This window comes from Paraburkholderia rhynchosiae, from assembly GCF_002879865.1.
Lineage (GTDB): Bacteria > Pseudomonadota > Gammaproteobacteria > Burkholderiales > Burkholderiaceae > Paraburkholderia > Paraburkholderia rhynchosiae.
In genome coordinates this window covers 1-56069 of the sequence record NZ_PNXY01000007.1, presented here as the reverse complement: position 1 = coordinate 56069, position 56069 = coordinate 1, and the positions used below count along the sequence as shown (strand labels likewise).

Below are 56069 nucleotides of genomic sequence, written 5' to 3'. Positions count from 1 at the left end.
CCAAGGCGGTCGGACAACGCAACAACTGAGGCGAAACATGAATCGAGTGGTGTTGGTGACGGGCGCTTGCGGCGGCATCGGCAGCGTGTTGTGCAAGCGTTTCGTGGAGCAGGGCGACACGGTGCTGGCGCTCGACATCGACGCAGCCGCGCTCGAACGCTTGACGAAGCAACTCGGCGAATCCCAGGTCACGCCCATTGCGGTCGATCTCGGCGATGCCGCCGCCGTGCAGCAAGCGGTCGCTATCGCAGCGGAGAAACGTGGACCCGTGGACGTGCTCGTCGCGAACGCGGGCGCGGCGGAAGGCCTCACGCTCGCCACGACCGATGCCGCGAGCTGGCAGCGCGACATTCATCTGAATCTGAACGGCACGTATCACACGGTCGAGGCCGTGCGGGCGTCGATGATCGAACGTCAGCAGGGCGTGTTGGTGTTGATCGGCTCGGTGAACGGCATGGCGGCGCTCGGGCATCCGGCGTACAGCGCGGCGAAGGCCGGCCTCATCAGTTATACGAAGGCGCTCGCCCTCGAGCTGGGTCGCTATGGCATTCGCGCGAACATCGTTTGTCCCGGCACGGTCAAGACGCAGGCATGGCAAGCGCGCGTCGACAAGAACCCGCAGGTCTTCGAGGATCTGAAGAAGTGGTATCCGTTGCGCGACTTTGCAACGCCTGACGATATCGCCGACGCCGTGCAGTTTCTCGCCTCGCCGATGGCGCGCGTGATCACCGGCGTCGCATTGCCCGTCGATGGCGGATTGATGGCCGGCAACCGTCTGATGGCGCAAGAGCTGACGCTCGAATCGCTTTGATAAAAACCGCAAGACGATGAGGACAGCATGGCAGCAGTGCAACTGAGCGGCATCTTCAAACGCTACGGCGACACGCAGGTCGTGCACGGCATCGACCTTCATATCGACGACGGCGAATTCGTCGTGCTGGTCGGGCCGTCGGGTTGCGGCAAGAGTACCTTGATGCGGATGGTTGCGGGGCTCGAGGAAATCAGCGGCGGTGATCTGATGATCGGCGGCACGCGCGCGAATAATCTTGCGCCGCAGCAGCGCAATATCTCGATGGTGTTTCAGAGCTACGCGCTGTATCCGCATCTGTCGGTCTACGAAAATATTGCGTTCGGTCCGCGAATTCGCAAGGAATCGCCGGCAAATTTCAAGCCGCGAATCGAGGCCGCTGCGAAGATGCTGAATCTCAGCGGCTATCTCGACCGCTTGCCGCGTGCATTGTCGGGCGGACAACGCCAGCGCGTGGCAATGGGCCGCGCGGTGGTGCGCGAGCCGTCGCTGTTTCTGTTCGACGAACCGCTGTCCAATCTCGACGCGAAGCTACGGGTGCAGATGCGCACGGAAATCAAGGCGCTGCATCAGCGCTTGAAGAACACGGTGATCTACGTGACGCACGATCAGATCGAGGCCATGACGATGGCCGATCGCATCGTCGTGATGAACGCGGGGCGGATCGAACAGATCGGCCGTCCGCTGGAACTGTACGACCGGCCGGCGAATCTGTTCGTGGCGAGCTTTCTCGGCTCACCGTCGATGAATTTCGCGGAAGGTGTCGTAGTGAACCACGCGCAAGGTCAAGGACTCGCATTGAAACTCGCGGACGGTGGCGAGATCGTGCTCGACGGCGCACCTGCGTCGGCGACGGTCGGCGCGAAGGTCACGTTAGGCGTGCGGCCCGAACACATCGAAACGATGACACAGACTCACGACGCTGCGATGGAAGTCGAAGTCGTTGAGCCGACTGGCGCGGAGACCCATTTGTACGGGAAAATAGGCGGCAACACGTGGTGCGTGACGACGCGTCAACGCTCGAAAGTCGAGCCCGGCGAGCGCGTCATGCTGCGTCTACCGGCCGTTCACATTCACCTGTTCGATACGGAGAGTGGACGCAGACTGGTCTGAACCGCGTGTTGCCGATTGAAGCTGCGACACGACGCGGATTCATTTAACCCTTAAGGAACATCGGGTGTCCGCACCGAACTTGATTCCCCACATCCGCAGCGCACTCGCCAATTTGCGGCCCGCCGAACGCAAGGTCGCCGACATGGTGCTGAACGACGTCGACTTCGCGATGCGCGCGAGCATCACGGAACTCGCGCAGCGTGCGGAGGTCTCCGAGCCTTCCGTCACGCGTTTTTGCCGCGCGATCGGCGCGCATGGTCTGCGTGACTTCAAGATGCAACTGGCGCAGAGCGTGGCGGGCGGTTTGCCGTATGCGTCGGCCGCAATTGCGCGCGACGACGACGTGCAGACCTTGATGGACAAAGTGGGCGAAGCTGCCGTCGAAGGCATCACGCATGCACGCGGCGCGTTGGACCCGACGGTGGTCGAGAGTGCGATCGCAGCTTTATCGAGCGCGCGGCGCGTGTTCTTTTTCGGTGTGGGCTCGGGTTCGGGTCTGGTTGCGCAAGACGCCGCATTGCGGTTCTTGCGCCTCGATATCGCATCCACTGCGTTTACGGACGGCCACTTGCAGCGCCTTTATGCCGGGATGATGGAACCGGGCGACGTGGCCTTTGCCATTTCGCATTCCGGCCGCAGCGTCGAAGTGAACGAGAGTATTCAGATCGCGAAGGAGCGCGGCGCAACGACGGTTGCGCTCACCAACGTCGGCTCGCGCCTCGCATGGCTCGTGGATATTCCGCTGCTGCTGCGCGTGCCGAGTCCCATCGATCCGAATACGCCTGGCGTGTCGCGGCTTGTGCATCTTTGCATCATGGACGCGCTCGCAATCGGCGTCGCGCTTAAAGCCGGGCCGAAGACGCTGGAGAAGATGCGGCACGCGAAGGCGCGGTTGTCGTCGCATGCGCCGGAGGCGGCGGGGGATTAGGGGCTGGGGTCGTCTGCGAATGCTTCTGAAATGGCCTGGATGATTTGCGCGGTCAACTCTGGCCGTTCGTCGAGAAGCGGATACCGTTTGCGCAAGCTGTTGGAAATGGTGTTGCTGTTTTGCAGGACGCTGCGAATGATACTGTCGAGATCATTGTCCGGCGCTTCCAGAAAGTTTTTGATGGCGCGCCGTGCTGTGTCGTTGGCATGCAGAAAGCGCGCTTCGTTGCGCATCTCCTGCGTCAACGTGGCGTGGATTACGTCTGCGAGATAGCTGACGTGTGCAGTCAGATCGGGATAGCGCCAGGACGGTAGCGCGTCGTCATAGGCGCGGAAGTAAAGATCGTATTCAACGCCGTCTTCGGCCGTCTCGCTTTTGCCGAATGTGTACTGATCCGCGTAATGCTTCATCAGAGGACGAGAAAAACGTTCGAGAACCTTGTCGTAGGCGGCGCGATCACGCGTGCTGTGGGTGATCGTGGCGGAAACGGGCAAGATGATCGGCGCGGGCACGGCCCCGTCGCGGCGCAAGATGTCGTTGATCAGAAAGCGTGAAATGCGGCCGTTGCCATCGGCCATGGGATGTACATAGACAAAGCCGAACGATGCCGCCGCTGCCCGGACAATTGGCGCGCCACGTGCGGTGCGTTCAAGGAACTGGCTGAGTCCGGCGAGCATTGCGTCAATGTGCTGCCAATGCGGCGCAATGTAGTCGACCACCGGTTCATAGCGCGCGACATGTCCCACATAGACCGGCGAGCGGCGAATGCCGTAGCGCAAGGCCGACTGACCGAGGATGCCGCGCTGCAAGGCGACGAGCGTGTCAGAATCGAACGGATTGGCATGCCGGCCGCATTCGCTTTCCATGACAGCCGCGAAGCGGCGGATGCGGTCCTCGTTGTCCTGCTCGTGCTCGATCAGAAAGCTCGCGCGGCTCTCCTTGACGGTCAGCCAGACGGCGCTGCGCATAATCAGATCGACGCCATAGTCCGCTTCGAGTTCGACAAGCGGCGCCGCAAGGTTATAGGCTTCCGCACGCCGAACGGCATCGACGCGTCGGATCACAGGGCAGAAGTCGCGATTGCCCGGCAAGTTGTCGCGTACGCGCCAGCGCGGGTTATTGATCGCGCTGCCTACGATGAACTCGTCAGGGCTTAACGCGTCCACGTAGTTTCCTCTGGACGCGCCTGGCACGCTCAGTGGCTGCGGCATCAACCATTCGTAGAAAAAGCAGGCGCGGCGTGCATAAGCGCCCGTGGGTTCACGGGCAATCCACGCCTCCAGTTCGTTGCGGACCGACTCGAGCGAATAGAGGCGCGCGAGGAATTCCAGATGGATTCCCTCATGCCGGAAAGCGAATGTCAGGTGATCGGGCAGGCTGGCAGCCGGGCGATAGGCTGCGGGATACACCTCCCGGCAAATGTCGCCGTCAGTCGCGGTCGAACGCACCCGGCCAATTTCGCTTTGAACCGCAAACGGGTGCATGGGTACGACGCCGTAAGTGTTAGACAGCCATTGATATCCGATCTGCGGCATGACGTTGGGTCCGGATGCCTCGGAAGGCATCACACGGCGGGTTTTCATTCAGTTTTGATTATTCGACTCTCAAAACGATTACAAACCCCGCGTTTTCTGGAAAAACGATTATACGACGTCCGGTGCCTCGCGTCGTTTCGCTTATTCGACTGCCGAAACGATTACAAAACAGCGTTTTTCAAAAAAACGCTTACGTCACGCCCATTGCCTCCCGCCCTCTCATTTACCCGTCCCCATCCACCCAAATCTGCGCGACAACCTCAGCGCCGCCGCGGACAAGATCTGCGCAGGCCCGCCCGTCGCTGCACTATCGAAGCTGCCGCTCGGCCCCATCAACGCGAGCACGAGACAAATGCTGCCAGTGTGATCGAACACCGGTGCAGCCAATGTGTCGATGCCGGGCACGGGCCGGCTCAGCGCGGTATCAATGCGGTCCGCGCGAATCTGCGCAAGACGCTGCACGTACGCTTCCTTCAGCGTCGGCGGCGCGCCTTTGCCTGCAACGACATCCGCCTCGTTCGCGCCCGCCAGTCGCAGATGATCCTGCGCGAGCAGACCGGCGCGGACATCGTCGGCGACATGGGCCGAAAACACGCGACCGATTGCTGTATTCACCAGCGACATCACCGTGCCTACCCGCAAGCTCACATGCAGCGGCCGCGCCGATTCCTCCAGCCGCACGACCGTCGGTCCAAGCGGACCGAGCACCGCCATCGCGACGCTCATTCCTGTCGCGGTGGCCAGTTCCACCACTTCGGGCTCGGCCTCGCGCGTCGGTGAAAGACGTTGCAGGCCGATCAGGCCAAGTTCCAGCGCAAGCGGTCCGGCTTCGAAACAGCCGGACGCATCGCGGCTGAGTAAGCCGATTTTCAGCAGACTAACCAGATGCGGAAACGCCTTCGCGGGCGGCATGCCGGCTGCGGCGGCGAGGTCGCGCAAGCTCAAGGGCCGGGCTGCCGCAACGAGCGCAGCCAGCAGGTCGCCCGTGCTGTCGAGCGACTGGATGCCGCGCTGCGGCTTTGCGTCGGCGGAAGTGGGAGCCGTCAAAGGAGAAGCGTCGAGAGAAGCAGTCACGATGCGGAAGATGCAAAAAGGGAAGGCGTGGCGGCGAGTTCGGCGCCGATGTCGCGCGCGGCTGCGAGTAGCGCACGAGCGACGGGCCCGTCGGCGGCGACGTCAATCGCGCCCGTCGAGCCGATCACCGTCAACGCCAACGACAAACGGCCGCCCTGATCGAGCACCGGGGCGCTCAGGCTGCTGATGCCCGGACTCGGCGCATCGACACTGCATTCGAGACCGCGCGCTCGGATCTTCTGCAGAACCGCCTGGAAAGCGGCGCTGTCGCGCGGCGCGGTCGTCGCGTTTTGCGACGCGCCCGACTGGTTCGCCCACATCGCGTCGAGCGTTTCGCGCGGCAGATAAGCGCAGAACACCCGTCCCGTCGACGTGGCCGGCAGCGACATCACCGTGCCCACATGCAGATTCACATGCAACGGAAAGCCCGCATGTTCATAACGGACGATGGTCGGCCCCTGCGGCCCCGCAATACAGATCGCGACGCTAAAGCCGATCGCTTCGGCCAGCGCGGCTACGCGCGGCACGGCGGCGCGAAACGCCGGCTGATTCTCCAGATGGAGCAGACCGAGCCGCAGCGACAACGGACCGGGTTCGTAGCGCCCCGACAGTTCGTCCCGCTTGATCAGACCCAGGCGGCCCAAGCTCACCAGATAAGCATGCGCCTGCCCCGGCGCAAGCTCCGCGGCGGCGGCCAGATCGGACAACGCCAACGGCGCGCGCGCCTGCGCGAGCGCCAGCAACACGCGCCCGCCGACTTCGACGCTCTGGATACCGCGCTGCGTCTTGCCGGTGTCCGCCGTCTCGCTGCCGCGGGGGCCCTTGCCTGTAGCCGGTTTCGCTGATTTGTTCACGCCCGCGCTCGTCCGTAAAAAGGGTCCATCTTAGCCGAAGCCTTGTGCTCCAGTCCGCGCTCATCTCGCCGTCCTTATACCTTCATCTTAGTCATCGTATGATTTGCGTATAGCGATACATTTCGCTATTGACAAATAAACAGGCGCAGTCATAAGATGCATTCACCCCGACACACCGGCGCAGTCACAGAGTCAAAAACGGGGCGAGACAAGCTCCAGTATCGTCAGCCCGCGCCGCAGCGCGCAGCCGGCCGTCTCGCCTCAACGTCCAACTTTTGAGGGAGACAAGCATGGCAAAGGCATTCGCATCCCAGGCCGATCTGGAAGTCAAGAAAGTCACATGGACGCAGCTGTCCGAGAACGCCTATGCGTACACGGCGGAAGGCGATCCGAACTCGGGCGTGATCATCGGCGAGGACGGTGTGCTCATCGTCGACACCACCGCCACGCCCGCTATGGCACAAGACCTCATCGCGAAGATTCGCAGCGTTACTGACAAGCCGATCAAATACGTCGTGCTCTCGCACTATCACGCGGTGCGCGTGCTCGGCGCGTCGGCGTATTTCGAGGAAGGCGCTCAGGAAGTGATCGCGAGCCGCGGCACATACGAGATGATCGTCGAGCGCGGCGAAGCGGACATGAAGTCGGAGATCGAGCGCTTCCCGCGTCTCTTTGCCGGCGTCGAAACCGTGCCGGGTCTGACGTGGCCGACGCTTGTCTTCGAAAAGGAAATGACGCTGTTCCTCGGCAAGCTCGAAGTGCGCATCGCGCATCTGGGCGCGGGTCATACGAAGGGCGACACCGTCGTATGGCTGCCGTCGCAGAAGGTGCTGTTTTCCGGCGATCTCGTCGAGTACGACGCAGCCTGCTATTGCGGCGACGCGCAGCTCGAACAATGGCCGGCCACACTCGAAGCCTTGCGCGCGCTGAACGCTGAGAAGCTCGTGCCGGGCCGCGGCCCCGCGTTGACCACGCCCGAAGACGTCAACAAAGGCCTCGATTACACGAAGGATTTCGTCACGACGCTGTTACAGCAGGGCCGCGAAGCCGTCGAACAGAAGCTCGATCTGAAGGCCGCGATGGCCCACACGCGCAAGGCAATGGATCCGAAGTTCGGCCACGTGTTTATCTACGAACATTGTTTGCCGTTCGACGTCTCGCGTGCTTTCGATGAAGCAAGCGGCATCACGCATCCGCGCATCTGGACCGCGCAGCGCGACAAGGATATGTGGGACGCGCTGCAGGCCTGACCGGCACAAAAAGAATAGAAGCACCGAAGCACAGCAACACAGCAGAACAAAGCGGAGAAGGACGGAGACACAAGATGAGCATCAACTACCAGACGCTGTCGTTCGAATATCAGCCGTGCCGCGAACAGACCGCGCAAAGCACGCAAAGCGGCGCGGAGCAGGCGGCCTATCCGGTGATCGTGGTCGGCGCCGGTCCGGTGGGCCTTGCCACCGCGATCGACATTGCGCAGCAGGGCGTGCCGGTCGTACTTGTGGACGACGACTGTTCGTTGTCCACCGGTTCGCGGGCGATCTGCTTCTCGAAGCGCTCGCTCGATATTTTCGATCGCCTGGGATGCGGCCAGCGGATGGTGGACAAGGGCATCAGCTGGAATGTCGGCAAGGTGTTCCTCAAGCATGAACTCGTCTATTCGTTCAATCTGCAGCCGGAAGCGGGCCATCATCGGCCTGCGTTCATCAACCTGCAGCAGTACTACGTCGAAGGTTTTCTGCTGGAACGCGCGCAGGAAATGCCGAACGTCGAGATCCGCTGGAAAAGCAAAGTGGTCGGCGTGCAGCAAAACGGAACGCCGGGTACGGGTGACGCGGCCGTGACGTTGACCGTCGAAACGCCTAACGGTCAGTACGCGTTGCGCGGCCGTTATGTGGTCGCCGCCGATGGCTCGCGTAGTCCGATTCGCAATCTGATGGGACTCGACAGCAAAGGCGTCACGTTCAAGGATCGCTTCCTGATCGCCGACGTGAAAATGGAAGCGGACTTTCCAACCGAGCGCTGGTTCTGGTTCGATCCGCCGTTTCATCCGAATCAATCGGTGTTGCTGCATCGTCAGCCCGATAACGTGTGGCGGATCGATTTTCAACTTGGCTGGGACGCCGACCCGGTGCTCGAAAAAACGCCGGAGCGTGTGATTCCGCGTGTGCGTGCCTTGCTTGGACCCGATGCAAAGTTCGAACTGGAATGGGTCAGCGTCTACACCTTTTCGTGTTTGAGGATGGAACGCTTCCGGCACGGCAACGTGTTGTTCGCAGGCGATTCCGCACATGGCGTGTCGCCGTTCGGCGCACGCGGTGCGAATAGCGGCGTGCAGGACGCGGAAAACCTCGCATGGAAACTGGCGATGGTGCTTAACGGCAAAGCGTCGGACGCATTGCTCGACACGTATGCAAGCGAACGCGAATTCGCCGCCGACGAAAACATCCGCAACTCCACGCGCTCCACCGATTTCATTACGCCGAAGAGCCCCGTGAGCCGCGTGTTCCGCGACGCTGTGCTGAAGCTCGCGCGTCATCATCCGTTCGCACGACAACTGACGAACAGCGGGCGCCTCTCCGTGCCTGCGGTCTTGAGCGACTCTCCGCTCAATACTGCGGATAGCGACAGCTTCGAAGGCTCGATGGTGCCGGGCGCCTCGTGTGTGGATGCGCCAGTGCAGGCGGCTCACGAATCGACGTGGCTACTTCAATATCTCGGCCAGCAATTCACGGGCGTGCTGTTCTGCGGTGAACAAGGTATCGACGCGGCAACCAAGGCTGCATTCAATGCGCTTCGTACAAGCGCGATTCCGTTGAAGCTTGTCGTGATCACGCGCGGCGAAGCAAAGGCTGAGGCGTATTCGGGCGTGAGCGTTTTGCATGACGCGGAAGGTCTCGCGAGCGCGCGCTACGACGCGAAACCCGGCACGTTCTATCTGATCCGGCCGGACCAGCATGTTTGCGCGCGCTGGCGGCGACTCGACACGCTCGCGGTCGGCCATGCGTTGAAACGCGCGTTGTGCGTGGAAGGCACGGCCTGAAACGGCCGCATGTGCGGAGAAAAACAGAACCTGCGCTGCACGCAAAGATACGTATCTGGAGACACAAAATGGCATTGAACACGCAACCCAATCTCGCCCGTCCCGACGATTTCTACGAGGCGTTGATCGACATGCATCGCGATCTCGACGATGCGCGCAGCCAGTCCGCGAATGCGCAACTCATTCTGCTGCTCGCCAATCATATCGGCGATCACGCGACGCTGCTCGAAGCGATCCGGCACGCGCGTGAAGGCGTGGACGATGCATCGCCCGAAGGTGGCGAAGTTCATCCGCTGGCCGCTTAACCGGCACCAGACGTACAGCAAACGCGCGCATAGCGGCCCCGGCCGAGCGCGATTCATTACGGCGATGCGGGGATTCTACGTTCTCGCATGCCGTCCCTCAGCAGACAACAAGCGGCGCATCAAGACGCCGGACCCGGCGGGTCCGTTGGACCCTCACGCCCCATGTTTGGAGATAACAGATGACTCAATCCCTTGCCCCCGCGCTCGAGCCCGGTTCAAGCGCGGCCGCGCATGACGACCTGCTGTATCGCAAAGTCTCGCTGCGGATCGTTCCGTTTCTGTTTCTCTGCTACGTCGTGTCGTTTCTCGACCGCATCAATATCGGCTTCGCGCAGTTACAGATGAAGCATGACCTCGGTTTCAGCGACGCCATGTATGGTCTCGGCGCTGCGGTGTTCTACATCGGCTACGTTTTATTCGAAGTGCCAAGTAATTTGCTGCTCGCGCGGTTCGGCGCACGCCGCACGTTCACGCGGATCATGCTGCTATGGGGCATTGTTTCGGTCGGCATGATGATGGTGTCGACACCCGCGCATTTCTATGTGCTGCGTTTCATGCTTGGCGTGTTCGAAGCCGGCTTTTTTCCGGGCATTGTGCTGTATCTGACCTACTGGTACCCGGCTCGGCGGCGCGCGGCGGTGCTGTCGATTTTCTTCGCAGGCGTCGCGGTCGCGGGCGTGCTCGGCGGTCTCGTGTCGGGCTGGATCATGCGCGATATGGGCGGCGTGCTCGGCCTGTTCGGCTGGCAGTGGATGTTTGTGATCGAAGGCGCGCCCGCCGTCGTGCTCGGTCTGCTTGCCGCGTTCTATCTGGTCGACGGTCCGCAGCAGGCAAAGTGGCTTACCGCCAACGAGAAAGCGCAACTGATCGCGCAACGCGATGAAGACCGCGCTACATTGCCGCATTCGTCGCATTCGTCGCATTCGCCGCATTCGCCGCATTCATCGCGCTCGTTCATGCAAGCGTTGTCCAATCCGCGCGTCTACCTGTTCGCATTCATCTATTTCTCCCTGACGTGCGCTTCGTTGACGCTGAGTTTCTGGATGCCGTTGATGATCCGCGACTTCGGCATCCGCGATGTTCTTGCGATTAGCCTTTACAGCGTGATTCCGAATGCAATCGGCGCGGTCGGCCTGATTCTGATCGCGCGTCATTCGGACCGGCGCGGCGAGCGCCGCCGCCACTTCGCGGTATGCACGATCGGCGGCGGTGTGGCGCTTTCGCTTTTGACGCTGCATTTAAGCAGTTTTCCGGCGATGCTCGCGCTTCTCTCGCTGGCAACCGTTCTGATTTTCGCTGCGTTGCCGATCTTCTGGACCGTGCCCTCGAGTTATCTGTCCGGCGCCGCGGCGGCGGGCGGCATTGCGTTGATCAGCAGTATCGGGATTACGAGCGGCATCGTCAGTCCTTGGGTGATCGGGCAGATCAAGACGCACACCGGCAGCATGGACAACGCGCTTTATCTGCTGACCGGGTTGTTGTTCGCGAGCGGTATCGCGTTGCTGGTCGGCGTGCCGAGAGAAACGAAGCGCGTCTGAAGCGATGGCGCGTTTGGCAAGCGCTATCGTGTAGAGTCGCGATGATCCCACTGCGCCTCGATCCTTGCGATGTCTGTCACCGTCGAACCCGTTCCGCTGCCGCACGCAGGCCCGCCCGATGTTTCGTTGTGGCGAGTCGACTTCTCCTTCGACGCATCGCTCGATGCTGCGGCCTTCACATCACTCAGTGACGACGAGCGCGACAGGGCGCGCCACTTCCACCGCCACGAAGACGCGCTGCGTTTTGCCACAACGCGCGTCGCGTTGCGGGATGAACTCGCGCGTAGGCTCGGTGTCGAGTCGCACGCGATCCGCTTCACGCTCGACGCAAACCGGCGCCCGCGCCTCGCGGATTTCTACCCGCTCGATTTCAACGTATCGCATGCCGGCGCGCACGGATTGATCGCGATGTCGCCGGTTCGGCGCGTCGGTGTCGATATCGAGCAGCACAGCGACAAATTCGACTGGCGTTCCATCGCGACGCTGACGCTCGATCCAGGCGAGGCGGCGTGGATCGAGCGCCTCGATGCTTCCGAACAAACGAACGCCTTCTACGATGCATGGACTGCCAAGGAAGCACTCGTCAAAGCAACGGGGGCGGGCATCACACGCGGCTTGCATCATCTAGCCGTGCTGCCGCGCGCGGACAGTCGCGTGACGTTGCGCCATTCCATCCCCGACGACATGCGTGAGATTGCCGCGCAATGGATCGCCGCGCCGCGTGGCTATGCTGCGTGCGCCGCGTGGTCGTGGGCGCCGCTTGCGCGGTAACACAGCGGTTCACGCACAGATTCCCGCACAGGTTCCCGCCGCGCGCCTTGCCGCGCACTGTAATGCAACTAACTGTCAGCCCCGCCCGGCGCCTCCGGATATGATGGCGAAGCGCTGCAAGCTGATAACGCCGGTCAGCAACATGCCTGTCAACCCACACTAGCCCATGCCGACAAACCCATTGGACGCCGCGCGATCCTCCATGGCTGCCGAAGCGTCGCAACGCTTTCCGACCTTGATGCTGGCCGCTGCGTTGTCTTTGGGAAGCGCGATTGCGCTGGGACTCGCACGCTTCGCTTACGCGCTGCTGTTGCCTTCAATGAAACTCGATCTCGGCTGGACCTTCGCTCAAGCCGGCGCGATGAACACCGCGAATGCGCTCGGTTACCTGCTCGGTGCGCTCGCTTTTCCGCGACTCGCGCGTCAATGGCGCGCCGATAGGCTATTCGTCGCCGGTTGCGTTGCGACTGCGTTTCTCATGGCCGGCAGCGGCTTGCTCGCCGACACCGATTCGCTGCTCGTCTTGCGCGTGATCACAGGCGCGAGCAGCGCGGCGATTTTCATCAGCGGTGGCGTGCTCGCCGCGCGGCTTGCATCGGCGAGACCACGCGATGCAGGTCTCGTTCTCGGCCTCTATTACGGCGGCACGGGATGGGGCATTGTCGCTTCGTCGGTACTCGTGCCGTTGACGATTGTCGAGCGCGTTCATGGCTGGCAATTCGCGTGGTTCGCGTTGGCCGCTGCATGCGCGGTGTTCGCCGCCGCGGCCGTCGGCGCGGCGCGCAAGATCGAAGGCTTGCATGCTGTCGCAGCACCGGCCGCGCAATCGGCTCACATCGACCACGTCCCCCGCTGGCCGCGTTTCGCTCGCGCGCTCTTCGGCTATGGTTTGTTCGGCGTCGGCTATATCGGCTACATGACGTTCATTGTCGCGCTGCTGCGCAACGCGGGCATGAGCGCGGCTGTCGTCACGGGCTTTTATCTGTTGCTCGGTATCGCGACGGTGGCCTCCGCGCGCGTGTGGTCCGGGCTGCTCGATCGCATGCGTGGCGGCGAGGCGCTGGCGGTACTCAACGCGCTGCTCGCGGTGGCGACGCTGCTGCCCGCATTGTTCACGCAACCGTGGGTCGCGTTCGCATCGGGTGCGCTGTTCGGCGCGACGTTCCTCTCGGCCGTCGCGTCGACCACGGCCTTCGTGCGCCACAATCTGCCGACGACTCACTGGGCCAAGGGCATCAGCGCGTTCACGATCGTGTTCGCGTTCGGGCAGATCGTTGGCCCGATCGTGATCGGCTGGGTGTCGGATGGAGCGGGTCTCGCACGCGGCCTCATCTATTCCGCGCTACTGCTCGCGGGAGGCGCGGTGTTCGCCGCGTGTCAGAAGCCGCTGCACGCAAGCTGAATGCGCACAGCGTGCATCACACCTGTACCGACGGAATGCTCTTCATGCAGCGCAGCGCGAACATGGACCGGCTATGACGAATGCCCGCGATCTTGTATAGCTTCTCGCGCAGGAATCGCTCGTAGCCGGCGGTGCCGTCGACGGCCACCTTGACCAGATAGTCGTAATCGCCCGACACCAGGTACGCTTCGAGCACTTCGGTGAGCGCCGCCAGTTCAGCGCCGAAGCGGGCAAGCGCGTCGTCGTCGTGCCGATCCAGCGTGACTTCGAGCAGTACGACATCCGCGAAGCCTAACTTCTGTTGATCGAGCAACGCGACGTAGCCGCGAATGTAGCCCTCGCTTTCCAACTGACGCGTGCGGTTCCAGCAGGCGGTGGTCGACATGCCGACGAGTTCGGCCAATTCCGCGTTGCTCAGGCGCGCGTTCTTTTGCAATGCGCGCATGATCTTGCGGTCGTGATTGTCCAGCGCGCGGCTTTTAGCGATCATGAGCAGGTCGGAACGTCGTTCATAGAAACGTGATTCTAACGGAAGAACATCCCGATACGCGGGGCGCTTTGGATTGCTTTAAGAAGCCTATCCAACGGGGCCAACAGTATATTTCCAGGGTGCATTCGTGCCCGGGACAACCGTCCGGGTCGTCGACCAACTGGCGGCCCACGCGGCCACAAGCCGCTAGATGCGTAGCGCTGCTTTTACAGAAGGCGGCATGTGAGGAAACTGCGACGCTACCCGCTCGCAGCGAACGCTCGCTCGGGCACAAGTGCATGTATCGCGCACCACACGTGCGAAAGAAACGCGCGGCCACAGGAGGGCCGCGCCAGCGGATGTGTTTCGAGTGATTAATGGAAAATCAGGTACAGGATAATCAGCACGATCACCGGAACACCGAGAAGCCAGCCGAGCAGATAAGGCATGATGTGTCTCCTTTCGCGTTGAGTTGGAACACGAACGAGATTCAGCATGTCCCGTGCCTGAAGTGCTCACCGTCACCACGCGAAAACCGCGAGCCTGCGTAAAAGTCCTGCAAATCAAGGTAGATTCTCGCGCAGCACGATGCTGAACTGCACCGGCTTCACGTCGCTCATTGCGTCGCGCTTGTCGCGCACATTGCGGAAAATCCGCAAACAGTTTCCCACCATTGCCTGTGGTGTTTGCGTGATCAATGCATCCATTGTTCCGTCGATTAGCAAAGCTCGCGTGTCCGGCGTCAAGCCGTGGCCAACGAACAGAATCTTTTGTTCCGAGCGCGCTTCGACGATTGCCCGCGCCACGCCATCCGATCCACCGCCGCTGTTGTAAATGCCGGCGAGGTCGGGATGCTGCTCGAGCAGCTTGCGCGTTTGCATATAGTTGCGTTCGCTATCGTCCTGTCCTTCACGCAGTCCGATCACGCGCACTTGCGGAAACGTCGATTCAATCAGATGAAGAAAGCCGATCTCGCGTTCTTCGTGCCCGCGATAGTTTAGGCTGCCCGCAAGCATCGCGATTTTTCCGCGTGGTCGCGGACCCATGAAACGCCCCAGCAATAAAGCCGCGGTGCGTCCCGCGGAACGATTGTCGATGCCCACGTAAGCAAGCCGCCGTGCATTCGACAGATCAGAAATCAGCGTAATGGCCGGCACGCCCTGATCGGCAAGCGCGTTCACGGCATCGCGCACCACCGGGTGTTCCAGCGCCATGAACACGACGCCATCCGCACGTTGTCCGTAATGCAGCAGACGGTCAGCCAGCTCTTTCGGGTTGAAACTCTCGACGTAATGGACGCGGCACTTCATGTCGAGCGCATTCCACTGATCGTGCGCGAAGTCGATGTAGTCGCCGAGCATGTGCAAATAGCGATTGGTGCCGGCAGGCAGCAGGAACGCTATGCGCATGGGCTTCGAAGCGGGCCCGGCAGGCGCTTGCGGCGTGAGCAGATAGCCGAGTTGCGCGGCCGCTTGCAACACGCGCTGCGCGGTAACAGGGCGCACGCCTTCGCGGCTATTGAGCACACGATCCACCGTGGCCGTCGAGACGCCGGCGGTGCGCGCAATGTCTGGAATGCGAGCGCGCGCAGCGGCGGTGAGGTTAACCGGATCGGACATAACCGTCCTTCGCAGATTGAAAGTCCATCAAAAACCATCAGGTTCGCGGTTTGACAGCGATTGCCGCGCACGCCTAGTCTTGCAGCTATCACACCACGACTCAACGCACATGATCGGAAGTCAGCGCGCTGCCAGCAAGTGATGATGTTTTTTGATGGATTCGACAGTCGCATCAATTATAAGCAAGGAGACGCTCAAATGACCAACCTCGCGAGACGCGCATTACTGCGTGCCGCCGCCATTGCACCGGTGGCCGGCGCGCTGGGAGTTCCGGCGATCGTGCGCGCTGCGTCCGGCCCGGAGTTCGTGTTCAAGTACGGCAATAACCTGCCGCTTACGCATCCACTGAACGTGCGCGCGCAGGAGGCGGCCAATCAGATCCGCGAGGCGTCGAAAGGGCGCATGGAGATCCGCATATTTCCGAACAATCAGTTGGGCGGCGATACCGACATGCTCGCGCAGGTGCGCAGCGGCGGCATCGAGATGTTCACGCCGTCGGCACTCGTCGTCTCGACGCTCGCGCCATCCGTTGCGATCAACGCAGTGGGCTTCGCGTTTAACGATTACAACCAGGTGTGGAGCGCGATGGACGGCAAGCTTGGCGCGTATGTGCGCGCAGCCATGCAGAAGGCCGGGCTCGAATCGTTCGAAAAGATGTGGGACAACGGCTTCCGTCAGACGACGACCAGCAACGGTCCGATCACGAGTGCACAGAACATGCGCGGTCTGAAGATTCGCGTGCCGGTGAGCCCGCTTAGCATCGACATGTTCAAGGGCCTGGGCGCGGCTCCCACCAGCTTGCAGTTCAGCGAAGTGTATTCGTCGCTGCAAACGCATATCGTCGATGCACAGGAAAACCCGCTGCCGATCGTGCAGGTCGCCAAGCTCTATGAAGTGCAGAAGTATTGCTCGCTGACCAACCACATGTGGGACGGCTACTGGTTCGTGCTGAACCAGCGTGCATGGCAGCGCCTGCCGAAAGACCTGCAAGGCATTGCGAGCGATGCATTCAATCAGGGCGCTTTGAAGCAGCGCGAAGATGTGCGCAAGCTCAACGACGCAGCCGTTGCCGATCTGCAAAGCAAGGGTCTTGCGATCAACCGTCCCGCGCCGGATTCATTCCGCGCGGCACTGCGCCAGGCAGGTTTCTACGCGGAATGGAAAAGCAGGTTCGGCAATCAGGCGTGGGACCTGCTCGAACAATCGGTCGGCAAACTGGCCTGATGGCGCAGCACGCGAGTAAGCAGCAGACGACGCGTGGCGCGCGGCCGCGAGGAGACAGCAGGATGTCCAATCACGTATTGAATACCGCGAAGGCGGCCGTGTCGTTGCCGACGGCGAGCACGCCGCGCCGCTGGTTGCGAGCGCTCGATCGCGGCTTGATCGCGGTCGTCGAAGTGTGCGCGGCAACGCTGCTTGCTGTTGAAATCGTCGTGATGCTGGCAGGCGTGGTGTCGCGCTACGTTTTGCATCAGCCTCTCGTCTGGTCGGACGAACTCGCCGGCATCCTCTTCCTATGGCTTGCGATGCTCGGCGCGGTCCTTGCATTGCGACGCGGCGAACACATGCGAATGACGGCGCTTGTCAGCCGTCTATCGCCGCAGCGGCGCGCGTTTGTCGATACGCTGGCCATTACTGCGTCGATCGCGTTGCTCGCCCTGTTGGTCGCGCCGGCGTACGACTACGCATCCGGCGAAGCGGCCATTGTGACGCCCGCCATGCAGATCAGCAACGCGTGGCGCGCGCTTGCGTTGCCGATCGGCGCGGCGCTGATGCTGCTCGTGGGGCTGATCCGGCTCGCGCAGATCAGCCGCGTTCGCGACGTCGTCATCGTGCTCATTATCGCGGCGTTGCTCGGGGCAGTGGCCGTGTTGGCAGGTCCATGGTTGCAGACGCTCGGCAAGGCGAACCTCGTCATCTTTTTTGTGGGCGTGGTCGCCATCGGCATCTTCTCCGGCGTGCCGATCGGGTTTTCGTTCGCGCTCGCGACGTTCGGCTATCTCGGCCTCTCGACCTTTACGCCGCTTGAAGTCGTCGTGGGCCGCATGGACGAAGGCATGTCGCATCTCGTGCTGCTGGCGGTGCCGCTGTTTGTGTTTCTTGGCTTGCTGATCGAAATGACAGGCATGGCGCGCGCGATGATCGAGTTTCTCGCGAGCCTCGTCGGTCACGTGCGCGGAGGCTTGTCGTTCGTCCTGATCGGCGCGATGTATCTCGTGTCGGGCATCTCCGGTTCGAAAGTAGCGGACATGGCCGCAATCGCGCCCGTCTTGTTTCCGGAGATGAAAAAGCGCGGCGCGTCCGAAGGCGATCTTGTCGCTTTGCTCGCCACCACCGGCGCGCAAAGCGAAACCATTCCACCGAGCATCGTGCTGATTACGATTGGCTCCGTCACTGGTCTGTCTATCTCCGCGCTATTCACCGCGGGCATGTTGCCCGGTGCGGTGTTGGCGCTGATTCTGTGCGTCGTGGTGGGATGGCGCTATCGCAAGGAAGATCTGAGCGGCGCACAGCGTTTCAGCAGGCGGCAGATCGGCCGGCTCTTTATCGTTTCGCTGCCGGCACTCGCGTTGCCCTTCGTGATCCGCGCGGCGGTGGTCGAAGGCGTGGCGACCGCAACGGAAGTGTCGACCATCGGCATTGCTTACTCGATGTTGACCGGCCTCCTGATCTATCGCGGATTCGAGTGGCGGCGACTGCCCCGCATGCTGGTCGATGCGGCGACGTTGTCCGGCGCGATTCTGTTCATTATCGGCTGCGCTACCGCGATGGCGTGGGCGCTCACGCAATCCGGCTTCTCGCAGGACCTTGCGCAATGGATGGGTGCGATGCCCGGCGGCGCATACGGTTTTCTCGCGGTGTCGATTGTCGTGTTCGTGATGCTCGGCAGCGTGCTCGAAGGGATTCCCGCGATTGTGCTGTTCGGCCCGTTGCTGTTTCCAATCGCGCGGCTTGCCGGTGTGCATGAGGTGCACTACGCGATCGTCGTGATTCTTTCGATGGGTGTCGGTCTCTTTTCGCCGCCGTTCGGCGTCGGCTACTACTCGGCGTGCGCAATCAGCAAGGTCAATCCCGACGCGGGCATTCGTCCTATCGTCGGCTATATGGGGGCGCTGATCGTCGGGCTGGTTATCGTCGCCGCGATCCCCTGGATTTCAATCGGGTTTCTCTAACTGCGTTCTCTCGGATCGACCTTCAGGCGCTGCGTTTTTCGCCGCGCCGGGGAGTCGCTCGTCTTTCAATATCTGCTGCATGGGGAGAGTTTTATGAGTCGTTTCTTTGGCGAGATTCGCCAGGCGGGGTACGTGGTGCGCGATATCGAGGCCGCCATGGATTACTGGAGCCGCGTGCTTGGCGTCGGTCCATGGTTTTACAACGAACGGGTGCCGATTGAAAACTACACGTATCGCGGGGAATCGTATGAGGTCCATAACTCCGTCGCGTTGGCAAACTCGGGGCCGTTGCAGGTCGAGCTGATCCAGACACGCAACGCAGCGCCGTCGATGTACCGCGATTTTCTCGCTGCCGGCAATACGGGGCTGCAGCACAACGCTTACTGGACCACTTCGTTCGACGCCGATCTCGCGCGCTTGCAGGAACAGGGCTTCACGGTTGCAATGAGCGGCGAGGTTGGCCGCAATGGCCGCTTCGTGTACTTCGATACGGAGAATCATCCGGGTACGGTGATTGAGTTGTCGGAGATTGCGGGCCCGAAAGGCAAACTGTTCGACATGATCTATGCGGCCTCGCGCGATTGGGACGGTCGCGAGCCGGTGCGCCGCTTTCCTGATCTGACCACGCTATGAGCGAGACACCGCAACGGCATGGGGCCGATCACAATTCGCTCGAAGCCGACTATCTGATCGAGACTCCGCTCGATCCCGCGCGTGTCGCCGAGATCATGGCGGGCGAGCAGTCGAGCGGGACCTTCGTGCGAGTGGCCAACGAGACGGACGCGTTGCGTGCGCGAAGCCGCGCGAGCGTAGTGCGCATCGACGAACTGGACGCGGCGGCGAAGCCGAGCTTACCGAGCGCATGGCTTGCGCGCCAGGATGTGCGTGGACCGTGGCGGCGCGCCCGCGTGACGCTGTCGTTTCCGCTTGCCAACATCGATACAAACTTGCCGACGCTTGCCGCGACCGTCGCGGGCAATCTGTACGATCTCGGCGAAGTCACCGGCATGCGGCTGTTGTCACTGCGCTTGCCGGCTTCATATCGCGCGCGTTTTGAAGCGCCGCGTCATGGCGTGAAGGGCACGCGTACGCTGACGCAAGTGACCGACGGGCCGATGATCGGCACCATCATCAAGCCGAACGTCGGGCTGAGTGCGGCCGAAACCGCGGCATTGGTGCGCGATCTGTGCGAAGCCGGTGTCGATTTCATCAAGGACGATGAAGTCAGCGCGAACCCGGTGCATGCGCCGCTTGCCGAGCGTGTGCGCGCGGTGATGTCCGAAATACGCCGTTATCGCGAACGCAGCGGCCGTCACGTGATGGTCGCCTTCAATATCACCGACGATCTCGACGCCATGCGCCGTCACGCGGAACTGGTGGAGCGTGAGGGCGGCAGTTGCGTGATGGCGAGCATCAACTGGTGCGGCTTTTCCGCGATCCAGACGCTGCGCCGCGCGACGCCGCTCGTGCTGCACGCGCATCGCAACGGCTACGGCATGATGTCGCGCGATCCTGCGCTCGGCATATCGTTTCAGGCTTATCAGACGTTGTGGCGGTTGACCGGCGTCGATCACATGCACGTGCATGGCCTCGCCGGCAAATTTGCGCAAAGCGACGAAGAAGTCATCGACTCGGCACGCGATTGCGCGACGCCGCTTGCGCCGGGTTGCGACGACGCGGTGTTGCCGGCGTTTTCCTCGGGCCAGTGGGCCGGCACTGCGCAAGCTACCTTCGACGCATTGCAATCCACCGACTTGCTGTTCATGTCGGGCGGCGGCATCCTCGCGCATCCGGACGGTCCCGCAGCGGGCGTCACGAGTGTGCGGCAGGCGTGGGCCGCGGTGCAGGCAGGCACGCCGCTGTCAGCGTACGCCGAGCACATGCCTGAACTGCGGCGCGCGCTCGAATTTTTCGGTGGCCGCACGTGAATTCACAAGACATCAAAAGATGAGCGACCACAACCACGGAGGCCCGCAATACGCCTTCTACGGAGACGATTTCACGGGCGCGACCGACACGCTCGCGCATCTCGCGCGCGCCGGCTTGCGTACCATGCTGCTGTTCGCGCCGCCGGACGCAAATCGCCTTGCCACGCTCGGCCCACTCGACGCCATTGGCATTGCCGGCGCCGCGCGAACCATGTCGCCGGATGAACAACAGCATGAACTCGCGGGTGTCGGTGAGGCCTTTGCCGCACTCCGCGTGCGCGTGATGCACTACAAGGTGTGCTCGACTTTCGATAGCGCGCCGCAAACCGGCAGTATCGGCGTGGCTATTCGCACGTTGCGCCAGTATTGTGCGAATGCGCTCGTCGCCGTGATTGGCGGTCAGCCGAACCTGCGGCGCTATTGCGTGTTCGGCGAACTGTATGCCGCAGCGGCCGCGGACGATGGTGAACCGTCCATCTACCGGATCGATCGTCATCCGACCATGAGCCGGCATCCCGTTACGCCGATGAACGAAGCGGACCTCTGTGTGCATTTGCGGCGCCAGGGCGTTGAGAACGTGCAATCCATCGACTGGCGCTGCTATGCGGCCGGAGACGCAGCGTTGCAAGCGGAGTTGCAGCGTCGGCTCACATTGCATCCCGATGCCGTTTTGTTCGACGTGCTCGACGACTCGCATTTGCAAGCGATTGGCCGTGTGCTCGCGCATCATGCGGCAATCGCGTCGCCGTTGCTCGCGGTCGGCGCGAGCAGTGTGGCGCAGGCTTACGCGTCGGCGCTGGAGCAACACGCCGCAGTTGAAGCAACGCCCAGGCCCTCATGTCTGACCCGTGCGCGCGGCCCCGTGTTCATACTGGCCGGCAGTCTTTCACCATTGACAGAGCGGCAGATTCGCGCCGCTCATTCTTATCTTCGGATCGAACTGGACCCGCTGAAAATGACCGGCGATTCCGCATTCGACTATCTGGCGGCGCGTGTGGCCGCGATCGCCGACGCGTTGCGCGATGGGCGCAACGTACTGGCTTTTACGGCACGGCGGCACGCATCGAACGCAAGTGATTCGCACAGGGCGCTGCCGCAACTCGCGCACGCGTGCGCGGCATTGCTGCGGCAAGTGCTCGGCGCGGTGAGATTGCAGCGTATCGGCATTGCGGGCGGAGACACGTCGAGTATCGCGGTGCGCGCTCTCGGCGCATGGGGTTTGTCGTATCTCGCGCCGCTGTCGGCGGGCGTGACCGTGTGCCGTGTGCACGCTGACAGTCCCGAACTGGACGGCGTTGAACTGATGCTCAAGGGCGGCCAGATGGGCGGCGCCGATCTGTTCGAGCAACTGCTTGAAGGCTATAACTACGACGAACGCCGCAACGTCTAACCGTTGCCGACGAATCCCGGATACAGCGTCATGCCGCCGTCGACAAACAACGTGGTGCCCACGACGTAGTCGCTTTCATCCGATGCGAGCCAAACAGCGGCCTTGCCGATGTCCTCGACTTCGCCCACGCGGCCGTAGGGAATCAGTTGCAACAGCTTCCGCTGCGCGTCGCTCGTGTCCCACGCGTCGTGATTGATCCGCGTGCGAATCGCGCCGGGTGCAATCGAATTGACGCGAATGCGTTCCGGCGCAACCTCTTGCGCAAGAGACTTCATGAACATCTGAACGCCGCCCTTCGAAGCGGTGTAGTTGACATGTCCCGCCCACGGAATGACTTCATGTACCGAACTCATGCAGATAATCTTGCCGAGCGCTTTCGATACCGGGCGTGACCCGCGCCGGCGGAACTCTTTTACGGCTGCTTGTGCGGTGAGGAACTGGCCCGTCAGATTAGTGGCCAACACTATTTGCCAATCGTCCAGCGTCATATCGGCGAAAGCGCTGTCTTTCTGCAAACCGGAATTCGCCACGACGATATCTACGGTACCGAAGCGCGCGACGCACGCATCGAACATCGCATCGATATCAGCGGGGCTCGAGACATCGGCCTTAACCGCAATCGCGGCGCCGCCTGACCTGGTGATTTCGTCGGCGAGTTTCTGTGCCGATTCGGCATGCGAATGATAGTTGAGCACGACAGAGGCGCCCGCATCGGCAAGCGCCTTTGCAACGCCATAGCCAATGCCGGAACTTGCGCCCGTCACCAGCGCGATCTGACCGGCGAGTAACTTTTCCATTGCAATCCCTCGGCGTCGAACAACGAATCGATTTGGCATCCACATAGCAAGACCGCCGGATAGACGAGCAGTTCACTGCATCGGTATCCGGCGGCTGGACTCATAGCGACTTACTGATGTGAATGCTTCACGACATGGCTATGGCTATATCACGCCGGCGATAAGCAGCACGATCACCACGATCAGCACGACGCCGAGACCACCTGTCGGCGCATAACCCCAGGAACGGCTATGCGGCCACGTGGGCAGCGCGCCGATAAGGAGAAGAATCAGCACAACCAGAAGAATAGTTCCCAACATGTATGACCTCCGCTTGGTTGATAGCGCGACCTTGAAGCGACTTGCACGCGGGAAGGCGTACGAGAGGCAAGGCAGCGTCGCGATCTGAAGCAGCAAGCCGCATGCCCAGCACGCAAGATCGGTAGCGGGACTGTTCGAACCTGGGAGCGCTTATTTCGCCACAGGGCGAGCAGTACCGATCCGCGAAACAACAAGATCCGCAACGAATGCAGCGGCAAGCGCCGCAGCGCCGCAGATAAAAATCAGTGCATAGTTGTTATGCGAGTGCGAGAACAGATACGAGTATCCATAGCCGGCCACTGCCTGGAAGAGCGCGAAGGCTGTCGTCGCGCGGCTCCATGCGGCTCGCTGTTCAGTGTGATCGTGCGGCACGAGTTCATGAATGCGGCCGAGCGCGAGCGGCACGATGCCGGGCGTAAAGATGCCGAGAATAACCGTCGATAAAGCCACCACCCATGCGTTGCCCGAAAGTGCGAGCATTGCAACGGCCGCTGCTTGCAGCAGCAATCCAACGCGATAAGCCTTGCCGAAACCGATACGATCCGCGACGTTGCCCGCGATCACCGGTCCTGTGATTGCAGCGAGCCCATACAGCACCCAGTAGTCCGCGCCGATTGCTGCGCCCCGGCCGAGACCACGCGCCACGTAATCGACGAGCAGCATCATTGCCGGCACGAGTCCCAGTGCATTTGCCGCGTACTGCGCATACAGCACACGCAGCGCAAGATTGTTGGTTCGCGGTGCATGATGTTGACCCACTGCCGCGGCGGGTGCGGGCGGATTCGTCGAAGGCCAGCCGAACCAGCTCACCATAGTCAGCAGGAACGCGACGGCGCCGAGGCCGAGCCAAGTGCTTTTCAGGCCGAAGTGCAGCAGTTCGGGAATCAGCGTGCCGGACGCCGCGATACCGAGTCCAAGTCCAAGAAAGATCATGCCACTGACAAAGCCGCGACGCGGCGCGGGAATGTGCGGAAGAATCGACGTCGCCACGAGCACCATGATCGCGCCGCCCGAAATACCCGATAGCAATCGCCACGCAAAGAACCAGCTCACCGAAAGCGGATAAGCGCAGGCGAAGAAGGCGGCGGTCACAACGGCCATCAGCATGCGCAACGCGCTTCGATTCGACAATGCCGATGCAAGCGGGCGGCCGATCAACGCGCCGATCAGATAGCCGGCAAAATTCGCCGCGCCGAGCGTAACGGCTTGCGACGACGTGAACCAGTGCGCCTCGATCAGCGACGGAATCAGCGGCGTATAAGCAAAGCGTGCTAGACCGATCGCGACGAGGCTGCCGCACAATCCGGCGAGCGTCGCATAGAGCGCGCGGGCATCGAGCGTTGTGGAGCCCGTGGAGTTTAATGAGGGGGCTGTAGACATGACGATTCCTTTGCCGGCGAACGTGTTTAACGGATGTGCCGGATGTCGGTGAGAATGCGAAGAGTGCGCCTCGTTAGGCGCGCCGCTCAGACGTCGCCGGATTTCGCCGATAACGCAGGCAAGCCGAGTAGCGCAAGAGGCGTCGCGGCCGCGCTCGTCAGCACGGCACGCTGCGGATCGACGCGCGCGAGAACGCGCATGCCGAGCACGGTAGCAAGCAGATGAGTGGCGGCGTCGTCGGCTGACACGGTTGCGGCAATCGCGCCGCTCTGCTGTGCGGCGACGAGGCAGCGATGGAAGAAGGCGCGAATCTCGTCCATCTCGGTGGCAACCAGCGTGCGAAATGCTTCGTCGTCCGATGAAATTTCGAGCGCCGAGTTGACCAGCATGCAACCGCGCTTCTGCGGATCGGAGACGGACCGCTCGATGGTCTCGTCGAAGAAACCGGTAATGGCTTGCGAGGGCGGCAGAGCAGTCTCCAGCCGCCTCATGCGCTCACGCAGCGAGCAGTCGAGGTAATGCTCGAGCGCACGCAGATAGAGGCCGCGCTTGTCGCCGAATGCGTTATAGAGGCTCGGCTGCGTGAGGCCGGTCGATCTGACCAGGTCGCGTGTGGAAGTCGCCTCGTAGCCCTTGAGCCAGAACGTCGCGCTGGCTGCTTCAAGCACCTCTTGCTCATCGAATCCACGGGGTCGCGCCATGATGAATGTCCTTACCGTCGCCGTCGACGGTTCTGTATCAGTCGATATAGAAACGAATTATATATCGACCGATACAGAACGCAAGCGCGAATTCACGGCGGCAATGGAACGGCCGCACCTCGCCGGCAAGCGGCGAGGCGCGGCGTGTTTCCAATTACGGGCATCTCGAGCGTCCTACAAATAGCTGCCCTTAATGCGGCCTTCGAAAATGGCGGTGTTGATCGAGAAGTCGTCGACGTGCCCAGGAGCGCCGCCATCGACGGTGACGACGACGGAACGGCCGCCGCGCACGAGCTTCATCTGCTCGGCGTTCAACGTGGCTTCGTCATGGGTGGGGTCGGCGGAGCGAGGCAGGTCTTTGACGATGACGGTGGATTTCATGGCGATACTCCTTGAAGTGGTCGGGCGAGCACAGTGCGATGCTCACTTCGATTTCTGCAAGGGCTATGCCAATTTGCGCGCGATACACGAACAAGGTTCATTGCAACCGGCAACGCAAGTCCAGGCAAGGACCGGCGCCGCAGCGCGCCAAAAAGCGAACTGCAGCGAACGAAAGAGGGAAGCGAAGTGTGCGGACGAAGCCCACCAATCGCGCCGGGACTGTTGGCCAACGAGCAGGCTTCGTGCGGAGCTGAATGCATGGTCCAGCCCGTCGCTCAACGCGGGGCACGTTACGCGCCACGCGAACGAAGCAAAAGCGGCACACGTCGATGACGCATGCCGCTTCACTCATGCTGTGAATGCCAATCTAGCCGCGCCGTGGATTGCGTCTCGCGGCAACGTTGACGATTGTCTGATGCGCTGCCGGAAAGCCGGGCGGATATTCGACGACGCGCGCCGAAGCCGGCACCAGCGGCGTGGCGCTGCTCAGCCGCGCGCCAATGCGTGCGCCGCCGACAATGGCGGCCATTGCCTGGCGGTCGAGGTCGACGCTGTCCTTGAGGTCTTTGATGAGAAGCTTGGCCATGGTGAGTTCGCCGAAGAAGCGGGGCGGTCGGCCGGCGCGATGCTCCGGTCTCCGCTCGCGGGTGTTGTCCAGTGTGCTGAGGTCTCGTCGCACTATGAGTATAGGAAATCTGTTTTCAACCTGCCTGCCCGATATGAGAAGACGGCAGTAGGAAAGCCCCCGGTCCTTCGCTACTGCGCGCCGTCAAACAGCGGCAACGTTGCGGTCGCACAGCGACGGCACGCCAGGGCCGCCGCTGCCCGTGCCGCCGGACACGGCCGACATCGCACGGCGGTCGAGCTCTCGGGCGCGGGAAAGATTGCGAATCACGAGAGATGACATGATGTTGCTCCACAGGTCCGCGGAAAAAGAGGGCGATTGGCGCGAGGCGAAGTGGCTCGAGAAAGCGGCCGCTTCGCTTCACCGCACCTCACACGCGGATGTTGTTGCTCGACGTGATCGACGGGTTGATCGTCGAGCTGATCCCGGCTGCGAACGCAATGTTGTTGCCGTTGACATTCTGAATGTTCAGTTCGTTGCCGATCAACTGCGTGGCGTTGACCTTCTTGCTGTAGTCGGGCGCATAGATCGGGCTGAAGTTGTAGTACGACATGGACGGGCCAAAGCCGCCGCGCACGGCGCTCATGGCATTGCTGTCGAGTTGTTCGGTGATGGACAGGTCTTTGATCATCAGCGTGTTCATGCTAAATCTCCGGAAAGGGAGGGTTGCGGTTTTGTACGTCGGTCCGAGCAACTTGTCTGCTGGAGTGTCACTAATGCACGGCCTGTGCCAGATTTATTCAAGGTTCCTAATAAAAGTTTTGGGGGCCTGCTGGGAAAGGCTTGCGCGCTGCAAAGCCAGGTTGGCAGCTGCGCCTTGCCACCAACGAGCGGGCCGCGAGTGGTGGCGTTTGCCCGACAACGCATCGTCTTCTGTTGGATCTCGCGCGACATTCGCAGCTCAAGTGCCGCGCGGGGCAATCCTGGTTTGCGAAAGGGCAGGCCTGGAGCTAGTATCGAAGCGGCAAATGTAACTGGTTACGACAGTTCTCCTATCGGCCGGACGAGCCTCGATCGCACGCGATCGGGATCTACGGCAACGGCGGCGTTTCGCACAAATGGCTAGCCTTGCGCGTGTAATTCACGACTTCCAGAACGGCGAGCTGTCTCGTGACGAGTTCGTCGCTCAACTGGACAGCACGTTGGTGACCGAAGGCCTCGGTCCCACGCAGCTGCTGGATATGCTCGGCGCCGCGCATCGTAAAGCGCCGCTGCCCGAAGATCTTTACGTCGAAGTGCGGCGGCGTATCGAGCAGTTGCGCGTGTCCAACGTGGCGGCGGGCGGCGAGGAAACCGGCATACAGACCACGGTGGAGATTCCTTCGGTAGGCTCAGCGGGTTCGGCGCGCGGAAGCAGCCCGACAAGCGCGTCTAGCGCGTCGTTTGCCACGGGCACGCCGGGACACGAGCAGATCAAAGGCACCGGCGATACGCTGAACAACCGCTTCGTGCTCGAAGAGTGCCTCGGCGTGGGCGGAATGGGCACCGTCTATAAGGCGCTCGATCTGCGCAAGCTCGAGGCGTCGGACAGAAAGCCGTATCTGGCGATCAAGGTTCTCAACGTCCAGTTCCGCGGCAATCCGAATTCGCTGGTCGCGTTGCAGCGCGAGGCGCGCAAGGCGCAGGTGCTCGCGCATCGCAACATCATCACGGTGTACGACTTCGACCGGGACGGGCCTATCGTCTATCTGACGATGGAGTATCTGTCGGGCAAGCCGCTCAGCCAGTTACTGCGCACGCCCGGCTATCAGGGTATGCCGGTGCGCGCGGCGCTGCCGATCGTGCGCGGCATGTGCAACGCGCTCGCGTATGCGCATGAACGCGGCTTCGTGCACTGCGACTTCAAACCCGCCAACGTCTTTCTCACGACGAATGCCGAAGTCAAAGTGATCGACTTCGGCATTGCCCGCGTGTTTCAGCGGCCGGAGGAAGAGAGCGATGCGACCGTCTTCGATCCCGGCAGCCTCGGCGCATTGACGCCCGCATATGCGAGCCCGGAGATGATCGAGCATCGCGAGCCCGATCCTCGTGACGATATCTATGCGCTCGGCTGCATCACGTATGAGCTGTTGACCGGGCATCATCCGTTCGACCGTTTGTCGGCGACGCAGGCGCGCAATGGGGAATACAAGCCGCAACGGCCGCCGAATCTCGATGCAAGGCAGTGGCGCGCATTGCGGGCCACGCTTTCATTCGACCGCGCGACGCGCATGCCGAGCGTCACGCGTTTCATCGCCGAGTTCGACAACGAAGCGCGCGCGGAGAAGTCGGGGACGTTGGCGAAGGTGGGGCTGGCTGGCTTTGCGGTGATCTGCGCCGCTACGGTCGGCGTGTTCGCGTGGAGGGCGGCGCCGAACCGTCAGAGCGAAGCGCAGTCGGGCGCAGACGCGTCGCAGGGGCGCGTGGATCGGGGGGCGTCGTTGTCCGCGCAGGGGAGTGCAGCGGTGGCAACGCCGGGTGTCGCGTCAACGAGCCCGTCAACCGATGCGTCAACTAGCGCATCAACGAATGCGCCAACGAGTCCATCAACGACTGCATCAACACCAGCAGCACCGCCCGCACCGAAGCCGGCACCGCCGCCCGCACCGAAGCCCGCACTAACACTCGCCGCCGTCATGCCGATGCTCGCGCAAGTGCCCTGTTCGGCGCTATCCGCTTCGGCACAAGACCATACGTTGACAGTGCGCGGCTACGTCTCACAACGCTATGGCGCCGCGCGTCTAAAGGATGGCTTGACTGCGCTGCCCGGCGTGGATGCGCTGAAGCTCGACGTCGAAGCGCTTGCCGACGACAAATGTGACACCGTCAAGGCGCTTGCGCCGTACTGGACGCAGAACTGGCAAGCCGGTCACATCGCGGGCCTGCATGTGCGGCCACCGACCGGTCAATTGAGCGAAGGCGATCCACTGGTTGTCGACGTGAGCACGCCAGGTTACGACTCGTATGTGAACCTCGACTACTATCAGCTCGACGGCAATGTCGTTCACATGGTGCCGAGCCCGCGCGCGAAGGACAACCAGGCGCCGCCGCACTACTCGGCGACGATCGGCAGCGCGGGCGACTGGGTCATTTCAAAGCCGTTCGGTTCCGAAATGGTCGTGCTGTTGATCACACCCGCGCCGCTATTCGACAAGCCGCGTCCCGAAGCGGAATCGCGCGCCGATTATCTGCGCGCACTCGACACGCGACTCGCGCAAATCGGCGCGAAATACGGTCGCGAGCACATCGTTGCCGACTTCGCGCCGATTACCACGAAGCCTCATGCTCCGTGAGCCGCGTGTAACCTGTGCGCAGACGTCCGTTCGAACTCGGCATCACTTCAAATCTTTGACCACGCGGAAGCCATCTTGCGATTGGCGCACGCCCCCACTGTATTTGAAGCGCGTCGCGCTGAGCATATAGCCGCCACCTTCTCGCCATGAGCCGCCGCGAATCACGCGCATGTCGCAAACGGGGCTCTCCCACGCGCGGCCATCGGTGGGCGCGGACTGATAGGAGTTGTGCCAGCAGTCGGCGGTCCATTCCCACACGCTGCCGTTCATGTCGTGCAGGCCATACGGATTCGGCGCGAAAGATCCCGCGGGTTCGGGGCCTTCCTTATGCCACGGGTCGCCGCAATCCTTGCAGTTAGCGTTGCCCTTGCGCATCTGATCGCCCCACCAGTAAGCGGTCGTGGTGCCGCCACGGTCCGCGTATTCCCACTCGGCTTCCGTCGGCAAACGGTACGGCTTGCCCGTCACTTTGGTGAGCCACTTCACGTACTGCTGCGCGTCTTCCCAACTAAGGTCGCGTGCCGGCGCAGCTTTGTTCGCGTTGGTTTCCGGCGAGAGCTTTGCGCACGCATTGGCGGCGACGCATGCATTCCACTGCTCGACCGTCACCTCGTATTTGCCGATGGCGAACGGCGCGCCAATCGTCACGCGATGAACGGGCTTTTCGGACGGATCGTCGCTGCTGCTGCCCATCGCGAAGGAGCCAGCGGGCAATGCGACCATCACGGGACATGTGGCGCAATCGCGGCTTTCGCCCGCCGCCGGTGCGTGCGCTGCAGGCTTGGGCGAGGCCGCCGTCACCGGCGGCGTGGAAGGCGCGGGCGTGCTTGCGGCGGGGGGCGTGGCCACCGCGCGTGGGCGTTCCTGCGTCGGCGTAACGGCGGGCGATGCAGGCGCCGTGGGACGTGCAGCTTGCGGCGCCGGGGCGACCGATGGCGTGGCCGGCTGCGTATTCGATCCCGCTGCTCGCAAGCGATCGATGCGAGCCTGCGCGAGCGTGGCGAAGCGTCCGTTTGGATACGCCTTTAAATACGCTTCGTAATCGGCGGGGTAATTGCTGTCTTTGATCGAATTCCAGAACGTGATTTCGTATTGTTCGCTGCTGTCTTTCGGCAGAATGCCCCGGCTGCGCAGCGTCACGACGTAATCGTCAGAAGCGGCGGATGCGATTGGCGCATTCACGGCGCTATCGGTTGCATTAATGGAGGCGGTCAGCGACGAAGCAATCCACGGATTCTGCTTGCCGCCAGTTGCATCCCTAACCTGTGTCGCAACGTGTGCTAACAGAGTTAGCAGGGGCTGCGAAGGCATTGCGTCGAGTGCGTGAAGCAAAGCCTGCGTGTAGATGCCATGGCGTATGCCGTCCGCCGCAAAGCCGCCAGGCGCGGCTGCATATGCAACGACGGTGCTCGATGGAAGCCGAGGTGAATCAGGCGCCACATCCGCGCTGAATGGATTCTCAAGACACGCGTCGAGAATTGCCAGATTCATCTGGCCTTCACGTGGCTCGCGCATGACGTGTAAAACGTCACCTAAGTCGATGCCGCCGCGAATCAGCGAGGCGGGCGAGCGTGTGTCGAGGCCAGCGGGAATCAGCAGCGTTTGCCGGCCGATCTGCATGCCGTGCCCGGCAAAATAGAATAAACCGACACCGCCTTCACGCAAACGCCGGCGGAATTCGCCAATGGCTTCGTGCATTTGCTGTGGCGTTGCATTCACGCGGACTATCACCTCGAAGCCAAGCGCGCGCAATGTCTGGCCCATGACTTCGGCGTCGCGCGGCGCGTTTTGCCGAATGGCGTCCGCTGCATTGCCGCCGTACGCGCCATTGCCGATCACGAGTGCGATGCGTGGGGCGACCGCATGATCATGCGGCGGCGCGAACGGCGTGGCCGTTGCATACGCGTTAGTCGCCACAGCCCCGACTCTTGTCGCGCTTGTGGTCGCACGCGGCGTAGCGGCAAAAGTATTGCCGCAATTCACCGCGATGGCCCCGGTCATCCACACCAGCAGGAATATTCGCCACATCTTCGCATCCTGTTTGTTCCGGACAGAACATAGGCATTCGGGGACCGCGCCGCTCGCCGCTATTCGTCGCCGTTTGTACATACCGCTGGCGCACATCTGGCGTGGCTTCGACGCGGTTATCGACCATCCATCTTGCAACGTATCAACAACCATAGCACGCGTATGGCGGGTCACAACCAACACTTGTACCGAGTGCGCTATACGGTTAACGAGTGTGGCGTATCTTTTTGGCAAGTTACGTCCTAAGCTAATTCACAAAGCAACGGGGCACGGTCGTTTTAACTACGCGGCTGCCGCGTCACGCGCGCCCGCGACACGCGAAAGAATTGCCCGGCGCTGCGTTGGGCAGTCGAGTTGGCCATGACCGCTCTTCGGGAGAGTGCGCTATGCGAAGAACTAACATCCCCGCTGTTCCCCACCGGAGTTCTGCTGCAAAGACGCGACTGCGCGGATTGCGCGTGATTTCACGCGCGCTGCTCGCTGTAATCGTCGGCGGCGCGGCGCTGCCGATCGCGGCGTTCGCCGAGTCGACGGCATCGCCGCCCGCTGCAGAGGAGTACATTATCTGGCCGCCCGACGGCGCTGTGATTCACGGCGGCAAGCTGTGGGTGCGCATGGGTCTACGCAATATGGGCGTATGCCCCAAGGGCGTCGTTTTCCCGAACACGGGGCATCATCATCTATTGATCGACACGGATTTGCCGGCGCTCGATCAGGAAATTCCCTCGGATCGCAATCACCTGCACTTCGGCGCGGGTGAGACGGACGCGCGTATCGAGTTGCCGCCGGGCAAGCATACGTTGCAACTGATTCTGGGCGACCACAATCACGTACCGCATGCGCCGCCCGTGTATTCGAAAAAGATCACCATCACCGTGCAAAAAGATTAGCGTGATCCGCGCGTTCAACGCAGTCCGCTCAGGACGGAGGGACCTTCATGTACAAGTTCATCGCAGTCGCGGCACTGGTGGCATCGGCGGCCTGGGGTACGGCGGATTTCGCCATGGCGGCAGGAACGCCGGCGCCTTCCGGCGCGTATGCCTATATCGGCTATCCGAACGACGGCCAGGTCGTTCCGGCCAATAAACCGTTTCGCGTGTGGTTCGGATTGCGTTTCATGGGGGTGGCGCCAAAAGGCGTCAAGTATCCGAACACGGGCCACCATCATCTTCTGATCGACACCGATCTGCCGCCGGCGGATCAGGAAATACCCTCAGACCGCAATCACCTGCATTTCGGCGCGGGCGAAACCGAGACCATGATTCAGTTGCCGCCGGGCAAGCACACGCTGCAGCTATTGATGGGCGACTACATGCATGTCCCGCATCAGCCGCCGGTATATTCGAAGAAGATCACAGTCATCGCGCGTTGAAGCGGGGTGAGCGCAGCGCATGTTCTGTTGTCTGGTGTCACACAGCAGCCAACTAATTCACGCTGATTGTTGGCTGCGGTCCACCATCTCCGAGCGGACGCCTCTTCTGCATTGGCTTGCCTATCCGGTCGTACCTTCGCGAAACCCTTTATATAAAGCGCTCGGAAAATTTCTTAGGAACGGAAAACAAAGCTGGCACAGACGATGCGTTAGTGATGTTCGAGCAGACAAGTTGCCCGAACCCAACCGCAAAACAGTGAGCTTCGCTTCCAGGAGATTTGCCATGAACACGCTGATGATCAAAGACCTGTCCATCACCGAACAACTCGACAGCAAGGCCATGGGCGCCGTGCGCGGCGGTACGGGATTCATGTATCCGTCGTCCTCGTACTTCAGCTTCGCACCGGTCTACGCGCCGAACAACAGTAAGAAGGTCGATGCGACGCAACTGATCAGCACGACGGTGAACATCCAGAACGCGAACGGCGACAACGCAGCGTTCGTCGCCGGTGTGACGACCACGATCGATCCGCATGTGACGTCAAGCAACAACATCTTCATGTCGTAAGCGACGCGGGCCGACGCGAAGGCTTCGCCGGCCTCTGCGTCCGCAAATGGCGGTCCTCAAAAGTTCTCGCGTTCAATCGTTCTTTTCACGCGATACCTCTTCACCGCACATCTCCCGAGCCGATGTTCATGCACTGCTTCGATGGTGAAGCGGCGCTGGAGATGCTTTACTTGAATCGTGCGCTTGTGGCGTGCGCTTTCATCGTGCACGGAAGTGGGTGTCATCGGAGAAAATCGTGTCAGCGTTGCTTGATTCACTGATCCGTCAGCATGTCTTCAATCACTCCATAGCCGCAGCCTTTCGTGGTTTTTGCGCGGCAACGGTATGCGCGTTTTTCCTGTGCGCGTGCGTCGACGTCAGCATGCCGGGCTACAAGCGGCCCGATACGCCCGCGAAAACGTCGTGGTCGGATCAGAGAGGCGCACCGGTTTCCGCCGCGGCGACTATCGAGCCGGATTGGTGGAAAGGCTTCCACGATACGACGCTGGATGCGCTGATCGCCAAGGCTATTGGCGGCAACTTCGACATCAAGGTGCTGGCCGCGCGTATCGACGTCGCGCGCACGCAGATTGGCGAAGCGAAGGCAGGCGCGCTCCCCACGATGGACCTGGGCGCCGGCGCGAGTTTTCAGAAAACCACCGGACAGACGTTCGCGAAGCAGTACAACGTCGCGACGCAGGTGAACTGGGACATCGATATCTGGGGCAAGGTCGAAAAAGGCGTGCAGGCACAAAAGGCCGAATTCCACGCGAGCGAAGCGGATTGGCGCGCCGGTTATCTGGAACTGGTGTCGAACGTTTCCAGCATCTATTTCCAGCTTCTCCAGTTCGACGACCAGATCGACCAGCAGCAGAAAACGCTCGTCACGAACCAGCAAATCCTCGCGATCTACGAAGGCCAGCGCCGCAGCGGCATCGTCCCGCAAACTCAAGTGCTGCGCCAGCAGGCTGAAATAAACCGCCTGACGAATCAACTGCTCGAATTGCGACGCTCGCGCGACCTCGCGAACAATGCACTCTCTACGCTGATCGGCGTGCCCGCAGGTGAGTTCCAGTTACCCAAAGGCCATTTGCAGCAGCGCGTGCAATTACCGGCGGTGCCCGACGGTCTGCCCGCGCAATTGCTCGCGCGGCGCCCGGATGTGGTGGCCGCGGAGTTTAGAGTGCTGGAGGCGTACGACCTCGTCGGCCAGGCGAAGCTCGCGCAATTGCCGACCATCAGCCTCACCGGGCACGGCGGCACAGCGAGTTTCGCGCTGACTGACTTGCTGAAATCGTTCACATACGGCTTCATGCCCAGCATCAACATTCCGCTGCTCGATCCGGGCGTGCGCGCCCATGTGAAAGTCACGCAGGCACAGTCGACGGTTGCCGAGCAGCAATATCGCGCGGCCGTCATGGGCGCGTTCGAGGAAGTGGAAAACGCGTTAGTCAATCTGAACGCACACAAGGCGCAGCGAGTTGAATTGCAGCAGCAGGTGGATCGTCTGCAAATCGTGGCTGACCAGATTCAGTCGCAACTGCGGCTCGGCGTCGTGTCGCAACTCGAAGTATTTGAAACCGAACGAACACTGCTCGACGCACAGCAATCGCTATTGGCCAATCATCAATTGATTTTGTCCGATACGGTACTGCTTTATAAGGCACTTGGCGGCGGTTGGCCGGGCGTCGATGTACAAGCGCAGGTGAAAGAATAAGTAGGGAACAAGCAACGAGCATTGACCTGATCACGATGTGGCGCGCGTGAAGCGTATTTCCGCTTCTTGTCAGGCGCGCATCGTTTGATAACCGACGACTGAGAATTGACACTCGCGATGTGTGACTTACAATCGTTGAGGAGCCGGCTTTCCAATGGCTCGCTAAAAGAAGATCTTCTCGCCGTCGTCCTTCGTGCTGAATCCGCTGCGCTCTCGTTGCAGCGGGTAAACGATTAGTGATCCGGATAAAATGGCCGACGGCGAAACACCGATTGCTGAGACACGCGCGACAGTCGAAACCGCTTTCGACGTAGTGCTGTCGCCGCTTGCGTCTGCGCAGCGCCCGGCGCTCGACGCGATTCGCATTGTCGACAGCCTGTTCGCCATTGGGCGCAGCGAAGCGCCTTTCAACGACTACCCCGCCGAACGGATCGCACGCCTGTCGCGCCGTCACGCACGCGTTTTCATCGAGCACGGCGCGGTGTATGTCGCCGATCTCGGCAGCAAGAACGGCACGACGGTCAACGGTATCGCGGTGCGTCAAACGCCAGCTCGCGTGCGCGCGGGAGACGAACTTTGCTTTGGCGGCGAGCTGTGCTACCGCGTGGGCATCGAGCCGCGCGCGCGGATCGTCGCGGCGAGAAGCACACCGTGCGCCGCGGGCCTGTTGCTGGTGCCGCAGCGCGAGGATCTCGGCCTTCAGCCGATCGAAGTGCAAGCGTTCCCCTTTCTCATCAGCAAAGCCGATGAAGTTTTCTCGCGCTACAAGGACCGCTATCCGCATCAGGTCAACTACATCTCGCGGCGGCACGCACATATCTTTCTGAAGGGCTCGGAGCTTTACGTCGAGGATCTCGGCAGCACGAACGGCACATTCGTCGGTGGAAAGCGGCTGGACGAATCCGCGCTGCCGCTGGCGGACGGCGACGTGGTTGCATTTGGCGGAGACCACTTCGTCTACAGGGTGACGCTGCAAAAACCGCCCGAAGTCGAGCCGACCGTGACCCAGTTGATCCTCAACCCCTCCGTCGACGAAGCCGCCGACGCCGACAAGACGACGTTCGTGGGCGCGGCGAATTCGTTCCTCGACATTTTCTGCGTCGATCCGGCTCGGCAACGCGAGGACGAGGTCAACGAGGCGGCGCAGGCCGCGTCCGCGCAAGCGAAACGCGCATCGCCGGGAGGTGGAGCGACCATGGGCACCGCCAAAGGCACAAATGGCGGGCACGCCGCGGACGGCAGGGCCATCGGATCGAATAGTGCGCAGGGCACGGGCGTTTCAAAGCGCAGGCCGCGGCGCTGGCGCCTCGTGGCGAGCGAACTGGGCAAGGCTTTCGCGGGCGGCGATCGCGCGAACATGAGGCGCATGGCGGCTTGGAGCGGCGTGGGCGTGGTGTTGCTCGGAACGGTCGCGTTGACACTTTATCTGCGCGGCTCGTCGGAGCGCGAGCTGAAGAATCTGCTGGCGAGCGGCGATTATACGAGCGCGGTCCAGTCCGCCAGAAGCTATCTGGCAAGTCATCCAACGGACACGAAAGTCAGCGCGCTGGCGAGCGAAGCGCTGCTCAAGGCGAAGTTGCCTGGCTGGCTCGATGCGCTGCAAAAAGCGCAATTCGAGAAGGCCGACGCGTTGCTTGGCGACATGAAGTCGTTGACCGCGAACAACGCGGATGCGGCGTCGTTGATCGGCGAATTGCAATGGGTGGGCGACCTCGAGCGCTTCGTCGCGGGGCGCGGCGGTCCAGAAGCGCCGATTCGCATGTATGCGGACGAGAGCACGATCAACGCTTTGCTGCAGCGCTGGGAGGACGACGCGAAGAGCCATCAACGTGCACTCGACAGAATCGCGTCATACGTACCCGTGTTTACTGAACCGTACGCACAGGCCATGAGTCATCTGCGCAAACTGGAGAGCGACGATTCAGTGTATGTGGCTGCAATCGAGCGGCTGAACGGCACGATTCGCACTGAGTTGGCGCGCGACAAACCTGCGGCACTGCCGCCAGTGCTCGACGACTATGCGCAACGTTATCCGCGTCTCGCGGGCCTCGACCGCGTGCGTGACGACTTGCGCCAGTACACGGCCTTGCTCGAGGCGGCGCTTGCCCGTCAGTTCACGTCCCTGCTCGCATTGATGAAAACCGCCCGCTTCAGTACGCCGCCGTTTCAGGCGCAATATCAGCAACTGGCTGCGGCCCGTCTGCCATCGGCCGACATCATCCAGCGGCACGATGCGGTTGCGGCGGCGTGGCAACGCGGCGACGCGCAACAGGCGCTGGCCGGATTGCAGTCGATGCCCGCCGGGCCCTGGTCCGATGTGCTGGCCACCGAACTCGCTCACAAGAAAGCGTTGCTCGACCAATACAACGACCTGCAAAAAACGCGTGGCGGCAAGGACTACGACCAACGTCTGCTGTCTTTCTACGCGAGCCTCGATCCTGCAGCGGACGTATGGTTTGCCCAGTCGATTCAGAAGGACGTCGCCGCGCTGCACGACAAAGCTCTGGCACGCGCGCAAGATCTGATGCTGCGGGCGCAGAGCCTGTGGAAGCAATACCGCGCAAGCGGCTCAATTGGCGGCACACAGCGGCTTGAAGCGGGTATCTCGCCGGGCTTTCGCAATGAGGCGCGCTTGCTGTCCGATGCGAAAACGGCGGCGCAACAGGGCATGCGCATCTATACCCAACTGAAGGCCGATCATCCCGCCGACTTCGACCGTTTGCTCACGGATATCGAAGCGGAAACAACCTTGCAGCGCCGCTCGCTGACTGAATTGCGCATGGTGCTGGACCCGGGACTTCTAAAGGCGAAGCTTGCGTTGATTGGAGGCGAACAGAGTGAAACGCGACAGTCACCCTAAGCCGCTTTACGAAGCGCTAGAAGATCACAGCGTCGAAGGCATTGCGATTCTCACCGCCGAGCCGGTGCGAATGGCGCGCGCACTGATCTGGACGATGGTCGCGTTGGTCATCGCGGGCCTCTTGTGGTCGTTCGTGGGGCGCGCCGATGTGATCGTCAGCGCGCAAGGCACGCTATCGCCCGAATCGGAGGTGCGCCGCATCTATGCGCCTATCGACGGCGAACTGGCGGACCTCTATATCGCCGAGGGACAGCCCGTGTCGAAAGGCGACGTGCTGGCACGGCTTAACGCACGCGGCGCCATCGAGGCCGCGAGCAACGCATTGCAGGCGCAACTGAAACTCGAAGATGCCGAGCGTGACTGGAAGCAGTTTCCTCAGAAGAAAGCGCTGATGGAGCGAAAAGCCGCTGCATTAAAAGCGCAAATGGAAGTTGAAACCCGTCTGCATGAAAACCGCGTATCTGAAGGCACCAGCAAGCTAGCCGAAGGACAGAAAGCCGAACTGGACGAAGCACGCAGCGTGCTCGACAACGCGCGCCGCACGCGCGAGGCGGCGCACCAGGAACTGGACCGTTATTCGCGGCTATTCGCGCAGCCAGGCGGTGGCGGCATCGCCGAATTGCAGGTCGAGCAGAAACGGACTGCCGCGATGGAAGCGGATAACGCTTACCGTGTCGCTCAATCGAAACTCGCCGAACTGGACTTTCGTTTGAGTCACGAATACGCGAAGGCGAATGCGGAACTCGAAACGAGCGGCCAGCAAACCACTGACCTTCAGCTTCAATACGACTCGGCGGTGCGGGACGTGACGGACGCCGAAGACAAATTGCGGCTGCAACTACAAAGCGCGCGGCTCGTATCGGAAGCTGCCGCGCGGATTCGTTTCGAGAACATCGACAAGGACAATTTTCTGCTGATTCTCGCGCCGGTTTCCGGCGTGATCACCGACGTCACGTCGACACAACGAGGCGACAAGATTCAGGCCAATTCGCCGCTTGGCGGCATTGCCCCGAAAGACGCAAAGCCAGTGCTGAAGATCGAGATTGCCGAGCACGATCGCGCTTTCCTGCACGAAGGCTTGCCGGTCAAATTGAAATTCAACGCCTTCCCATATCAGCGTTATGGATTGATCAGCGGCACGCTTGCCTACATTTCACCGGCGACCAAGCCTTCTTTGCAGGACAAGCAGCCGGTCTATGAGGGCCGTGTCACGCTCGACAAGAATTACTACGAGATCGCCGGGACCCACTACCCGTTGCGCTACGGCATGACGGCCAGTGCGGAGATCGTGGTGCGCGAGCGGCGGCTGATCGACCTCGGACTCGATCCGTTCAGGCAGGTGGCGGGCTGACCGCGCGGATCACACATCAACCAAAGGAGCGGACAACATGACCGCGATAGTGCGAATCGATGACGAAGTCGTGGACGTGGCCGAATTTATTCGTCTTCTGAAACTGACCGGCCAGTTCGAAAGCCTGATCGAGCAGATTGTGCGCGACAAGCTGACCGTGCACGCGGCGAAGAAGCAGGGCATTGCCGTGACTGCAGAAGAGATCCAGGAGCGTGCCGACCAGTTCCGCCGTGTGCGAGGCCTGCATCGTGCGACGGATATGAACCAGTACCTCGACGTGCTCAATGTCAGCCTCGACGAATTCGAGGAGTTTATTACCGACGGGCTGTATCAGGAGAAGATGCTCGAAGAGGTCGGCAACGAATCCGCGGTGAGGGACTACTTCGCGCTGAATTCGCCGAAGTTCGATGCAATCGAAGTCAGCCACATCGTGCTCGATAGCGAGGGCAAGGCGAAGGAAATGATCTCGTATCTGCGCGACGATCCCGATAGTTTCGCCGACATGGCGCGCGAGCATTCAATCGCCGATACGCGCGAGGCCGGTGGCGTGATCGGCAAAGTGCTGCGCGGCTCGTTGAAGCCCGACATTGAAGCGAAGATCTTCAATGCGGCGGTGGGCGATCTGCTTGGGCCGTTTCCATCGGCGGATCGTTCGTGCTTCGAGATCTTCGCGGTGACGGCCAAATATCCCGCGACGCTAGACGCCGATGTGGCTGGCGAAGTCAGACGGCTCTTGCGCGAAAGCTGGTTGATTGCGCGCGCGCAAGAACATGTGATCGAAGCGCGCTAGCCGGGCGAAAACAATCAGAAGCTGAACCGAGGTCCGCAAGCATATGGATGCACCCCAGACCGCGCCATCCGCCGCCGAGTTTCTCGCCTCGGTGGAAATACTGTCGCCTTTCTCGCGCGATGAAATCGAGCGTCTTGCCGAATATGCGCAAGCACGCTTCTATTCATTCGGCGAAACGGTGTGCTCCGCAGGCGAGACCGCCGATGGTTTGTACGTGATTCGCTCGGGCTCGGTACGCATCTTTGTCGAAGAACACGGCAAGGAAACCAGTATGGGCGTGCGCAAGTCGGGTGAGATCTTCGCCGACATTGCGATGCTGCGGACGTATGTACATGAAGCGTCGGTGCGGGCGTCGGCGAAAACGGAGTTGCTGTTCATTCCGCGCGCCGCGATCGAGCCTGTGATGGGCGGCAACCAGGCGGCGCTCGCTTTTGTCGCGAGCTATGTGGCGATCAATTCGGCGGGCGGCTTTGTCGCGCAGTTATTCGATTTACGGGGCAAACTGAATAAGGCTGAGCTCGAAGAATACGTGCGCAGTGTCGGCGTCAAACGCGTGGCCGCAGGCAAGGAAATTCTCAAGCAGGACGCACGTGACGACCGCCGCCTATACGTCGTGCGTCATGGCGAGGTACGCATCGTCCGGCGTGAAGAGGGACGAGAGTATACGCTTGCCACGCTCGGCGAAGGCGAGATATTCGGCGAGAAAGCGTGCTTGATGCGTCAGGAGCAAATGGCTTCGGTGATTGCGTCGACGGATACGCGGCTTCTGGTGATTCCGGAGCGCACGGTTCATTTTATCCTCGAACGTAATCCCAAACTGCGCGAAGTACTGGATGAGCGCATTCGTTACGGCGACCGCGAATTGCAGCGGCAAAAGCGGCTCGAACAACGCCGCAAGTTACCGCTGATGCTCGATTTGCAGAGCAAACCTGAATTCGGCGAGAAAGTGATCAAGCGCTTCGCGCTGGTCGAACAGGCCGAAGAAATGGATTGCGGTGCGGCATGCCTCGCGATGGTGTGCCGTCACTACAGTATTCCGATGACGCTCGGCAAATTGCGCGAACTCGCGAACGTGACGACGCAAGGCGCCACGCTCGATAGTCTCGCGCGCGCGGGCGAGTCGCTCGGATTTACCGCGCGCGGCGTGCAATGCACGTTCGATTCGCTGCGTGGTTTCGATTTGCCCTTCATCGTGCATTGGGAGGGCTATCACTATGTCGTGGTGTATGGGCTCTCCAGTGAGTATGTGTGGGTCGCGGACCCAGCGCTCGGCTTCCGGAAATTGACCGTCGAAGACTTCGAACGTGGTTGGAGCGGCACTTGCCTGCTGTTTACGGGCGGCCCGCATTTGATGCAGATGTCGGCGGCCCGTTCGCCGTGGATACGGTTTGTCGGCTACCTCACGCCGTACAAGAAAATTCTCGGCCACCTTTTTCTCGCCACATTCGTGATTCAGGTGTTGGGGGTGATACCGCCGTTGATCATCCAGAACATTCTGGACGGTGTGATCGTGCATCAGAACGTCAGCTTGCTGCATCTGCTGATAGGCGGGCTCATTATTGCCAATGTGTTCTCGCAACTGATGTCGTCGATTCGCGCGTATCTCGCCAATTTCATGGTCCGCAACATGGACTTCGCGATGATGTCGCAGTTCTTCAAGCACACACTGTCGTTGCCGTTTTCGTTCTTTGCGAAGCGCAAAACCGGCGATATTTTCGCGCGCTTTCAGGAGAACCAGACCATCCGGGCGTTTCTCACCGAATCCACGGTGACCACGGCGCTCAACCTGCTGATGGTGTTTATCTACTTCACGATCATGTTCGTCTACAACGTGAAGATGACTCTCGTGCTGATCGGCTTTGTCATTCCGATCATGGCGCTGACCGCGCTGGCCACGCCGAAGATCAAGAACTATGCGCGCGAGGTTTTCACCGCGTCGACCGATTCGAAGTCTTTCCTGATGGAAGCGCTTGCCGGTGTCGAGACCGTCAAGGGCATGGGCATCGAGCGGCCCGTGCGTTTGCGCTGGGAAAAGAAGTATGCGAAAGCGCTTGAAGTGCAGTATCGGGCGCACGCATTCAGTATTCTCGTTGGACTCGGCAGCCAATTGCTGAATGCCGCCACGACGATTGCGATTCTGTGGGTCGGCGCGAATCTCGTACTCGCGCGCGAAATGACAATCGGACAGTTGATCGCGTTTAATGCGTTCATGGGCAGCGTGTTGGGTCCTTTGATGGGACTCGTTGGCTTGTGGAGCATGCTGAACGACGCGGGCGTCGCGATGGAGCGCCTCGGCGATGTGCTCGACATCGAGCCCGAGCAAAGACCGCAAGATTTGCCGTCACGCGTGATGCTGCCGGAGTTGCAGGGCGAAATAAGCTTCAGCGGTGTCTACTTCCGTTACGGCGACAACGATTCTGCCTACGTGCTGGAGAACATCAGCTTCGACATCAAGCCGGGCGAACTGGTGGCGATTGTCGGTCGCAGCGGCTCGGGCAAGACGACGCTCGCGAAGTTGCTGGTGGGGTTCTATGCACCGAGTGAAGGCAAGATGTCGATCGACGGTTACGATCTCGGCGTGGTCGACAAAGCCTATTACCGCGCGCAAATCGGCTACGTGATGCAAAGCAATCTGCTTTTCTCCGGCACGATTGCCGAGAACATTGCAAGCGGCGACGACGCGCCCGACCGGCGGCGTATCGAGGAAGTCGCGAAGATGGCCGACGCCCATGCGTTTATCAGCAAGATGCCACTCGGCTACGAACAGATCGTCGGCGAGCGCGGAATCGGTTTGTCGGGCGGGCAGATTCAGCGGCTGTGCATTGCGCGGGCGTTGTATCACGATCCGCGCCTGCTGGTATTCGATGAAGCTACGTCGGCACTCGATTCGCAGTCGGAAAGCAATATCCTCGGCAATATGCACGACATCCTCAAGGGCCGCACGGCGGTGATCATCGCGCATCGGCTGAGCACGATCATGCGTGCCGACAAGATTCTGGTCCTCTACGAAGGCGCGATTGTCGAGCAGGGGCGTCACGATGAACTGATCCAGCGTGGTGGCATGTACTACCAACTGGTTCAGAAACAACTGAGTGCGTGATGATGAAGATACTCGACCAGATTGAAGACATCAGTCCGGCGATTTCCTATGCGGGCTTGATCGAGCGGATCGAAATTCTGCGTTCGACGCTGCGCTGGTCGTCGCGGCTGGAACGCACGGACATTGACAAACTGCTCAGGCAAGCCACGTCCCTACGTGACGAAGTCATGCAGCTTTCGCATAAGGAGCGCTTCGTGCAGGCCGCGGTGGCCGCGGAGCCGGAACATCGTGCCCAGCAATCACGCGGTGCGCGCCGACAGGCGCTGCTCGAGCGCAGTTTCATTTTCGAAGGGACGTTCGGCGACAATCCGCGCTTGCTGGAATCGCTCGAGATTGCCGAGAAAGCTGCGCCCACCGATTTGCCTGTTCTGATCGACGGTGAAAGCGGCACCGGCAAGGAACTGATGGCGAAAGTGATTCACGCCAACGGCTCGCGTGCGGACAAGCCGTTTATCTCCGTGAACTGCGGCGCGATTCCCGACAATCTCTTGGAGTCGGAATTGTTCGGTCACCGCAAGGGCGCGTTTACGGGTGCCTCGAACGATCGCAAAGGGAAATTCGAAAGCGCGCATACAGGTACCATTTTTCTCGACGAAATCGGCGAACTGCCGCTCGCGGGCCAGGTCAAGCTGCTGCGCGTACTGGAAGCACACGAGATTCAGCGCGTAGGATCGGACGAAACGATTGCGGTCGATACGCGCATTGTCGCGGCAACGAATCGCAACCTGCGCAAGCTCAGCGAAGAAGGCAAGTTCCGCGAGGACCTGTTCTACCGGCTTAGCGTGATTCATGTGACGCTGCCGCCGCTGCGCGAACGGCGCGATGAAATTCCGCTGCTGATCGCATGGTTCGGCGATGAATCCGCCGGCACGCTCAAGCGCAGACCCGTCAGATTGACGCCGCGTTTGCGGGACTTTCTGCTCAACTACGCGTATCCCGGCAATATCCGTGAGTTGCGCAACGTGATGTATCGCATCTCGTGTCTCGCCGGCGATATGGCGGACATCGAGCATCTCCCCACGGATATGCGGCCGGCCGCGCCCGGATCGGTGGCGGCATTGCAAGGCGGCATGAGTGCCACCGGCCAGCAACCCATCAGCGTGGCGAACCTTATGTCGCTAAGCGACGCAAAGCGCGCCGCAAGCGATGACGCCGAGAAAGCTTTTCTGGAACGTGGGCTGCGCGAGGTCAACGGCACGGTCGCGGAATTGGCGCGGCGTATCGACATGAACCGCTCGCATCTGCAAATGCTGCTGAAAAAACACGGCTTGCATTCGAAGGACTTCCGCAACCGCAATATGCCGGCGTCGAACACGAACGGCGCGGATGAGCGCGACGACGACGAAGGCGACGCATAAGGCGACCGCGCCTATTTAGAAGAAGCCAATCGGATTCACGGTGCGGGGTTCAACAGCGTTTTATCGGCGGCATAAGGATCTTCGGCGCGCACGACGACCGCTGTGATATTGTCGCGGCCGCCGCGCTCCAATGCCAGCTTCACCAGTTGATCCGACGCGTTGCCATGCGCCGTCGCGGTCAACACGGAAAGCATGTCTTCCTCGCTGACCTCATTGCTCAGCCCGTCGCTGCAAAGCAGAAAGACGTCACGGTCGGCGACTTCTATCGCGTCGTCGTCGAGTTCGAGCAGGTCCGTTGCGCCGACGGCGCGGGTGATCATATGCTGCGCCGGATGATGCCGCGCTTCTTCGTCAGTCAGTACGCCCAGCGATTTCAGCGCTTCTACCTGGCTATGGTCGCGCGTGAGCTGGCGTAGTTGTCCGTCGCGAACGAGATAGAGGCGGCTGTCGCCGGCCCATACGTAGCCGCAGAAGCGGTCGCACGCAAGCAGCACGATGACCGTGCTGCCGATGCGCTGTACCTGGCGGCGCGCGGCTTCCTCTCTCAACTGACGATTGGCCACCTGCAAATGCGCGCGTGCGTCCGCGATAAACGCCTTCATGCTGACGGGCGGCGCGAGCCGTTTCAGTGCGTCGATCACGAGGCGGCTCGCGAGATCGCCGACCGCGTGCCCGCCCATGCCGTCGGCGACGGCCCAGCGTCCGAGAGCGGACTGGTCGAGGCAGGCATCTTCGTTGATGTCACGCACGCGTCCCGCGTCGGAACGCGCGGACGACGTCCATCGAAATTGGCTCGCGCAGGTCACAACGGCTACACCATATCGTTTCTGCTACGTGCGTCAGGAGAGACACTGATGTTCGAGTTCGCGCCGGTATTGCGCACGTCGACCGACTGGAACTGGTTGATCATCTGGTTAGCATAGAAGTTGTTGGACACCTCGTACAGGTTGACGACCGGTCCAATGCTCGGGGTTTCCCGTACATACGGTTGAATCCAGCCATACACCCAGGGCGCTCCGCCGCCGCCGCGGATTGCCGCCATCGCTTTACGGTCAAGCGCGAGGTTGAGCGAAAGGTCGTGCACAGAAATAGAAGCCATTTCGTTCTCCGGTTGCCGCGTGCGCAACGCGCGCGGTTTTAAAGGATCTGGACGGGATGGTGCAAGTGCTATGCCAATTTGCGCGCCGCGTCGGCGTTCTTTCGCAACGCGTTGACTGGTCGGGGGTTCGGCGCATTCCTGCTTGCCGTGCAACGTGGCGCGCAACTCGATAGGTCGGGCCGCAGCCAACAAGTGCGCGCTTGAACCGGTGCGATGCCCAACACATTGCCAATAGTCTTGCCGCCACCGTTATTGGCGCCGGTTACCGAGCGCTATAAAGGCATTCTCAACCGCCTTGGGTCGCGACATGAAAAGATCGGCGCGCGCCAACACATCGACGTGATTTCTGTCGGTTCATGGCCCACACAGGCGCCCAGAAAAGTCCCCGAGTTTCTCTGGAAGCCCCGTAAACAAAGGGCTTTACGCACATGGCCCGAATGATGCAAAAGACCTCGCAACAGTGTTGGAAACAAAACGAGGCCAGCCATGAACACGAACCTTCTTCAGACGAGCAGTGAAGCCGGCGGTGAACAGGCATCCACGATCGACTTGCCGATCGGCGCACATCTCGTCTCGGCCCGCAGCGGCTATGAACATCACGGCATTTATGTGGGCAACGGCCGCGTGGTTCATTACGCGGGCTTTGCGGGTTCGGCGCATCGCGGCCCGGTCGAAGAAGTCGAACTGGACCGCTTCGCGGCCGGTCATCCGCTGTCGATTCGTGCGACGCCCTGCGCACGCTACATCGGCGAAGAGGCCGTGTGCCGCGCTCGTTCACGTCTTGGCGAAAACCGTTATCGCCTGCTGACCAACAACTGCGAACACTTTTGTGCGTGGGTGCTGCTCGGCGAAAGCCGCAGCGAACAGGTGCATTGCAGCTTGCGTCATCCGCGTACCGGCATGCACGTGCTGATGTGTCTCGTGAAGGCATTCGTCGAAAGCGGCGTAAAGGGCGGCCGCGTTGCAGCCCAGTTTGCGTGATTCACTGCACCGAACCCGGATATTCAAGCGTAACGGAATCGAGGAGAACATCATGGCCACCGCTGAAAAGACCTTGCACTGGGCCGTCGACAAATGGCTCGCACCTACCCCGTCGATGCCCGCACGTGTCGTGGAGTTTTGCCACCGCGCCTCGCATCAGCGTTTTGTGCGTGTTGAAGCACTGCGTCCGAGCGGCTTGCTGTCAATCTTCTTCTTTCGTCACGACGATGGCTCATGGAACGTGTTTCCGCAACAAGCCGAACGTCCCGCGATGAACGGCCATCGTCGTGCGAGCCTTTGCTAGCTCGCCGTCTGTGCAGTGGCCTCGTTGACGAGCCACTGACTGAACAGCCGCATCGCGGACGTCATCGGTTTGCCCTTCAGCCATGTCAGCCAGTAACTGCCCGCCTGCACTTCGATATCGAACGGACGCACGAGGCGCCCCGTGTCGATCTCGTGATCGAACATCAGTGCGGGCGCGAGCGCGACGCCCGCGCCTTGCATGGCCGCTTCCACCATCAACCGCGACGAGTCGAATATCGGCCCGCGAATCGGTCGCGGTGCGATGCCTGCGGCTGCGAACCAGTTGATCCAGTCGTCGGCGCGATACGAACGCAATAGCGTTTCGGCCACGAGATCTGCGGGCTTCGACAATCGCGCGGCAATTCCAGGCGTGCATAGCAGCGTAAGCGGCGCATCGAGCAACCGCGTGGCGAGTGAACCGGGCCACGTGCCGTCGCCGAAGCGGATCGCGAAGTCGAGACCCTCAGTGGCGAGATCGACCAGGTTGTTGTTGGTCAGAAGCCGCAATTCGACAAACGGATGCGCGTCGCGAAACGATTTGAGCCGCGGCATCAGCCAGCCGACCGCGAACGTGCCCACTACGCCGACCGTCAATACTTCATGAAAATGGCCGCCTTCGAATTGCTTGAGCACGGCTTCGATGCGATCGAACGCGTCGGTCAGCACGGGACGCAGCGCGAGGCCTTCGTCGGTCATCGCGAGGCCGCGCGGCAGACGCCTGAATAGCGTGGTGCCGAGACGCTCCTCCAGCATTCTGACCTGCTGACTGACAGCGGCCTGCGTGACGTTCAGTTCGAGCGCCGCGCGGGTAAAACTTAAGTGCCGCGCGGACGATTCGAAGGCGCGCAGTGCATTAAGCGGAAGATAAGGTCTCATGGCCGGGGCATAAGTTTTTCTTGTGAGCGCATTAACTTATCATCGTTTGTCAGAAAAGCCCGGAAAACCGATAGTTGCGGCTTCACACAAGGAGCGGCAATGATCACGAGAAGAAAATTCGCGGGCGCGATGCTGGGTCTTTCGATAGCTGGGATTGCGACTGGCAGTGCCAGCGCATGGAGCAGGACGGCTGCATCGGCTAAAGCAACGGGCGCAACGAAGGTCCCTGCGCAAGGGCGCGAGTTGGCCAGGGCCGATGCGATCCGCGCGCGGCTCAAGCAGATCGAAGCAGAAAGCGGTGGACGGCTCGGCGTATCGATTATCGACACGGCATCGGGTCTGCACGCCGGCTTGCATGCGGACGAACGCTTCCCGATGTGCAGCACATTTAAACTGCTCACCGCCGGGGCGATATTGTCCCGAGCGGATCGCGGTGAGGAAGACTTGCAACGGCGCATCGTCTACTCGCAAAGCGAGCTCGTGTCGTACTCGCCGGCGACATCCAAACATACGCGCGAGCGCACCGGCAACGCCGGCATGACTGTGGCCGAGCTGTGCAAGGCGGCAATCACGCTAAGCGATAACACGGCAGCCAATCTGCTGCTGGCGAGCTTTGGCGGTCCTGCTGCGTTGACTGCGTTTGCGCGCAGTCTCGGTGACGGCATCACGCGTCTGGACCGTAATGAGCCCACGCTGAATGAAGCGACTCCCGGCGATCCACGCGATACGACGACGCCGAACGCGATGCTCGGCAATCTGCGCGAACTCGTGCTGGGCGAGCGGTTGTCCTCGTCGTCGCGAGCGAAATTGCTGGCGTGGCTCGCGGCCAATGAAACCGGCGGCGCGCGGATTCGCGCGAAGCTGCCGAAAGACTGGGGTGTGGGCGATAAAACGGGCACAGGCGACCATGGCACTGCGAACGACGTGGCGATCTTGTGGCCGCCCGGACGCGGCCCCGTGCTTGTGGCCGTTTATCTGACGGAGACCGCGGGCAACGCGGCGCGTTGCAATGCGGCGATTGCAGACGTCGGCGCGCTGGTGGTGGAATCGGTCTGACGAGGCGCGAAGCGGCCGCTACATCGACACTCGCTTGAGCATTTCCAGCAGCGCGTCGAATGCGATCGGCTTGCGTGCATATTCGATAAACGGGTTGGGCTGCACGGAAATATCCGCGGCCGCGCTGCACAGAATGATCGGAATCGTGCGCAAGTCGGGGTCGGCATACAGTGCCGCGCACAGTTGCAGCCCCGACATGACCGGCATCATGCAGTCCGACACGATAATATCGGGCCGGGTCCTGCGTATCTGCTCGAGTGCAACGGCCCCATTCGATGCGGTCAGCACGGTATAGCCATGACGTTCGAGCAGCAGCCGCCAGACCGTGAGGATGTCGAATTCGTCATCCACAACCAGAATGGTTTTCATGAGCGGCTACGCCGGTCGCCGCGGCTGCAACGTCGCGGACAAGCCCGGCGCCGCGGACATCGCGGTGCTGAGCGGACTTTCGATGACGTCGAGCCCTTGCGACGAAATCACGAGTTCATGCGTAGACGGGTCATGAGCGCTTTCCCGCTGCTTCACGATTGAGATCGCGCGCCGCAGACCCGCTTCGGTTTCGGCGTAACGAAGCACCACGAGATTTTCCGTGAGCGCGGAAACACGCATGCTTCTCGAATGGCCGTAGTCGGGATAGAGCGGCAACTCCTCGGTCACCAATGTCGTAACGCCGGCTTCACGCAACTGATGCAGCAACGCGTTCAGGAACAGGCCGAAGCGCTCGATATGCAACGCGGAATCGCGGAAGCCCTCGACACCGTCGATCACCATCCGTGTCGCACCTATCTGCTTCGCGGCGGCGAGAGCGGTGGCCGCGATTTCGTCGACGGCAAGTTCGATGGCGGGCTGCCATTGGATCATGAGCCGGCCATCCAGATGCGCGTCGTTGAGCGCAATCGATACGGCCTCGGCTTTGCCGATCAATCGTTGCGGTCCTTCATAAAAGCCGAGATAGAGACAGCGTTCGCCGCGCTCCACGCCCGCTGATAGAAACTGCAGGCAAAGCATGGTTTTGCCGACTCCCGACGGTCCGATCAACGTGGTGGTCGAGCCTTGTGACAGACCGCCGCCAAACAGCGTGTCGAGATGCGGCAAACCGAAGCCGACCCGTGTTTTCAGATCCACCGGTCCGGCCGGCACCGCGCACTGCGCTTCGAGACGCGGGAACATAAGCAACCCGCTTTCGGAAATTCGAAAGTAGTGCTTGCCCATCCGATGATTGCGCGCGCGCATCTTATGGACTTCGATTTCACGCGCGCGGCGCATGCCATCGCTATAGCGGTTCAGTTCGATCAGACCGTCGACCAGCGTATGTTCGGGATGCGGCTCGTTGCCGGACAGCGGCGCCAGCAGCAGCGTCGTGCAGTCCATTGCTGCAACGAGCGCGTTCAATTCATGAATGAACTTCGACAATGACAACTCGGTTTCGCTGAACTCGCGCGCACTGCGAAAGCCGTCAATGATCATCAGGCTCGGCCGGTAATCGTAGATGCTCGACGCAATCAGTTTAAGGAAGCCGTCGAGGCCGTCCTGCATCAGTTCGTGATAGCCGGAGACGAACAGCATCTGCTGAGCGACGGCTTTCTCGTCGAAGAAACTCAGGCCCTTGAGATGCGCGAGCAGCTTGTCGTGCGATTCGGCGATCAGGGTCATGTAGAGCACTTTCTCGCCCTGGCTCACGCGGTGAAAGCCGATCTGGCTCGACAGAATCGTCTTGCCCGCGCCCGCCATGCCTTCGAGAAGATAGACGCCACCGCGGACCAGACCGCCGCCCAGGATGTCATCCAGACCGGGCACGCCCGTTTCGACGTTGGTGCGAGGAGAGGTCTGGGATTCGTGGATGGTCATTATCGTGTGCAATTCAAGTGCGAGGGAGCGATGATGCGACGGATCGTAGACGATCCTTTCATTGCTTAAGCTGATCAATGAGCAAGGTGCGTTCCCGGTTGTCCGCGGCGATAAGGTGAGTGGCGCGTCGGACGCTCGCCATTGTATTTGCCCCGCCAATGCTTGACCAGGGCCATCTTGAGAGACGACAAGGTGAAAAGCGATTGACGCGCGACGAGCGGCGCTTCTCTGCCGACGCAACGACGCATGCGCAAAATTGAAAGAGTTGTTCCTCGCGCGCACAAAAGTACAAAAGATGTACTGGCAAGGCCGCTTACAAACGCGCCGCGACGGCTTATGGAAGCGAGAGAGGAACGCAGCGAACGGGCAGAGGCGTAGCGGCAGTTATTTAATGGCCGCACATCACACTGACGTGGCCTTCGCCGGCCAATTCACGACGGCGTATGTTAGCTATCCTTATTAAAGTGCATGGACTCCGCGGCGAGTCTAACCGCGCAGATTGCGGACGAAAGTTTCGAGGTGACGCTGCACCGAGCCGGCCGCTTCCAGTTCGATGCCTTCCAGCATCTGCTTCTCGATCGTCTTCACCGCCTGTTCGCATTGGCGCAGCACGGCGCGCCCCTCATCGGTCAATTGCAGCAGCACGATGCGGCCGTGCGTGGGGTCGGGCTCGCGGCTCACCCAATTGCGGCTCGCCATGGCGTTCATCACTTCATTGGCCGATTGAGGCGTGATGAACGAACGCTCGGCAAGCTGCGCATTCGACGCTTGGCCCTTCGCTTCGAGCACGGAGAGCGCGGTAAATTGCGCGAGCGTCAAGCCGAGCGGCGCGAGCGCTTCACTCATACGGCGCCGCAAGATGCGGTCGAGACTGCCGATCACATAGGTTAGGCGCAGGCTAGGCCGGCGAGTACGCGTAGCGGTGGCTTCAAGATTCGAATTCTGGTTTTTGCTCATTGTCGGCATGAGATTCAGGCGATCCCGCATCTTAGCGCGCCTTGCCGTATACAATTCGGCACCGCCTGATTTTTGCCAATACTAACATTGCACCCATGCCGAATCCGACCCGGGGTTTTCTTCTCGGCCCGCTCCTGAAAGGCGTTTCACGCTCGTTCTATCTCACGCTGCGCGTGCTGCCGGTGGGGATGCGCGACCCGATCGGCCTCGCTTATCTGCTGGCGCGCGCCGCCGACACGATTGCGGATACTTCATTGATCGCGCCGGAGCAGCGCCTTCAATTGCTTCTTTCGTTGCGCGACCAGGTCAACGGTGTCGCGATCGATGGTGCACTGTTTCAGCGCATGGCCGCTCAGGTAGCGGGCCAGCAGAGCCAGTCGGACGAGAAGGTCCTACTCGAATCGCTCGGTCCCGCGCTCGACGCGTTGATGCAATTGAGCGAGTCGGATCGCAAGGCCGTGCGCGACATCGTATCGACTTTGACCGAGGGCATGGAGTTCGACCTGCGCACTTTCCCCGATGAACGTTCGGGCCGCATCGCGGCGCTGCGCGAATATCGCGAGCTCGACCGTTATACGTATCTGGTGGCGGGCTGCGTCGGCGAATTCTGGACCACGATGACTTACGCGCATATGCCGGGCACGCTGAAAGAGCGGCCCGAGACTATGGCGCGTCGTGGTGTGCGTTTCGGCAAAGCACTGCAAATGACCAACGTATTGCGCGATTGCGGCAAGGACCTGCGGATTGGCCGCTGCTATCTTCCGCAAACAATGCTGGATCAGCACGGCCTGAGCCCGCAAGATCTTCTGCTGCCGGCCAGCTCGCTGCGTGCGCGTGCGCTGATGATCGATCTTCTGCGCAAGACGCTCGACCATTTCCGTGAAGCGCTCGATTACACGCTCGCCATTCCCGCGTTTTCCGTACGACTGCGGCTCGCGTGTTTATGGCCCATTCTGATTGGGCTCGAAACGCTCCTGCTGCTCGTGGATAACGATGCGTGGCTCGACCCGCAAAAGGTCTCGAAGGTGCGGCGAAACAAGGTCTATCACATCATCGCATCGTCGCTGCTGCTGGTGCCTTCCAACGCACTGGTGCGTCAATCGATAGAACAGCGAATCCGGGACATCGAGGCGCGTTTTTGACTCGGCCGTGTGTGGGTATATTTGGAAAACATTCGCTTGCGTGCGGCCATGTTCTCGCGTGCCGCAATTCAGTTTTCGGGTTTTTTGTATTCGCTGTATCTCATGCATTTTTCTTTTGTTCTTTTTGTGGCCGGTTTGGGCATCCCAAAGCGGATGCAACAGCGCGGCGCGGCCGCCACGGCGGCACCATCACTTGACGCGGCATAATTTGATCGGCATCGGCAAATAGGCGCGAATCGGGAAACCCCTAAGACCGTGCGCCGATGGTTCGCGTTAGTCTCTTCGAAAGAGGAGACAATCGATGAGACAGGCGTTCAATATTGCGGTGGTGCTGTTGCTTGGCTATCTGATGGCCGACCGGGCACTGATGCGCGCTCAGGCCGGAGAAACAGGGACGATCACGTGCCACCAGGGCGCGGAACTGGTAAAAGCGAACGCGCTGAAAAAAGGTTTCGGAGACGCCGGCGCTAGCAGCCAGGGCGAAAATTTCCTGTCGAGCTGCCTCGTCACTGGCCGCGGCCAGGTGGGCGATCTGAGCGCTCGCGATTGATCTGCTTCGGCCTGGTCGATTCTCTGGTTGCACGCGCAACTGTCCGCGCGGGAAAAAGCGCCCGGACCGGCGAGGTCCAGGCGAAGTCATCGGTAGCCGATGACGGAGGTAACGAATAGCGAACTGGCCCGCGATCGGAACAACCGGTCGCGGGCCAGTTCATTTGCAAACACTCAGCTCAATTACCGAAGTAAATCGACTTCGCACCGTTAGCGGGCACCGTGCGGCCCGATTCCGACGAGCCCTTTGCCACACCACCGTAGCTCGACACTGCCGGCTGTGCGGTGCCGTTCTGCGCGGCGACGCGAGCCTGTGCGGCCTGAATGTCAGCCGGGTAGTAAATATCCGAACGGCTCGGCTCATAGCCGGCCTTTTCCAGTTGAATCAGTTCGGCGCGCACTTGAGCGCGAGTCGCGGGCTGGTTGGACTGCGCAAATGAAGCGACAGGAGCGGCCAGCACAGTGGCGATAACAACGGCTTGAATAAGTGATTTCATGATTAACTACCTCCATTTCGGTCTTTATCGCGCTACAAACATAGTTGTTCGTAGCCAGTGATTGCATTGTAGGTTTGCGACCCGGAGAGAGTAATGAGCGATTTAGGTAAACTTCATTGCTGAATTTGAGACAAATGATGAGGCGAGTCGCCAAGCTCGCCGCGTGCGCCGTCCTGGTTGGCAATGACTCATGAAGCGCCCGAGAAAATCGGACCCTGCCCGCCGGGCGCGAATGGCTGGAACACATCGACGTGGGGCACGGCGACTGCCGCTGGCGCCGATGGAGCGGACGGCGTTGCCGGTTCTCGCAGCGTCACGGCGCTATCCGGTGTGATCGGAACGCTGGGCTTGGCGAGCAACTCAGTCTTTCTCATCGATCCAACGGAAGTGCCGAAGTAGTAGCCGATGATGCTGATCCACGCCGTACCCAGCGCGCCGACGATTACGTTGACAAGATCCTTGTTGACGCCCGGCAAAGGCTGAAAGGCCATGAGCAGCAGAATGCCGAAGAAGCCGGCGGTGACCGTCATAGCGAGTACTTTAGGAACCCAATCGCCGTTCGCGATTGCCATGGCGCGTGCGCCGGCGCGATCGCTGGTTTCGATGCGCGCCATGTCGGTCTCGTGCGCAAGGCGCGCCTGTGCGGCGGCGACTGTGAGCTGTTGCAACTGGAGCGCGTTGGCGTTCTCCGCTTGCCTGATCTTCTCCAGCGCGCCCGGATCGTTCAATGCCGGCTCAACGTAAGCCGGATCGCTGGGCGTGCCGAGCGCATGAGAGATGATCGCGGCGGCGGCCGATACGCCGATACCGACCGGGCCACCAACGAGTCCCGCAAGAAGCGGGGCGGTGCGGCCGATATTCGTCGCTACTGTTGACCAGTCCATCATGCTGCTCCCAGAAGAAGATTAGAGGCCATTCTGTCCGTCCAACCGCGGCTGAAACTCGACCACGTATGCAGGTTTCTCAGATACCGCAGGCGATACGCCGCGAAGCGCATGACGAACTTCATCGGGTCCGTGTTTTTCACCGCGTCTAATGTGTCTGGACCGAACTTGCCATCTTCTTTCGCGCCGGACGCCTTTTGCATCCACAACACCACGAGTCCGCCGTTGTAGTTGGCGTCGAAAATCTGGAAGGCCACGCGTGCATCGAGCTCGTCCAGATGCAACGGGTCCCAGTACTTCTGTTTGGCGATCTGTCTCGCGGTGTCGAGCGGCAGGTCCTTCATGGCGCCGTTATAGCCCTGATTGCGTGCGACGCGCGCTGTGATGCCCCACATCGTCTCGCCACCGGGGTCAGCCGGATTGAAGGAATAACCGCCTTCGTTTCCGATCAACGCCTTAAATGCATCCTCGAAATTTTCCATCGATCATTCCCTTCCATTGAGTGTCGTAACGAACAAGACGTACTTCGATCAGGCCATTGAGGCCGCGTTGGTTTCAACGTTGCCGCGCGTTGTTTGTGCCGTCTGCAGGCGTTTGTCCGGGGACGTATAACCGCGAGTCACGAGGGATTGCGGCACTTCGACCGGCGGCACCAATAGTTGCCGCGTGAGCACGCCGCGCACGACAAGGCAGAAGAAGCTGATGGTGAGCAATGCGAAGACCCACGGCAACACATACGGCCACAGTTCTTTCGGCCCGCGACCGATGAAGCCCGCAGCACGCAACCCGAGCGGCATCAGGCCGGCGAAATAGTCACTGCTACGGCGAGAGATGCCTTGAGGCACAGACCGGCTTCGCGAATGCATGGACCGGCGTTGACCTTGCACACTCGACATGACGCACCTCGGCTCAATCGATGTTGGGAACTACACGACTTGCGGTGGCGGCTGTCATGCATCGACCGTGCCACGCGCGCGAAAGCTTGCGCAGACGGCATGTGCGTCCATGCCCAGGCGATTGAACGGGGAAAAGTGTTGTGCGTGGACCAACTCCCGTTGCATGTGAGTCTGCCGAAGAGCGACAGGAGTGCTAAAGGGAGGGTGTCGAAAGAGATGAGACGCTCTGTTCAGCGATGCGCTTCAAAAAGCAAAAATGCCGTTCAGGTCAGAGACCGAACGGCATTTGTTTGGGCGCCGTGCTTTTCACACGGCCAGAAAGCGGCTTACAAGCGTTAACAAAATGAGTTCTTCAGTTTTCGCCAGCAGATGATGCAGCAGGCGATTTTCATGAAGGCTTCATGGATGAATGCAAGACGTTCGAAGCGGATGCGCAGTCGTCGAAAGTTATG

The 56069-nt window shown here is 61.0% G+C and carries 54 protein-coding genes and 2 pseudogenes; 30 read left to right on the top strand and 26 right to left on the bottom strand.

Going from position 1 to position 56069, the window contains the following annotated elements:
* The first annotated feature begins 37 nt into the window (after positions 1-37).
* From C0Z16_RS11945 to C0Z16_RS11935, 3 genes are all read left to right on the top strand, one after another.
* Positions 38-811, top strand: coding sequence for an SDR family oxidoreductase (locus C0Z16_RS11945; protein WP_102632362.1), 774 nt, complete (start codon positions 38-40; stop codon positions 809-811).
* Between the two features lie 27 nt (positions 812-838).
* A complete protein-coding gene (locus C0Z16_RS11940) occupies positions 839-1921 on the top strand; it encodes an ABC transporter ATP-binding protein (RefSeq protein ID WP_102632361.1) in 1083 nt (360 codons plus the stop codon).
* A gap of 64 nt (positions 1922-1985) precedes the next feature.
* Complete coding sequence (locus C0Z16_RS11935) at positions 1986-2849, top strand: MurR/RpiR family transcriptional regulator (RefSeq protein ID WP_102632360.1); 864 nt, start codon at positions 1986-1988, stop codon at positions 2847-2849.
* Here the strand turns inward: C0Z16_RS11935 and C0Z16_RS11930 are convergent.
* The 3 genes from C0Z16_RS11930 to C0Z16_RS11920 form a co-directional block, all read right to left on the bottom strand.
* Positions 2846-4384, bottom strand: a complete 1539-nt coding sequence (locus C0Z16_RS11930) for a Fic family protein (RefSeq protein WP_102632571.1) — start codon at positions 4382-4384, stop codon at positions 2846-2848. The genes C0Z16_RS11935 and C0Z16_RS11930 overlap by 4 nt on opposite strands.
* A gap of 219 nt (positions 4385-4603) precedes the next feature.
* Entirely contained in the window at positions 4604-5458 is an 855-nt protein-coding gene (locus C0Z16_RS11925; protein ID WP_102632359.1) for an IclR family transcriptional regulator, read from the bottom strand.
* Positions 5455-6312 (bottom strand): IclR family transcriptional regulator, encoded by an 858-nt coding sequence (locus C0Z16_RS11920; RefSeq protein ID WP_102632358.1) that lies wholly within the window; start codon positions 6310-6312, stop codon positions 5455-5457. Before C0Z16_RS11920 ends, C0Z16_RS11925 begins: the two co-directional genes overlap by 4 nt.
* 290 nt (positions 6313-6602) lie before the next feature.
* Between C0Z16_RS11920 and C0Z16_RS11915 the strand changes: the two genes are divergently transcribed.
* The 6 genes from C0Z16_RS11915 (at position 6603) to C0Z16_RS11890 (ending at position 13371) form a co-directional block, all read left to right on the top strand.
* Complete coding sequence (locus tag C0Z16_RS11915) at positions 6603-7562, top strand: MBL fold metallo-hydrolase (protein WP_102632357.1); 960 nt, start codon at positions 6603-6605, stop codon at positions 7560-7562.
* A gap of 74 nt (positions 7563-7636) precedes the next feature.
* Complete coding sequence (locus C0Z16_RS11910; protein ID WP_102632356.1) at positions 7637-9355, top strand: FAD-dependent oxidoreductase; 1719 nt, start codon at positions 7637-7639, stop codon at positions 9353-9355.
* A gap of 68 nt (positions 9356-9423) precedes the next feature.
* On the top strand, positions 9424-9660 hold the full coding sequence (locus C0Z16_RS11905; protein ID WP_102632355.1) for a DUF2783 domain-containing protein: 237 nt from the start codon (positions 9424-9426) through the stop codon (positions 9658-9660).
* A gap of 179 nt (positions 9661-9839) precedes the next feature.
* Complete coding sequence (locus C0Z16_RS11900) at positions 9840-11198, top strand: MFS transporter (protein WP_102632354.1); 1359 nt, start codon at positions 9840-9842, stop codon at positions 11196-11198.
* Between the two features lie 69 nt (positions 11199-11267).
* Positions 11268-11969: a 4'-phosphopantetheinyl transferase family protein gene (locus C0Z16_RS11895; RefSeq protein ID WP_102632353.1), complete on the top strand. Its 702-nt coding sequence runs from the start codon at positions 11268-11270 to the stop codon at positions 11967-11969.
* A 166-nt stretch (positions 11970-12135) separates the two neighbouring features.
* Complete coding sequence (locus C0Z16_RS11890; RefSeq protein ID WP_102632352.1) at positions 12136-13371, top strand: YbfB/YjiJ family MFS transporter; 1236 nt, start codon at positions 12136-12138, stop codon at positions 13369-13371.
* A 16-nt stretch (positions 13372-13387) separates the two neighbouring features.
* Here C0Z16_RS11890 and C0Z16_RS11885 read toward each other — a convergent pair whose 3' ends face one another.
* From C0Z16_RS11885 to C0Z16_RS11880, 3 genes are all read right to left on the bottom strand, one after another.
* A complete protein-coding gene (locus C0Z16_RS11885) occupies positions 13388-13861 on the bottom strand; it encodes an Lrp/AsnC family transcriptional regulator (RefSeq protein ID WP_102632351.1) in 474 nt (157 codons plus the stop codon).
* A gap of 353 nt (positions 13862-14214) precedes the next feature.
* Positions 14215-14337: a hypothetical protein gene (locus tag C0Z16_RS39325; protein WP_279635061.1), complete on the bottom strand. Its 123-nt coding sequence runs from the start codon at positions 14335-14337 to the stop codon at positions 14215-14217.
* Positions 14338-14403: 66 nt separating this feature from the next.
* Entirely contained in the window at positions 14404-15459 is a 1056-nt protein-coding gene (locus C0Z16_RS11880; RefSeq protein ID WP_102632350.1) for a LacI family DNA-binding transcriptional regulator, read from the bottom strand.
* A 198-nt stretch (positions 15460-15657) separates the two neighbouring features.
* Between C0Z16_RS11880 and C0Z16_RS11875 the strand changes: the two genes are divergently transcribed.
* The 5 genes from C0Z16_RS11875 to C0Z16_RS11855 all read left to right on the top strand — a co-directional run bounded on the left by C0Z16_RS11875 (position 15658) and on the right by C0Z16_RS11855 (position 21950).
* Complete coding sequence (locus C0Z16_RS11875) at positions 15658-16683, top strand: TRAP transporter substrate-binding protein (RefSeq protein WP_102632349.1); 1026 nt, start codon at positions 15658-15660, stop codon at positions 16681-16683.
* Between the two features lie 62 nt (positions 16684-16745).
* Positions 16746-18632, top strand: a complete 1887-nt coding sequence (locus C0Z16_RS11870) for a TRAP transporter large permease (RefSeq protein WP_102632348.1) — start codon at positions 16746-16748, stop codon at positions 18630-18632.
* Positions 18633-18725: 93 nt separating this feature from the next.
* A complete protein-coding gene (locus C0Z16_RS11865; protein ID WP_102632347.1) occupies positions 18726-19265 on the top strand; it encodes a VOC family protein in 540 nt (179 codons plus the stop codon).
* Complete coding sequence (locus tag C0Z16_RS11860; RefSeq protein ID WP_102632346.1) at positions 19262-20560, top strand: ribulose-bisphosphate carboxylase large subunit family protein; 1299 nt, start codon at positions 19262-19264, stop codon at positions 20558-20560. The genes C0Z16_RS11865 and C0Z16_RS11860 overlap by 4 nt, the downstream gene beginning before the upstream one ends.
* Before the next feature lie 19 nt (positions 20561-20579).
* A complete protein-coding gene (locus C0Z16_RS11855; protein WP_102632570.1) occupies positions 20580-21950 on the top strand; it encodes a four-carbon acid sugar kinase family protein in 1371 nt (456 codons plus the stop codon).
* Here the strand turns inward: C0Z16_RS11855 and C0Z16_RS11850 are convergent.
* The 8 genes from C0Z16_RS11850 to C0Z16_RS11820 all read right to left on the bottom strand — a co-directional run bounded on the left by C0Z16_RS11850 (position 21947) and on the right by C0Z16_RS11820 (position 26777).
* The gene (locus C0Z16_RS11850) at positions 21947-22747 is read right to left on the bottom strand and encodes an SDR family oxidoreductase (RefSeq protein ID WP_102632345.1); all 801 of its coding nucleotides are present in this window, start codon (positions 22745-22747) and stop codon (positions 21947-21949) included. The two genes, C0Z16_RS11855 and C0Z16_RS11850, sit on opposite strands and share 4 nt — an antisense overlap.
* 144 nt (positions 22748-22891) lie before the next feature.
* On the bottom strand, positions 22892-23047 hold the full coding sequence (locus C0Z16_RS11845; protein ID WP_102632344.1) for a DUF3309 family protein: 156 nt from the start codon (positions 23045-23047) through the stop codon (positions 22892-22894).
* 150 nt (positions 23048-23197) lie between these two features.
* Positions 23198-24427, bottom strand: coding sequence for a YbfB/YjiJ family MFS transporter (locus C0Z16_RS11840; protein ID WP_102632343.1), 1230 nt, complete (start codon positions 24425-24427; stop codon positions 23198-23200).
* Positions 24428-24513: 86 nt separating this feature from the next.
* Positions 24514-25128, bottom strand: a complete 615-nt coding sequence (locus C0Z16_RS11835) for a TetR/AcrR family transcriptional regulator (protein WP_102632342.1) — start codon at positions 25126-25128, stop codon at positions 24514-24516.
* A gap of 174 nt (positions 25129-25302) precedes the next feature.
* Positions 25303-25509 (bottom strand): hypothetical protein, encoded by a 207-nt coding sequence (locus tag C0Z16_RS11830; RefSeq protein WP_102632341.1) that lies wholly within the window; start codon positions 25507-25509, stop codon positions 25303-25305.
* Between the two features lie 367 nt (positions 25510-25876).
* Positions 25877-26095, bottom strand: coding sequence for a hypothetical protein (locus tag C0Z16_RS11825; protein WP_102632340.1), 219 nt, complete (start codon positions 26093-26095; stop codon positions 25877-25879).
* A gap of 183 nt (positions 26096-26278) precedes the next feature.
* A complete protein-coding gene (locus C0Z16_RS37735; protein ID WP_158244485.1) occupies positions 26279-26416 on the bottom strand; it encodes a hypothetical protein in 138 nt (45 codons plus the stop codon).
* Between the two features lie 88 nt (positions 26417-26504).
* A complete protein-coding gene (locus C0Z16_RS11820; protein ID WP_102632339.1) occupies positions 26505-26777 on the bottom strand; it encodes a hypothetical protein in 273 nt (90 codons plus the stop codon).
* A gap of 415 nt (positions 26778-27192) precedes the next feature.
* On the opposite strand from C0Z16_RS11820, the gene C0Z16_RS11815 reads away from it, so the two are divergent.
* Positions 27193-29406, top strand: coding sequence for a serine/threonine protein kinase (locus C0Z16_RS11815; RefSeq protein ID WP_102632338.1), 2214 nt, complete (start codon positions 27193-27195; stop codon positions 29404-29406).
* Positions 29407-29448: 42 nt separating this feature from the next.
* Here the strand turns inward: C0Z16_RS11815 and C0Z16_RS11810 are convergent, their stop codons facing one another.
* The gene (locus C0Z16_RS11810; RefSeq protein ID WP_102632337.1) at positions 29449-31434 is read right to left on the bottom strand and encodes an SUMF1/EgtB/PvdO family nonheme iron enzyme; all 1986 of its coding nucleotides are present in this window, start codon (positions 31432-31434) and stop codon (positions 29449-29451) included.
* 386 nt (positions 31435-31820) lie between these two features.
* Here C0Z16_RS11810 and C0Z16_RS11805 point away from each other — a divergent pair, with 386 nt between their 5' ends.
* From C0Z16_RS11805 to C0Z16_RS11765, 9 genes are all read left to right on the top strand, one after another.
* Positions 31821-32324: a DUF4399 domain-containing protein gene (locus tag C0Z16_RS11805; RefSeq protein WP_102632336.1), complete on the top strand. Its 504-nt coding sequence runs from the start codon at positions 31821-31823 to the stop codon at positions 32322-32324.
* A 47-nt stretch (positions 32325-32371) separates the two neighbouring features.
* On the top strand, positions 32372-32806 hold the full coding sequence (locus tag C0Z16_RS11800) for a DUF4399 domain-containing protein (RefSeq protein ID WP_102632335.1): 435 nt from the start codon (positions 32372-32374) through the stop codon (positions 32804-32806).
* A gap of 283 nt (positions 32807-33089) precedes the next feature.
* The gene (locus C0Z16_RS11795) at positions 33090-33374 is read left to right on the top strand and encodes a hypothetical protein (RefSeq protein ID WP_102632334.1); all 285 of its coding nucleotides are present in this window, start codon (positions 33090-33092) and stop codon (positions 33372-33374) included.
* Positions 33375-33609: 235 nt separating this feature from the next.
* Positions 33610-35070: an efflux transporter outer membrane subunit gene (locus C0Z16_RS11790; RefSeq protein ID WP_407070668.1), complete on the top strand. Its 1461-nt coding sequence runs from the start codon at positions 33610-33612 to the stop codon at positions 35068-35070.
* Positions 35071-35320: 250 nt separating this feature from the next.
* Positions 35321-37930 carry an FHA domain-containing protein gene (locus C0Z16_RS11785; protein WP_102632333.1) on the top strand — a complete coding sequence of 870 codons (2610 nt, stop codon included), beginning with the start codon at positions 35321-35323 and terminating at the stop codon, positions 37928-37930.
* The gene (locus C0Z16_RS11780) at positions 37908-39281 is read left to right on the top strand and encodes an HlyD family efflux transporter periplasmic adaptor subunit (RefSeq protein WP_102632332.1); all 1374 of its coding nucleotides are present in this window, start codon (positions 37908-37910) and stop codon (positions 39279-39281) included. Before C0Z16_RS11785 ends, C0Z16_RS11780 begins: the two co-directional genes overlap by 23 nt.
* Positions 39282-39318: 37 nt before the next feature.
* A complete protein-coding gene (locus C0Z16_RS11775; RefSeq protein ID WP_102632331.1) occupies positions 39319-40071 on the top strand; it encodes a peptidylprolyl isomerase in 753 nt (250 codons plus the stop codon).
* A 43-nt stretch (positions 40072-40114) separates the two neighbouring features.
* Entirely contained in the window at positions 40115-43171 is a 3057-nt protein-coding gene (locus C0Z16_RS11770) for a peptidase domain-containing ABC transporter (RefSeq protein ID WP_102632330.1), read from the top strand.
* Complete coding sequence (locus C0Z16_RS11765; protein WP_102632329.1) at positions 43171-44529, top strand: sigma-54 interaction domain-containing protein; 1359 nt, start codon at positions 43171-43173, stop codon at positions 44527-44529. The genes C0Z16_RS11770 and C0Z16_RS11765 overlap by 1 nt, the downstream gene beginning before the upstream one ends.
* A gap of 35 nt (positions 44530-44564) precedes the next feature.
* On the opposite strand, the gene C0Z16_RS11760 is transcribed toward C0Z16_RS11765, so the two are convergent.
* Together C0Z16_RS11760 and C0Z16_RS11755 are read right to left on the bottom strand one after the other, a co-directional pair.
* Positions 44565-45335: a PP2C family protein-serine/threonine phosphatase gene (locus tag C0Z16_RS11760; protein WP_102632328.1), complete on the bottom strand. Its 771-nt coding sequence runs from the start codon at positions 45333-45335 to the stop codon at positions 44565-44567.
* Positions 45336-45340: 5 nt separating this feature from the next.
* On the bottom strand, positions 45341-45628 hold the full coding sequence (locus tag C0Z16_RS11755) for a hypothetical protein (protein ID WP_102632327.1): 288 nt from the start codon (positions 45626-45628) through the stop codon (positions 45341-45343).
* 486 nt (positions 45629-46114) lie between these two features.
* Between C0Z16_RS11755 and C0Z16_RS11750 the strand changes: the two genes are divergently transcribed.
* Positions 46115-46609: a lecithin retinol acyltransferase family protein gene (locus C0Z16_RS11750; protein WP_102632326.1), complete on the top strand. Its 495-nt coding sequence runs from the start codon at positions 46115-46117 to the stop codon at positions 46607-46609.
* A gap of 52 nt (positions 46610-46661) precedes the next feature.
* On the top strand, positions 46662-46913 hold the full coding sequence (locus C0Z16_RS11745; protein ID WP_102632325.1) for a hypothetical protein: 252 nt from the start codon (positions 46662-46664) through the stop codon (positions 46911-46913).
* Here the strand turns inward: C0Z16_RS11745 and C0Z16_RS11740 are convergent.
* Positions 46910-47788 (bottom strand): LysR family transcriptional regulator, encoded by an 879-nt coding sequence (locus C0Z16_RS11740; protein WP_102632324.1) that lies wholly within the window; start codon positions 47786-47788, stop codon positions 46910-46912. The two genes, C0Z16_RS11745 and C0Z16_RS11740, sit on opposite strands and share 4 nt — an antisense overlap.
* Before the next feature lie 99 nt (positions 47789-47887).
* Here C0Z16_RS11740 and bla point away from each other — a divergent pair, with 99 nt between their 5' ends.
* Positions 47888-48844: a class A beta-lactamase gene (gene bla / locus C0Z16_RS11735; protein WP_102632323.1), complete on the top strand. Its 957-nt coding sequence runs from the start codon at positions 47888-47890 to the stop codon at positions 48842-48844.
* Between the two features lie 18 nt (positions 48845-48862).
* Here the strand turns inward: bla and C0Z16_RS11730 are convergent, their stop codons facing one another.
* From C0Z16_RS11730 to C0Z16_RS11720, 3 genes are all read right to left on the bottom strand, one after another.
* Positions 48863-49213, bottom strand: coding sequence for a response regulator (locus tag C0Z16_RS11730; RefSeq protein ID WP_102632322.1), 351 nt, complete (start codon positions 49211-49213; stop codon positions 48863-48865).
* Positions 49214-49219: 6 nt separating this feature from the next.
* Complete coding sequence (locus C0Z16_RS11725) at positions 49220-50692, bottom strand: ATPase domain-containing protein (RefSeq protein WP_102632321.1); 1473 nt, start codon at positions 50690-50692, stop codon at positions 49220-49222.
* A gap of 486 nt (positions 50693-51178) precedes the next feature.
* On the bottom strand, positions 51179-51658 hold the full coding sequence (locus C0Z16_RS11720; RefSeq protein ID WP_175130744.1) for a MarR family winged helix-turn-helix transcriptional regulator: 480 nt from the start codon (positions 51656-51658) through the stop codon (positions 51179-51181).
* An 86-nt stretch (positions 51659-51744) separates the two neighbouring features.
* On the opposite strand from C0Z16_RS11720, the gene C0Z16_RS11715 reads away from it, so the two are divergent.
* From C0Z16_RS11715 to C0Z16_RS11705, 3 genes are all read left to right on the top strand, one after another.
* Complete coding sequence (locus tag C0Z16_RS11715; RefSeq protein ID WP_102632319.1) at positions 51745-52791, top strand: phytoene/squalene synthase family protein; 1047 nt, start codon at positions 51745-51747, stop codon at positions 52789-52791.
* Between the two features lie 36 nt (positions 52792-52827).
* Complete coding sequence (locus C0Z16_RS37730) at positions 52828-52998, top strand: hypothetical protein (RefSeq protein WP_208638627.1); 171 nt, start codon at positions 52828-52830, stop codon at positions 52996-52998.
* Positions 52999-53092: 94 nt separating this feature from the next.
* Positions 53093-53341 (top strand): hypothetical protein, encoded by a 249-nt coding sequence (locus C0Z16_RS11705; RefSeq protein ID WP_102632317.1) that lies wholly within the window; start codon positions 53093-53095, stop codon positions 53339-53341.
* 178 nt (positions 53342-53519) lie between these two features.
* Here the strand turns inward: C0Z16_RS11705 and C0Z16_RS11700 are convergent, their stop codons facing one another.
* The 5 genes and pseudogenes from C0Z16_RS11700 to C0Z16_RS11680 all read right to left on the bottom strand — a co-directional run.
* Positions 53520-53837, bottom strand: a complete 318-nt coding sequence (locus tag C0Z16_RS11700; protein ID WP_102632316.1) for a DUF4148 domain-containing protein — start codon at positions 53835-53837, stop codon at positions 53520-53522.
* A 188-nt stretch (positions 53838-54025) separates the two neighbouring features.
* Positions 54026-54721: a hypothetical protein gene (locus tag C0Z16_RS11695; protein ID WP_102632315.1), complete on the bottom strand. Its 696-nt coding sequence runs from the start codon at positions 54719-54721 to the stop codon at positions 54026-54028.
* Positions 54721-55203 carry a glycoside hydrolase family 108 protein gene (locus C0Z16_RS11690; protein ID WP_102632314.1) on the bottom strand — a complete coding sequence of 161 codons (483 nt, stop codon included), beginning with the start codon at positions 55201-55203 and terminating at the stop codon, positions 54721-54723. Before C0Z16_RS11690 ends, C0Z16_RS11695 begins: the two co-directional genes overlap by 1 nt.
* A 120-nt stretch (positions 55204-55323) precedes the next feature.
* Positions 55324-55587: pseudogene (locus C0Z16_RS11685) on the bottom strand (tetratricopeptide repeat protein); the annotation flags it as partial.
* Positions 55588-55952: 365 nt separating this feature from the next.
* Positions 55953-56069: pseudogene (locus tag C0Z16_RS11680) on the bottom strand (IS5/IS1182 family transposase); the annotation flags it as partial.

What these genes read in the sequence shown, in the direction of transcription:
- C0Z16_RS11930 (WP_102632571.1), bottom strand. Translation starts at nt 4,384, where the DNA reads ATGCCGCAGATCGGATATCAATGGCTGTCTAACACTTACGGCGTCGTA.
- C0Z16_RS11690 (WP_102632314.1), bottom strand. Translation starts at nt 55,203, where the DNA reads ATGGAAAATTTCGAGGATGCATTTAAGGCGTTGATCGGAAACGAAGGC.
- C0Z16_RS11785 (WP_102632333.1), top strand. Translation starts at nt 35,321, where the DNA reads ATGGCCGACGGCGAAACACCGATTGCTGAGACACGCGCGACAGTCGAA.
- C0Z16_RS11805 (WP_102632336.1), top strand. Translation starts at nt 31,821, where the DNA reads ATGCGAAGAACTAACATCCCCGCTGTTCCCCACCGGAGTTCTGCTGCA.
- C0Z16_RS11740 (WP_102632324.1), bottom strand. Translation starts at nt 47,788, where the DNA reads ATGAGACCTTATCTTCCGCTTAATGCACTGCGCGCCTTCGAATCGTCC.
- C0Z16_RS11755 (WP_102632327.1), bottom strand. Translation starts at nt 45,628, where the DNA reads ATGGCTTCTATTTCTGTGCACGACCTTTCGCTCAACCTCGCGCTTGAC.
- C0Z16_RS11875 (WP_102632349.1), top strand. Translation starts at nt 15,658, where the DNA reads ATGACCAACCTCGCGAGACGCGCATTACTGCGTGCCGCCGCCATTGCA.
- C0Z16_RS11905 (WP_102632355.1), top strand. Translation starts at nt 9,424, where the DNA reads ATGGCATTGAACACGCAACCCAATCTCGCCCGTCCCGACGATTTCTAC.
- C0Z16_RS11775 (WP_102632331.1), top strand. Translation starts at nt 39,319, where the DNA reads ATGACCGCGATAGTGCGAATCGATGACGAAGTCGTGGACGTGGCCGAA.
- bla (WP_102632323.1), top strand. Translation starts at nt 47,888, where the DNA reads ATGATCACGAGAAGAAAATTCGCGGGCGCGATGCTGGGTCTTTCGATA.
- C0Z16_RS39325 (WP_279635061.1), bottom strand. Translation starts at nt 14,337, where the DNA reads ATGCTGAATCTCGTTCGTGTTCCAACTCAACGCGAAAGGAGACACATC.
- C0Z16_RS11890 (WP_102632352.1), top strand. Translation starts at nt 12,136, where the DNA reads ATGCCGACAAACCCATTGGACGCCGCGCGATCCTCCATGGCTGCCGAA.
- C0Z16_RS11730 (WP_102632322.1), bottom strand. Translation starts at nt 49,213, where the DNA reads ATGAAAACCATTCTGGTTGTGGATGACGAATTCGACATCCTCACGGTC.
- C0Z16_RS11830 (WP_102632341.1), bottom strand. Translation starts at nt 25,509, where the DNA reads ATGAAATCCACCGTCATCGTCAAAGACCTGCCTCGCTCCGCCGACCCC.
- C0Z16_RS11765 (WP_102632329.1), top strand. Translation starts at nt 43,171, where the DNA reads ATGATGAAGATACTCGACCAGATTGAAGACATCAGTCCGGCGATTTCC.
- C0Z16_RS11700 (WP_102632316.1), bottom strand. Translation starts at nt 53,837, where the DNA reads ATGAAATCACTTATTCAAGCCGTTGTTATCGCCACTGTGCTGGCCGCT.
- C0Z16_RS11895 (WP_102632353.1), top strand. Translation starts at nt 11,268, where the DNA reads ATGTCTGTCACCGTCGAACCCGTTCCGCTGCCGCACGCAGGCCCGCCC.
- C0Z16_RS11715 (WP_102632319.1), top strand. Translation starts at nt 51,745, where the DNA reads ATGCCGAATCCGACCCGGGGTTTTCTTCTCGGCCCGCTCCTGAAAGGC.
- C0Z16_RS11820 (WP_102632339.1), bottom strand. Translation starts at nt 26,777, where the DNA reads ATGAACACGCTGATGATCAAAGACCTGTCCATCACCGAACAACTCGAC.
- C0Z16_RS11880 (WP_102632350.1), bottom strand. Translation starts at nt 15,459, where the DNA reads ATGTCCGATCCGGTTAACCTCACCGCCGCTGCGCGCGCTCGCATTCCA.
- C0Z16_RS11825 (WP_102632340.1), bottom strand. Translation starts at nt 26,095, where the DNA reads ATGGCCAAGCTTCTCATCAAAGACCTCAAGGACAGCGTCGACCTCGAC.
- C0Z16_RS11900 (WP_102632354.1), top strand. Translation starts at nt 9,840, where the DNA reads ATGACTCAATCCCTTGCCCCCGCGCTCGAGCCCGGTTCAAGCGCGGCC.
- C0Z16_RS11800 (WP_102632335.1), top strand. Translation starts at nt 32,372, where the DNA reads ATGTACAAGTTCATCGCAGTCGCGGCACTGGTGGCATCGGCGGCCTGG.
- C0Z16_RS11795 (WP_102632334.1), top strand. Translation starts at nt 33,090, where the DNA reads ATGAACACGCTGATGATCAAAGACCTGTCCATCACCGAACAACTCGAC.
- C0Z16_RS11705 (WP_102632317.1), top strand. Translation starts at nt 53,093, where the DNA reads ATGAGACAGGCGTTCAATATTGCGGTGGTGCTGTTGCTTGGCTATCTG.
- C0Z16_RS11810 (WP_102632337.1), bottom strand. Translation starts at nt 31,434, where the DNA reads ATGTGGCGAATATTCCTGCTGGTGTGGATGACCGGGGCCATCGCGGTG.
- C0Z16_RS11720 (WP_175130744.1), bottom strand. Translation starts at nt 51,658, where the DNA reads ATGCCGACAATGAGCAAAAACCAGAATTCGAATCTTGAAGCCACCGCT.
- C0Z16_RS11855 (WP_102632570.1), top strand. Translation starts at nt 20,580, where the DNA reads ATGAGCGACCACAACCACGGAGGCCCGCAATACGCCTTCTACGGAGAC.
- C0Z16_RS11850 (WP_102632345.1), bottom strand. Translation starts at nt 22,747, where the DNA reads ATGGAAAAGTTACTCGCCGGTCAGATCGCGCTGGTGACGGGCGCAAGT.
- C0Z16_RS11745 (WP_102632325.1), top strand. Translation starts at nt 46,662, where the DNA reads ATGGCCACCGCTGAAAAGACCTTGCACTGGGCCGTCGACAAATGGCTC.
- C0Z16_RS11940 (WP_102632361.1), top strand. Translation starts at nt 839, where the DNA reads ATGGCAGCAGTGCAACTGAGCGGCATCTTCAAACGCTACGGCGACACG.
- C0Z16_RS11870 (WP_102632348.1), top strand. Translation starts at nt 16,746, where the DNA reads ATGTCCAATCACGTATTGAATACCGCGAAGGCGGCCGTGTCGTTGCCG.
- C0Z16_RS11945 (WP_102632362.1), top strand. Translation starts at nt 38, where the DNA reads ATGAATCGAGTGGTGTTGGTGACGGGCGCTTGCGGCGGCATCGGCAGC.
- C0Z16_RS11915 (WP_102632357.1), top strand. Translation starts at nt 6,603, where the DNA reads ATGGCAAAGGCATTCGCATCCCAGGCCGATCTGGAAGTCAAGAAAGTC.
- C0Z16_RS11750 (WP_102632326.1), top strand. Translation starts at nt 46,115, where the DNA reads ATGAACACGAACCTTCTTCAGACGAGCAGTGAAGCCGGCGGTGAACAG.
- C0Z16_RS11910 (WP_102632356.1), top strand. Translation starts at nt 7,637, where the DNA reads ATGAGCATCAACTACCAGACGCTGTCGTTCGAATATCAGCCGTGCCGC.
- C0Z16_RS11840 (WP_102632343.1), bottom strand. Translation starts at nt 24,427, where the DNA reads ATGTCTACAGCCCCCTCATTAAACTCCACGGGCTCCACAACGCTCGAT.
- C0Z16_RS11835 (WP_102632342.1), bottom strand. Translation starts at nt 25,128, where the DNA reads ATGGCGCGACCCCGTGGATTCGATGAGCAAGAGGTGCTTGAAGCAGCC.
- C0Z16_RS11770 (WP_102632330.1), top strand. Translation starts at nt 40,115, where the DNA reads ATGGATGCACCCCAGACCGCGCCATCCGCCGCCGAGTTTCTCGCCTCG.
- C0Z16_RS11885 (WP_102632351.1), bottom strand. Translation starts at nt 13,861, where the DNA reads ATGATCGCTAAAAGCCGCGCGCTGGACAATCACGACCGCAAGATCATG.
- C0Z16_RS11865 (WP_102632347.1), top strand. Translation starts at nt 18,726, where the DNA reads ATGAGTCGTTTCTTTGGCGAGATTCGCCAGGCGGGGTACGTGGTGCGC.
- C0Z16_RS11815 (WP_102632338.1), top strand. Translation starts at nt 27,193, where the DNA reads ATGGCTAGCCTTGCGCGTGTAATTCACGACTTCCAGAACGGCGAGCTG.
- C0Z16_RS37735 (WP_158244485.1), bottom strand. Translation starts at nt 26,416, where the DNA reads ATGTCATCTCTCGTGATTCGCAATCTTTCCCGCGCCCGAGAGCTCGAC.
- C0Z16_RS11845 (WP_102632344.1), bottom strand. Translation starts at nt 23,047, where the DNA reads ATGTTGGGAACTATTCTTCTGGTTGTGCTGATTCTTCTCCTTATCGGC.
- C0Z16_RS11860 (WP_102632346.1), top strand. Translation starts at nt 19,262, where the DNA reads ATGAGCGAGACACCGCAACGGCATGGGGCCGATCACAATTCGCTCGAA.
- C0Z16_RS11725 (WP_102632321.1), bottom strand. Translation starts at nt 50,692, where the DNA reads ATGACCATCCACGAATCCCAGACCTCTCCTCGCACCAACGTCGAAACG.
- C0Z16_RS11695 (WP_102632315.1), bottom strand. Translation starts at nt 54,721, where the DNA reads ATGGACTGGTCAACAGTAGCGACGAATATCGGCCGCACCGCCCCGCTT.